Source organism: Amycolatopsis sp. WAC 01375 (assembly GCF_003947325.1).
GTDB lineage: Bacteria > Actinomycetota > Actinomycetes > Mycobacteriales > Pseudonocardiaceae > Amycolatopsis.
Genome location: NZ_QHHW01000022.1, coordinates 1 through 57,671, shown reverse-complemented (window position 1 = coordinate 57,671; position 57,671 = coordinate 1). Strand labels below are relative to the sequence as shown.

General features: G+C 70.0%; 54 protein-coding genes (1 of these 54 running past the window's edge). 14 read left to right on the top strand and 40 right to left on the bottom strand.

What is annotated here, in order from left to right:
• On the top strand, positions 1–1,156 hold the 3' end of the coding sequence (locus tag DL991_RS11175) for a PQQ-dependent sugar dehydrogenase (protein WP_125784008.1). 1,358 nt of this gene lie to the left of the window's left edge; the window shows 1,156 of its 2,514 coding nt (coding positions 1,359–2,514); the start codon falls outside the window, past its left edge; the stop codon is at positions 1,154–1,156.
• 447 nt (positions 1,157–1,603) lie between these two features.
• On the opposite strand, the gene DL991_RS11170 is transcribed toward DL991_RS11175, so the two are convergent.
• Positions 1,604–2,215 (bottom strand): TetR/AcrR family transcriptional regulator, encoded by a 612-nt coding sequence (locus tag DL991_RS11170; protein WP_233598787.1) that lies wholly within the window; start codon positions 2,213–2,215, stop codon positions 1,604–1,606.
• An 85-nt stretch (positions 2,216–2,300) separates the two neighbouring features.
• Between DL991_RS11170 and DL991_RS11165 the strand changes: the two genes are divergently transcribed.
• Positions 2,301–3,176 carry a sterol desaturase family protein gene (locus tag DL991_RS11165; protein ID WP_125783685.1) on the top strand — a complete coding sequence of 292 codons (876 nt, stop codon included), beginning with the start codon at positions 2,301–2,303 and terminating at the stop codon, positions 3,174–3,176.
• 393 nt (positions 3,177–3,569) lie between these two features.
• Here the strand turns inward: DL991_RS11165 and DL991_RS11160 are convergent, their stop codons facing one another.
• Together DL991_RS11160 and DL991_RS11155 are read right to left on the bottom strand one after the other, a co-directional pair.
• Positions 3,570–4,574 (bottom strand): glucosyl-3-phosphoglycerate synthase, encoded by a 1,005-nt coding sequence (locus tag DL991_RS11160; protein WP_125783683.1) that lies wholly within the window; start codon positions 4,572–4,574, stop codon positions 3,570–3,572.
• A 104-nt stretch (positions 4,575–4,678) separates the two neighbouring features.
• A complete protein-coding gene (locus DL991_RS11155) occupies positions 4,679–5,593 on the bottom strand; it encodes a hypothetical protein (RefSeq protein ID WP_125783681.1) in 915 nt (304 codons plus the stop codon).
• A gap of 50 nt (positions 5,594–5,643) precedes the next feature.
• Between DL991_RS11155 and DL991_RS11150 the strand changes: the two genes are divergently transcribed.
• The 4 genes from DL991_RS11150 to DL991_RS11135 all read left to right on the top strand — a co-directional run bounded on the left by DL991_RS11150 (position 5,644) and on the right by DL991_RS11135 (position 11,439).
• Positions 5,644–8,376: an FHA domain-containing protein gene (locus DL991_RS11150; protein WP_233598786.1), complete on the top strand. Its 2,733-nt coding sequence runs from the start codon at positions 5,644–5,646 to the stop codon at positions 8,374–8,376.
• Between the two features lie 194 nt (positions 8,377–8,570).
• Positions 8,571–9,785: a glycosyltransferase family 1 protein gene (locus tag DL991_RS11145; RefSeq protein ID WP_125783679.1), complete on the top strand. Its 1,215-nt coding sequence runs from the start codon at positions 8,571–8,573 to the stop codon at positions 9,783–9,785.
• On the top strand, positions 9,779–10,486 hold the full coding sequence (locus DL991_RS11140) for a class I SAM-dependent methyltransferase (protein WP_125783677.1): 708 nt from the start codon (positions 9,779–9,781) through the stop codon (positions 10,484–10,486). Before DL991_RS11145 ends, DL991_RS11140 begins: the two co-directional genes overlap by 7 nt.
• Positions 10,483–11,439, top strand: a complete 957-nt coding sequence (locus tag DL991_RS11135; RefSeq protein WP_125783675.1) for a prenyltransferase/squalene oxidase repeat-containing protein — start codon at positions 10,483–10,485, stop codon at positions 11,437–11,439. Before DL991_RS11140 ends, DL991_RS11135 begins: the two co-directional genes overlap by 4 nt.
• Before the next feature lie 88 nt (positions 11,440–11,527).
• Here the strand turns inward: DL991_RS11135 and whiA are convergent, their stop codons facing one another.
• Genes whiA through uvrC form a run of 4 tightly spaced genes read right to left on the bottom strand, consistent with a single transcriptional unit; the run spans position 11,528 to position 16,362 of the window.
• Complete coding sequence (gene whiA / locus DL991_RS11130) at positions 11,528–12,517, bottom strand: DNA-binding protein WhiA (protein WP_061980674.1); 990 nt, start codon at positions 12,515–12,517, stop codon at positions 11,528–11,530.
• On the bottom strand, positions 12,508–13,494 hold the full coding sequence (gene yvcK / locus DL991_RS11125) for a uridine diphosphate-N-acetylglucosamine-binding protein YvcK (RefSeq protein ID WP_125784004.1): 987 nt from the start codon (positions 13,492–13,494) through the stop codon (positions 12,508–12,510). Before yvcK ends, whiA begins: the two co-directional genes overlap by 10 nt.
• Before the next feature lies 1 nt (position 13,495).
• A complete protein-coding gene (rapZ, locus tag DL991_RS11120) occupies positions 13,496–14,353 on the bottom strand; it encodes an RNase adapter RapZ (RefSeq protein ID WP_034311885.1) in 858 nt (285 codons plus the stop codon).
• 50 nt (positions 14,354–14,403) lie between these two features.
• On the bottom strand, positions 14,404–16,362 hold the full coding sequence (gene uvrC, locus DL991_RS11115) for an excinuclease ABC subunit UvrC (RefSeq protein WP_125783673.1): 1,959 nt from the start codon (positions 16,360–16,362) through the stop codon (positions 14,404–14,406).
• Between the two features lie 238 nt (positions 16,363–16,600).
• Here uvrC and DL991_RS11110 point away from each other — a divergent pair, with 238 nt between their 5' ends.
• The gene (locus tag DL991_RS11110) at positions 16,601–17,338 is read left to right on the top strand and encodes a trypsin-like serine protease (RefSeq protein ID WP_125783671.1); all 738 of its coding nucleotides are present in this window, start codon (positions 16,601–16,603) and stop codon (positions 17,336–17,338) included.
• Positions 17,339–17,433: 95 nt separating this feature from the next.
• On the top strand, positions 17,434–18,213 hold the full coding sequence (locus DL991_RS11105; protein WP_125783669.1) for an exodeoxyribonuclease III: 780 nt from the start codon (positions 17,434–17,436) through the stop codon (positions 18,211–18,213).
• A 265-nt stretch (positions 18,214–18,478) separates the two neighbouring features.
• Here the strand turns inward: DL991_RS11105 and DL991_RS11100 are convergent, their stop codons facing one another.
• The 5 genes from DL991_RS11100 to rpe all read right to left on the bottom strand — a co-directional run bounded on the left by DL991_RS11100 (position 18,479) and on the right by rpe (position 22,175).
• Entirely contained in the window at positions 18,479–18,922 is a 444-nt protein-coding gene (locus DL991_RS11100) for a PH domain-containing protein (RefSeq protein WP_125783668.1), read from the bottom strand.
• A gap of 17 nt (positions 18,923–18,939) precedes the next feature.
• Entirely contained in the window at positions 18,940–19,446 is a 507-nt protein-coding gene (ribH, locus tag DL991_RS11095; protein ID WP_125783666.1) for a 6,7-dimethyl-8-ribityllumazine synthase, read from the bottom strand.
• A complete protein-coding gene (locus DL991_RS11090) occupies positions 19,443–20,717 on the bottom strand; it encodes a bifunctional 3,4-dihydroxy-2-butanone-4-phosphate synthase/GTP cyclohydrolase II (protein WP_199746354.1) in 1,275 nt (424 codons plus the stop codon). The genes ribH and DL991_RS11090 overlap by 4 nt, the downstream gene beginning before the upstream one ends.
• 53 nt (positions 20,718–20,770) lie before the next feature.
• The gene (locus tag DL991_RS11085; protein WP_125783662.1) at positions 20,771–21,394 is read right to left on the bottom strand and encodes a riboflavin synthase; all 624 of its coding nucleotides are present in this window, start codon (positions 21,392–21,394) and stop codon (positions 20,771–20,773) included.
• A 112-nt stretch (positions 21,395–21,506) separates the two neighbouring features.
• Positions 21,507–22,175, bottom strand: a complete 669-nt coding sequence (rpe, locus tag DL991_RS11080; protein WP_125784002.1) for a ribulose-phosphate 3-epimerase — start codon at positions 22,173–22,175, stop codon at positions 21,507–21,509.
• Between the two features lie 146 nt (positions 22,176–22,321).
• On the opposite strand from rpe, the gene DL991_RS11075 reads away from it, so the two are divergent.
• From DL991_RS11075 to DL991_RS11060, 3 genes are all read left to right on the top strand, one after another.
• Positions 22,322–23,557 (top strand): sensor histidine kinase, encoded by a 1,236-nt coding sequence (locus DL991_RS11075; RefSeq protein WP_125783660.1) that lies wholly within the window; start codon positions 22,322–22,324, stop codon positions 23,555–23,557.
• A complete protein-coding gene (locus DL991_RS11070; protein ID WP_125783658.1) occupies positions 23,554–24,213 on the top strand; it encodes a response regulator transcription factor in 660 nt (219 codons plus the stop codon). The genes DL991_RS11075 and DL991_RS11070 overlap by 4 nt, the downstream gene beginning before the upstream one ends.
• Positions 24,214–24,501: 288 nt before the next feature.
• Complete coding sequence (locus tag DL991_RS11060) at positions 24,502–25,626, top strand: serine hydrolase (RefSeq protein ID WP_125783654.1); 1,125 nt, start codon at positions 24,502–24,504, stop codon at positions 25,624–25,626.
• Here the strand turns inward: DL991_RS11060 and DL991_RS11055 are convergent.
• The 4 genes from DL991_RS11055 to ggt form a co-directional block, all read right to left on the bottom strand.
• The gene (locus tag DL991_RS11055) at positions 25,623–26,129 is read right to left on the bottom strand and encodes a flavoprotein (protein ID WP_125783652.1); all 507 of its coding nucleotides are present in this window, start codon (positions 26,127–26,129) and stop codon (positions 25,623–25,625) included. The two genes, DL991_RS11060 and DL991_RS11055, sit on opposite strands and share 4 nt — an antisense overlap.
• Entirely contained in the window at positions 26,126–27,562 is a 1,437-nt protein-coding gene (locus DL991_RS11050; RefSeq protein ID WP_125783650.1) for an RsmB/NOP family class I SAM-dependent RNA methyltransferase, read from the bottom strand. Before DL991_RS11050 ends, DL991_RS11055 begins: the two co-directional genes overlap by 4 nt.
• Positions 27,559–28,485 carry a methionyl-tRNA formyltransferase gene (fmt, locus tag DL991_RS11045; RefSeq protein WP_125783648.1) on the bottom strand — a complete coding sequence of 309 codons (927 nt, stop codon included), beginning with the start codon at positions 28,483–28,485 and terminating at the stop codon, positions 27,559–27,561. Before fmt ends, DL991_RS11050 begins: the two co-directional genes overlap by 4 nt.
• 180 nt (positions 28,486–28,665) lie before the next feature.
• Positions 28,666–30,477, bottom strand: a complete 1,812-nt coding sequence (gene ggt / locus DL991_RS11040; protein WP_125784000.1) for a gamma-glutamyltransferase — start codon at positions 30,475–30,477, stop codon at positions 28,666–28,668.
• 97 nt (positions 30,478–30,574) lie between these two features.
• On the opposite strand from ggt, the gene DL991_RS11035 reads away from it, so the two are divergent.
• Positions 30,575–31,954 (top strand): pyroglutamyl-peptidase I, encoded by a 1,380-nt coding sequence (locus tag DL991_RS11035; protein WP_233598785.1) that lies wholly within the window; start codon positions 30,575–30,577, stop codon positions 31,952–31,954.
• Positions 31,955–32,026: 72 nt separating this feature from the next.
• Here the strand turns inward: DL991_RS11035 and DL991_RS11030 are convergent, their stop codons facing one another.
• From DL991_RS11030 to pyrR, 13 genes are all read right to left on the bottom strand, one after another.
• Complete coding sequence (locus DL991_RS11030) at positions 32,027–34,120, bottom strand: primosomal protein N' (protein ID WP_125783644.1); 2,094 nt, start codon at positions 34,118–34,120, stop codon at positions 32,027–32,029.
• 259 nt (positions 34,121–34,379) lie between these two features.
• Positions 34,380–35,594 carry a methionine adenosyltransferase gene (gene metK, locus DL991_RS11025; RefSeq protein WP_370306052.1) on the bottom strand — a complete coding sequence of 405 codons (1,215 nt, stop codon included), beginning with the start codon at positions 35,592–35,594 and terminating at the stop codon, positions 34,380–34,382.
• Positions 35,595–35,678: 84 nt separating this feature from the next.
• On the bottom strand, positions 35,679–36,899 hold the full coding sequence (coaBC, locus tag DL991_RS11020) for a bifunctional phosphopantothenoylcysteine decarboxylase/phosphopantothenate--cysteine ligase CoaBC (RefSeq protein ID WP_125783642.1): 1,221 nt from the start codon (positions 36,897–36,899) through the stop codon (positions 35,679–35,681).
• A complete protein-coding gene (gene rpoZ, locus DL991_RS11015) occupies positions 36,892–37,161 on the bottom strand; it encodes a DNA-directed RNA polymerase subunit omega (protein ID WP_005152353.1) in 270 nt (89 codons plus the stop codon). Before rpoZ ends, coaBC begins: the two co-directional genes overlap by 8 nt.
• A gap of 23 nt (positions 37,162–37,184) precedes the next feature.
• Positions 37,185–37,814, bottom strand: a complete 630-nt coding sequence (gene gmk, locus DL991_RS11010; RefSeq protein WP_125783640.1) for a guanylate kinase — start codon at positions 37,812–37,814, stop codon at positions 37,185–37,187.
• A complete protein-coding gene (mihF, locus tag DL991_RS11005) occupies positions 37,811–38,128 on the bottom strand; it encodes an integration host factor, actinobacterial type (protein ID WP_003096398.1) in 318 nt (105 codons plus the stop codon). The genes gmk and mihF overlap by 4 nt, the downstream gene beginning before the upstream one ends.
• A gap of 107 nt (positions 38,129–38,235) precedes the next feature.
• Positions 38,236–39,075, bottom strand: coding sequence for an orotidine-5'-phosphate decarboxylase (gene pyrF / locus DL991_RS11000; protein WP_125783638.1), 840 nt, complete (start codon positions 39,073–39,075; stop codon positions 38,236–38,238).
• Positions 39,072–42,386: a carbamoyl-phosphate synthase large subunit gene (gene carB, locus DL991_RS10995; RefSeq protein ID WP_125783636.1), complete on the bottom strand. Its 3,315-nt coding sequence runs from the start codon at positions 42,384–42,386 to the stop codon at positions 39,072–39,074. The genes pyrF and carB overlap by 4 nt, the downstream gene beginning before the upstream one ends.
• Entirely contained in the window at positions 42,386–43,519 is a 1,134-nt protein-coding gene (gene carA, locus DL991_RS10990; RefSeq protein ID WP_125783634.1) for a glutamine-hydrolyzing carbamoyl-phosphate synthase small subunit, read from the bottom strand. Before carA ends, carB begins: the two co-directional genes overlap by 1 nt.
• Positions 43,519–44,028, bottom strand: a complete 510-nt coding sequence (locus DL991_RS10985; RefSeq protein ID WP_125783632.1) for a transporter — start codon at positions 44,026–44,028, stop codon at positions 43,519–43,521. The genes carA and DL991_RS10985 overlap by 1 nt, the downstream gene beginning before the upstream one ends.
• On the bottom strand, positions 44,025–45,317 hold the full coding sequence (locus DL991_RS10980; RefSeq protein ID WP_125783630.1) for a dihydroorotase: 1,293 nt from the start codon (positions 45,315–45,317) through the stop codon (positions 44,025–44,027). The genes DL991_RS10985 and DL991_RS10980 overlap by 4 nt, the downstream gene beginning before the upstream one ends.
• On the bottom strand, positions 45,314–46,246 hold the full coding sequence (locus DL991_RS10975; protein WP_076163695.1) for an aspartate carbamoyltransferase catalytic subunit: 933 nt from the start codon (positions 46,244–46,246) through the stop codon (positions 45,314–45,316). The genes DL991_RS10980 and DL991_RS10975 overlap by 4 nt, the downstream gene beginning before the upstream one ends.
• Complete coding sequence (pyrR, locus tag DL991_RS10970; RefSeq protein ID WP_037320844.1) at positions 46,243–46,854, bottom strand: bifunctional pyr operon transcriptional regulator/uracil phosphoribosyltransferase PyrR; 612 nt, start codon at positions 46,852–46,854, stop codon at positions 46,243–46,245. Before pyrR ends, DL991_RS10975 begins: the two co-directional genes overlap by 4 nt.
• Before the next feature lie 261 nt (positions 46,855–47,115).
• Between pyrR and DL991_RS10965 the strand changes: the two genes are divergently transcribed.
• Entirely contained in the window at positions 47,116–47,604 is a 489-nt protein-coding gene (locus DL991_RS10965; RefSeq protein ID WP_003096372.1) for a transcriptional regulator, read from the top strand.
• A 109-nt stretch (positions 47,605–47,713) separates the two neighbouring features.
• On the opposite strand, the gene nusB is transcribed toward DL991_RS10965, so the two are convergent.
• From nusB to DL991_RS10950, 3 genes are read right to left on the bottom strand one after another with little or no spacing between them, the layout of a single operon-like run.
• A complete protein-coding gene (gene nusB / locus DL991_RS10960; RefSeq protein WP_125783628.1) occupies positions 47,714–48,178 on the bottom strand; it encodes a transcription antitermination factor NusB in 465 nt (154 codons plus the stop codon).
• Positions 48,178–48,741: an elongation factor P gene (efp, locus tag DL991_RS10955; protein WP_125783626.1), complete on the bottom strand. Its 564-nt coding sequence runs from the start codon at positions 48,739–48,741 to the stop codon at positions 48,178–48,180. Before efp ends, nusB begins: the two co-directional genes overlap by 1 nt.
• A 38-nt stretch (positions 48,742–48,779) precedes the next feature.
• The gene (locus DL991_RS10950; RefSeq protein WP_125783624.1) at positions 48,780–49,871 is read right to left on the bottom strand and encodes a Xaa-Pro peptidase family protein; all 1,092 of its coding nucleotides are present in this window, start codon (positions 49,869–49,871) and stop codon (positions 48,780–48,782) included.
• Positions 49,872–50,217: 346 nt separating this feature from the next.
• Between DL991_RS10950 and DL991_RS10945 the strand changes: the two genes are divergently transcribed.
• On the top strand, positions 50,218–50,637 hold the full coding sequence (locus DL991_RS10945) for a B-4DMT family transporter (RefSeq protein WP_233598802.1): 420 nt from the start codon (positions 50,218–50,220) through the stop codon (positions 50,635–50,637).
• Here the strand turns inward: DL991_RS10945 and DL991_RS10940 are convergent.
• Genes DL991_RS10940 through DL991_RS10905 form a run of 8 tightly spaced genes read right to left on the bottom strand, consistent with a single transcriptional unit; the run spans position 50,592 to position 57,395 of the window.
• On the bottom strand, positions 50,592–52,073 hold the full coding sequence (locus DL991_RS10940) for a beta-xylosidase (RefSeq protein ID WP_125783996.1): 1,482 nt from the start codon (positions 52,071–52,073) through the stop codon (positions 50,592–50,594). The two genes, DL991_RS10945 and DL991_RS10940, sit on opposite strands and share 46 nt — an antisense overlap.
• 60 nt (positions 52,074–52,133) lie before the next feature.
• Positions 52,134–53,060 carry a GNAT family N-acetyltransferase gene (locus DL991_RS10935; protein WP_125783622.1) on the bottom strand — a complete coding sequence of 309 codons (927 nt, stop codon included), beginning with the start codon at positions 53,058–53,060 and terminating at the stop codon, positions 52,134–52,136.
• Positions 53,057–53,488 carry a type II 3-dehydroquinate dehydratase gene (gene aroQ, locus DL991_RS10930; RefSeq protein WP_125783620.1) on the bottom strand — a complete coding sequence of 144 codons (432 nt, stop codon included), beginning with the start codon at positions 53,486–53,488 and terminating at the stop codon, positions 53,057–53,059. Before aroQ ends, DL991_RS10935 begins: the two co-directional genes overlap by 4 nt.
• Entirely contained in the window at positions 53,485–54,594 is a 1,110-nt protein-coding gene (gene aroB / locus DL991_RS10925; protein ID WP_125783618.1) for a 3-dehydroquinate synthase, read from the bottom strand. The genes aroQ and aroB overlap by 4 nt, the downstream gene beginning before the upstream one ends.
• A gap of 8 nt (positions 54,595–54,602) precedes the next feature.
• On the bottom strand, positions 54,603–55,031 hold the full coding sequence (locus DL991_RS10920; protein WP_125783617.1) for a hypothetical protein: 429 nt from the start codon (positions 55,029–55,031) through the stop codon (positions 54,603–54,605).
• Entirely contained in the window at positions 55,028–55,552 is a 525-nt protein-coding gene (locus DL991_RS10915) for a shikimate kinase (RefSeq protein ID WP_125783615.1), read from the bottom strand. The genes DL991_RS10920 and DL991_RS10915 overlap by 4 nt, the downstream gene beginning before the upstream one ends.
• On the bottom strand, positions 55,549–56,736 hold the full coding sequence (aroC, locus tag DL991_RS10910) for a chorismate synthase (RefSeq protein WP_125783613.1): 1,188 nt from the start codon (positions 56,734–56,736) through the stop codon (positions 55,549–55,551). The genes DL991_RS10915 and aroC overlap by 4 nt, the downstream gene beginning before the upstream one ends.
• A 47-nt stretch (positions 56,737–56,783) precedes the next feature.
• Positions 56,784–57,395: an A24 family peptidase gene (locus DL991_RS10905; protein ID WP_125783611.1), complete on the bottom strand. Its 612-nt coding sequence runs from the start codon at positions 57,393–57,395 to the stop codon at positions 56,784–56,786.
• Positions 57,396–57,671: the final 276 nt, after the last annotated feature.

The window sequence follows — 57,671 nt, the reverse complement described above, 5'->3', positions numbered from 1 at the left end:
AAGGCTGCGTTTCGGCCCGGACGGCAAGCTCTACGCCACCGCCGGCGACGGACAGAACAAGGACACCGCGCAGAACAAGGGATCGCTCAACGGCAAGATCCTGCGGGTCAACCCCGACGGCTCGGCGCCGAGCGACAACCCGTTCTTCTCCACCGGCGGCAGCGCCCGCTACGTGTGGAGCTTCGGGCACCGTAACCCGCAAGGCCTGGCGTGGGATTCCCGTGGCCAGCTGTGGGCTTCGGAGTTCGGCGACGGCAAGCTGGACGAGCTCAACCTGATCCAGAAGGGCGGCAACTTCGGCTGGCCCCAGTGCGAAGGCACCGAGGGCTCCTGCGGTGGCACTGTCGCACCGAAGAAGACCTGGTCGACGAGCTCCGGCGGGCCGAGCGGGATCGAGATCGTCAACGACTGGATCTACGTCGCGGCGGTCACCAGCCAGCAGCTCTTCGCCACCCAGATCAACGCGGCGGGCAACGGCGTCGGTTCGGTGCAGTCGCTGTTCTCCGGCCGCTGGGGCAGGCTCCGCTCGGTCACCAAGACACCGGACGGCGGCCTGTGGGTCACCTCGACCAACGCGGACAAGAACGGCGGCACGCCGAGCGGGATCGACAACGTGGTGGCACGGTTGAAGTTTCCCGGTGGCGGGCAGCCGGGAGCGTTCAAACTGACCAGTTCCGCGTTCGCCGACAACGCCTCGATCCCGGACAAGTTCACCTGTGCCGGTGACGGCACCGCCGGCCAGGACACCTCTCCGCCGCTGGCGTGGAGTGCCGGGACCACCGGCGCCAAGGGATACGCGGTCGTCTTCGCCGACGTGGCCAACAACGGCAACAAACTGCACTGGGCGATCTGGGACATCCCGGCCTCCTCGGGGTCCACGGTGTCGCTGCCCGAAGGCCTCGGAGCGGGCTACACGGTCCCGAACCAGAACGGCGCCAAGCAGAAGGCCATGGGCAGCGGGGCGAACTCGCAGAAGTACTTCGGCCCCTGCCCCGGCGGCTCCAGCCATCCCTACACGTTCACGCTCTACGCCCTGAAATCGGCGACAGTGCCGGGCTTGTCCTCATCCTCGACGATGGCCCAGATCGAGACGGCGATCAAGAACGCCTCGACGGCCAACGTCAAACTGCGCGGCAAATCCAGCGCCGCGTCCTGAGTCGCGGTCGGGGTGTCCGGAGCGGCGCCGGGCACCCCGGCCGTTTCCACGGAAACGGCTAGCCGCTGTCCTGTAAGTCTTGCTCGCGGGCTTCGGAACCGGGCATCTGGTAGTGAAAGCTTTCTTGCCTACCCTGAGGGCCAATGCCAGGAACGTGGAGTGCGAACTCGCCAGGCTCGCCAACCGTCCACATAGGACGCGGCTCGGGCGAATGTCTGCTTGCTCCTAGTTTGACCGTGTCCGCAAGTACCTGATGGCCCCCTTCCTTGCGTCTAGCGCAACGAAGGGGGCCATCATGTACTTGCCTGCTCGAGTCAGCACGAAACTGGCGAACGTGTCGAAACGCAGCCATACCACTGGCCTTATTGAGGGGTAAGGCAAATCTGACGTGTCGGCTACCGAAGGTCTGTGAACTCCCGCCGCTCGCCTTCGCCGACTTGGCGGCGCTCACCAGCCGAACAGGTTCCGCATGATCCGCGAGCAGCGTTCGGTCATCGCCGAGGCATCCTGATCCGGCTGGTCGATCCACCAGCTGATCAGGGAATCGACCACTCCGGTCCACACCTGGGCGATCGCCTCGATGTCGCGATCGTCGTCCAGCCCGCGCGAGTGCATCAGCTGCGCGGCGCCGATCAGCGCGAATCCGTCGAGCCGATGGCGATACTCGACCGCGACGCCGGCGATCTCGCCGGTCGACGGCACCGTCGGGTCGCGGAGCAGCTTCCACGCGTACCGGTCGTTGTCGAACGTGTCGAAAATGGCCGAGAGCACCGCGAGCGGCATGCGTTCCGGCGGCTCGCCCTTCTCCGCCATCGTCTCGGCGACCCCTTCGGTCAGCCTGTCCCCCGCCCGGTGCAGGCAGGCGAGGTACAGCCCGTCTTTCGAGCCGAAGTACTGGTACAGCAAGGGTTTCGTGACGCCGACCCGGCGGGCGATCTCCACCATCGACGCCCCGGCGTACCCGTTCTTGCCGAACTCCTCCGTCCCGGCGCGCACGATCTGGGTCTCCCGTTCCTCACGGGGCACCCCCTTCGTGCCGACGGCCCTTGCTTCTGTCACGGCGATTATCTTACCCTGAGGTAAATGACCTTAGGGTAAGTTACCTGATGGTCAGTTAACCAGGGGCGAGACAGGGAGAGGTGCGATGGCGGAGTTTCTTGCCCACTTGAGTGACCCGGTGCTGCTGGCGACGCCGGTGTTCCTGCTGTTCGTCGCGATCGAGATCCTCGCGCTGCATGTGCTCGGCCACGACGACAACGTCATCGGCTACAGCGTCAAGGACACCCGCACCAGCATGTCCATGGGCGCGGTGGCGGTGGTGATCAACGGTGTCTTCCGCATCGCCATGCTGTTCGTGTTCGCCGCGCTCTACGAACTGGCGCCGGTGAAGTTCAGCCCGCACGACTGGTGGACCTGGGTACTGATGCTGCTGGGCCAGGAGATCGTCTTCTACGCCTACCACCGGGCGAGTCACCGCGTCCGGATCATGTGGGCCGGCCACCAAGTGCACCATTCGAGCAAGCACTACAACTTCTCGACGGCGTTGCGGCAGAAGTGGACCCCGTACTTCCAGCTGCCGTTCTGGTCGATCCTCGCCCTCGCCGGAATCCCGCCGTGGATGATCCTCACCGGACTGTCGATCGACCTCGTCTACCAGTTCTTCGTGCACACCGAGAAGATCCGGAAGCTGCCGCGCTGGTTCGAGTACGTGTTCAACACGCCTTCACACCATCGTGTGCACCACGGCAGCGACCAGGAGTACCTCGACGCGAACTACGGCGGCATCCTGATCATCTGGGACCGGATGTTCGGCAGTTTCGTGCCCGAAGGCAAGCGGCCGACCTACGGGCTGACCAAGAACGTCGGGTCCTGCAACCTGCTCAAGGTCGGCTTCCATGAATACGGCTCGATACTGCGAGACGTCCGCGCCGCCGGGTCTTGGCGGGACAAACTCGGGTACCTGTTCGGCCCGCCGGGCTGGCAGCCCAAGGAGGCGCTGAGCCCAGGCCGTGTCCTGTAAGTATCGCCTGGCGTGCTGACCTGCGGAAAGAGAACGCCTGACTTCTACGCCGGGCGAGCGGGGAAGATTTGGGACGTTGAGTGTCCCAAATCCTCCCCTCTCGCGAAGTGGGCCTGTTGATCCCGCCTGACGTCGGGCGGACAGTTGCCTTGTCGACAGACGGCGACGTCGCAGCGGGGCGCTGCGGCCGCCGGGGGAGCAAGGGACCTTTGCTATCACTTGGGCCGCCGCGTGTTGCGAAAGCCACTTTCGCAACCTTCAACGTTGCGAAAGTGGCTTTCGCAACCTCCCGAGATGTCTCACCCGAGCCGCGGACCTGCGGCAAGAGAGCAAGGGACCTTTGCTATCGCCTCCGGGTCACTCCAGCACCTTCGCGTCCTTGCAGGACACGGCTCAAGCGGTCCTGCGCAACGCGGGTGAGTTCTGGGGCCGGATCTCCGGCGGGAGACTCTCCAGCGGCGGCCGCTGGGTGAGGGCCACGTCGGTGAGCACGAGTTCCCGTTCGACGTCCTCCCCCGCGCCGCGCCGGAATTGGGCGAGCGACGTCGACGGCGGCGCCGCGGAGATCACCCGGCCGCCCCGCTCCAGCCGGTCCATCAGGGTCAGCATGATCTGCGCGGCCATCCGGCCGAGCGCCTGGGTGCCCTGGTGGCGGTGGGTCCGGTGGCCGAGGTCGACCTGCGCGAGCGCGTCGAGCCCGTGCAGTTCGAGCAGGTCGATCAGGTGGCCGACCTCGACGCCGTAATGCGTGACGAACGGGATGCCTTCGAGCACTTCGCGCCGCCCCGCGTACTCGCCGGCGAGCGGCTGGACGAAACCGGCCAGTTCCGGCCAGTACATGTTGAGCAGTGGGCGGGCGACGAGTTCGGTGACCCGGCCGCCGCCGTCGGGTTCGACACCCGCCGCCCCGGCGAGCGGCCGGTGGTAGAACCCTTTGACGTAGGCGATCCCCGGGTCGGTCAGCAGTGGTCCCAGCAGGCCGGTCACGTAGCCGGCGGTGAAGTCGCGCAGATCGCCGTCGACGAAGACGACAAGATCACCGGTGGTTTCGGCGACGCCCTTCCAGAGCGCTTCTCCCTTGCCCGGCAGGCTTTCCAGAGCCGGGAACACCGCGTCCTGCGCGACGACGTCGGCACCTGCCGCGCGGGCGACCTCGGCGGTGGCGTCGGTGGAATGGCTGTCCACCACCAGGATTTCGTCCACCAGGGGGAAGCGTTCGACGAGTTCACTCCGGATGGTGCCGACGGTCGCGCCGACGGTCTCCGCTTCGTCGCGGGCCGGGATCACCACCGAAACCCGCGTCCCGCGTTTGGCGGCGACGAGGTCGCCCGCCCACCAGTCACCCGCCCGGCTGCTGCGCCGGGCGAGCCACGTGCCGACTTCCGCCGATACCCGCATGGCTGCCCCTTCCTCGAAGATCACCTCACCGGGAAGCTTCGAGGGGAGCTGTTTCCATCCGTCGTCACCGCGGAAACCGCCGCGTTACGCCTGCCCGCCGCAGGTTAACGGCCGGACAGTGCGGCGGAGAGGGCCTCACCGGTGCGGCGCTTGGCGAGGTAGAACGCCGCCTCGTGCGGTTTCGCCCCGTTGTCGACGGTGTAGCCGCTGTCCAGGACGCCGTCGGCGCCGGGGAACAGCCTGCTGAGGTCCGGCCGGGCGGCGACGAGGTCGTCGCGGTCGGCCAGGTTCACCCAGCTCGCGACGCCGGGCGGGGCGGACGGGGGCTGCGGGCGGGTCCGTTCGTAGACCACCGTGCGCAGGCCCAGCGGCGAGCCGAGGGTGAGCAGGAGCGGTAGCGGACGGCCGTGCAGATGTGCGGCTTCGTAGGCGACGACGGAACCGAGCGAATGCCCGATGATCGCCTCGGTCTCCGGGCCGATGTGTTCGGCGACGCGGTCCTGCACGCGTTTCCGGATCGTCTCGTCGGTGAGGTACAGCGTCACCTGTTTGAGTGCCTTGACCACCACGCGTTCGGCGAACGCCACTCCGAGCCTCGCGAACGGCTTCAGCCGCACCAGCGCGTTCAACACCGGGCGGGCGGCCGCGCGCACGCCCTGGGTTTCCCCGTCCGGACCGCCGAGCCGGGCCAGTTCGGCACTCGCCCGCTCGCGATCCGTCTCGCGGGACGCCGAAACGGCCGCGTTCCGGAGCCACTCCCCCGCCAGCGCCTCGGCGAGTTCCCACTCGTCGGCGGTGAGTTCGTCGGCGCCGCCTTGCTGGCCGTCCTTGAGGAAAAGGTCACCGTAGAAGGCCATCCGCGCGTCACCGGGCCGGGCGTCGCGCCACAGGGCGTCGGCCAGTCCGGCGTCACCGGCGAGCCGGACACCACCCGCCAGACTCGGCAGCCATTCCGCCTCGAGGGTGTCCGCGGACTTCTGTTCCTGGGCGATGCCGTGCACCAGAACGATCCGAGCCATGGCGCACAGTATCGCGACCGCCCTTGCCGGTGACCGTCCGATGAGACAAAGTGATCTCCGTGGGAGAGCGGAGGTCGTTGGTCGTCGCGTCGCAGTGCGACTCGCTGAACCTTCTCTCGTTCCTCCCCGACGCGGGCCGTCAGGTTTCGACGGCCCTGCTCGACCCCGAGATCGGCGGCTGCGTCCCCGCGCTCGAGGACGGCCGCGGCCTGCTCGTCGACCCGACGATGGTCGAGCTGGACGACGCACTGGTGGAAGCCTTCGAGCGTGCTTCGGAAGACGAGGCGACGCTGTTCCTTTCGCTCGTCGGGCACGGCGAGTACGCCGACGACGACTTCTACTTCCTCACCAAGGACACCGGCCTGCCGGTGGACAGCCGGAAATCGTTCCTGTTCGCCCAGCGCATCAAAGAGCTCCTCGGCCGCTATTCGATGCTGGACGGTCTGGTGATCCTGCTCGACACCTGCCACGCGGGGATCGGGGCGAGGCAGGCGGGCCAACGCTGGTTGCGGATCGTCGGCGAGGCGGGTAGACGGTTCGACCTGCTCACCGCCTCGGACGACCGTGTCGCGGCGAACGGGTGTTTCAGCCGGTCGCTGGTCTCGGTACTCCGGTCGGGGCACGCGGAGTTCGGCGAGCGCGTCCGATGCGCGGACCTCAAACGGGTGATCACCGCCCTGTGCCCGGCGCAGACCGCCATCCATCTGGGTTTCGACGGCACCCGTGAGGTGGCCGAAGCCGACCAGGGACTGTGGCTCGCGCTGAACTCCTCGCCCGCCTGGCGGCGTTCGCCCTTGGCCGGCAACCCGGCCGCGCCGCGGATCGAGCGGCTGACCGCCTACTACCGGCCGGATCCGAAGCTCGGCGAGACCGTCGGGCACCTGCTCACCGGAACCCGCCTGGTCGTGCTCGCGGGCGAGGCAGGCACGGGGAAGTCGGCCATGCTCGCCGCGCTGGCCCGGCCGTCGGTAGCCGGCTCGTACGTGCCGCCGGACTTCCTGCACGCCGTGCTGTTCGCCGGCCGAGGTGAGACCGCGGAACAGATCGCCCGTGAACTGGCCAGGCAGTTGCGGCGCACCGTCCCCGGATTCGCCGACGCCGAAGACGCCCATCGTGCCGGTCTCGACGACGTCGACCGCGCCGGCGCCAGCGCGTTCGAGCTGGCACTGCTCGGCCCGCTGCGCCGTCTCGCTCCACAATGGACCGGCGGTCCGGTGCGGATCGCGATCGACGGGTTCGACGACCTCGATCCCGGGCTCCGGTGGCGGCTGCGCGGGGTTCTTCTCGACCTGTCACTGGACCCGGCGCTGGCGTGGGTCAAAACGGTGGTGGCGACCCGGAAACCGGACGTCCTGGGGTCGGCGTTCGTGATCCGGCTCGGTGAGCGGGACGACGTCCCCGGACTGATCCTCGAACCGGAGGAAGCCTACGCGGGCGACCCCGTTCCGGGACACGACACCGGCTCGCCCACTTCGCCGCGGATCACTCCCGCCACCCTGATCATCGACGTCCCCGGCCTCCCGCCCGCGCGGCACGAACTGTCCTTCGGGCTCACGACACTCGGCCGCAGCAGGAACACCGCGCTCCGGCTCGGCGATTCGCGGGTTTCCCGGCTCCACTGCGAGATCCGCTGGGACGGCACGACGGCGTGGCTGACCGACCGGGACTCCGCCAACGGCACCTTCGTCAACGGGAACCGGGTGCTGAACGCCGAGTTGGCGCATCGGGACGTGCTCCGGCTCGGCGATTCGACGGTCACCTTCATCAGCGTCACGCAGGAAGACGAGGAGCGTGGCACCGGCGCGGTGGCCTCGCCGCGGCCGGGTCACGCGGTCCTGCTGGAGCTGCTCGGGCTGGCCGCCGGCCGCGGGCCCATCCCGATCTCGGTCCTCACCGCGGCGAGCGCGGCCGCGGGCGGTCCGGACCGGCGGGTGCACGTCCGCGATTTCCTGGCCGGGCTCGGTGATGCGGTCAGCCGGACGCGCGCGGGCCTCGCCGACGAAACCGTCCTGTGGACCGGTGCGCCGCCCGAGCTCTTCCCTGATGTGGCGACCCGTTTGCACGCCCGGCTGGCGGCGGCGACCTCGGAGGTGGCACTCGTGACCGGAGACGACGAGCCGACGCTCGAACAGGGTTATGCCGAGGCCAACGAGGCCGAGCACCTCTGGCTCGCCGGGCTCCGCGAAGACGCCCTCGTCTCGCTGGAACGCCGGGCGTCCCACATTCCGGTCGAGAACCGGGAACGCTGGGCGATCTGGGCGAACCGCGCGGCCGGTGAGCTCGGCGAGACCGACCGGATCACGTTGCGCTGCAAAGCACGGCACGCGACGTGGACCGGCAAGGCGGGTGACGCGGCCGGCGCACTCGCCCGGTTCGAAGAACTCCTGCCGATCGCCACCGCCGCGCTGTCCGGCGCCGACGAAGACGTTTTGAGCATCCGCAACAACATCGGGCATCTGCTCGCCGAACTCGACCGCTTCGAGGAGTCCCGAACCGAGTTCGAAGCCCTCGTCCGCGACGCCACCCACGCGCTCGGAGCCGACCATCGCGAGACACTGCACGCGCGGCACTTCCTCGCGGTCGCGACCGGCAAGACCGGGAACGGGGAGGAAGCCCTCCACCTCGCCCGGGAACTGCTGCCGCAAGCGAAACAGGTGCTGGGCGACGACGAGATCGTCAGCCACGTCCGGCACAACATCGCGTTCTGGAGCGCCGAAATCGAGCACCCCCCCCCGTCGTTTCGGAGTACCGACGGCTCCTCGACGAAGCGACGGGACGGCTGAATGACCGGCATCCCGACGTCCTCGACCTCCGGTACGGTCTCGCGCTCACCCTCGCCAAGGCCGGACAGGTCACCGAGGCGCTGTCGACGTGGACCTTCCTGCTCGATGATTCCGTCGAAGTCCGCGGCGAACGGCACGAGGAAACCCGGAAGATCCGCGAGCAGCTCGCGTACTGGAGCGCGCGGGAGTGAGCGGTGAGCGCCTTGCGGATCGCGCTCCTGACCTACCGCGGGAATCCGCGCAGCGGCGGTCAAGGGGTGTACGTCCGGCATCTGAGCCGCGAACTCGCCGCGCTGGGGCATCGCGTCGAGGTGCTGTCCGGGCCGCCCTATCCGGAGGTCGATGACGGCGTGCGGTTGACGAAGATCCCGGGGCTCGACCTGTTCGCGGAGCCGAATCCCTTCCGGACACCGCGGCCGCGGGAGTTGCGTGATCTGCCGTCGTGGGTGGAGTTCCTCGGCATGCGCCGCGGCGGCTTCCCCGAACCCCTCGCTTTCTCCCTGCGTGCCGCCCGCCATCTCGCGAAGCGCAGGGACGAATTCGACATCGTCCACGACAACCAAGGGCTCGGCTACGGGATGCTCCACTGTGGACTGCCGACGGTCGCCACGATCCACCATCCCATCGCCGTGGACCGGGCTTTGAAGCTCGCCACCGTCACCGGACGCGACGCGGCGCGGGTCAAGCGATGGTACGGATTCGTCGGCATGCAGCACCGCGTCGCACGGCGGCTGCCCACGCTGACGGTGTCCCGGGCTTCCCGCACGGCCATCGGCCGGGAAATGGGTGTCCCGGAGGACCGGATCCATGTCGTCCCGCTCGCCGCCGACACCAGGATCTTCCGGCCACGGCCCGGAATCCGCCGGATCCCGGGCCGGGTCGTGGCCACCGCCAGCGCGGACGAGCCGCTGAAGGGACTCGAACACCTCCTGGCGGCGTGGGAACGGATCGAAGGCGAATTGGTGATCGTCGGCAAACCGAAACCGGACGGCCCGGCGGCGCGGGCGCTCGCCCGGCTCGGCCCCGGCGCGGGCGTCCGATTCGTCACCGGGCTGACCGACGACGAACTCGCACGGCTGCTTTGTTCGGCCGAAATCGCTTGCGTGCCTTCACTGTTCGAAGGGTTCTCGCTGCCGGCCGCCGAGGCGATGGCCTGCGGAACGCCGGTCGTCGCGACCACGGGCGGCGCACTTCCCGAGGTCGTGGGTGACGCGGGGATCCTGGTGCCGCCGGGTGACGTACCGGCGCTCGCGGAGGCGCTCACCAAGGTCCTCGGCGACGAGCACCTGCGCGCCGACCTCGCGGCCCGCGGCCGGGAAACGGCGGGGGCGCTGAGCTGGCGGCGCACCGCCGAGGAGACCGCCGCGCACTACCGGCGGGTCCTCGGCCGGGAGCGTGCGGGGTGCTGACCGTCGACTTCGACCGGTTCCCCGTCGGCCCCGGGGACCGGGTGCTCGACCTCGGCTGCGGGGACGGACGGCACGCCTATGAAGCGTACAAACGCGGCGCGGACGTGGTCGCCGCCGACCTCGACGACACCGCGCTGAAGTACGTGCGGGACATGTTCGCCAACCTCGCGAAAGCAGGCGAGGCTCCCGCCACGGCCTCGGCGATGGCGGTCCGCACGGACGCCCTCCGGCTCCCGTTCCCGACAGGCTCCTTCACCCGGGTGATCGTGGCCGAGACACTGGAACACATCCACCCCGACCGGACAGTGCTCGCGGAGGCGAGCCGCGTGCTGGCACCCGGTGGACGGCTGGTGGCGACCGTGCCGCGCTGGTGGCCGGAGCGGATCTGCTGGCTGCTCTCGGACGCGTACCACGAGGTCGAGGGCGGGCACATCCGGATCTACCGGCGCCGCGAACTGCTCGGCAGACTCACGGAAGCCGGACTGCTGCCGACCGGAAGCCATCACGCGCACGCGCTGCACTCGCCGTACTGGTGGCTGAAATGCGCTGTCGGCCCGGACGAGGAGCACCGGCTCTGCGCGCTGTACCACCGGTTCCTGGTCTGGGACATCATGCGGAATCCCCCGCCGGTGCGGTTCGCCGAGCGGGCACTGAACCCGGTGCTCGGTAAGAGCCTCGTCGTCTACGCCCGCAAACCGTGAAGGCCACCGCTGCCGGGATCGCGGCCGTGCAACGGCCGGACGGCGGGATCCCCTGGGAGACCGGCGGACACCTCGATCCGTGGAATCACCTCGAAGCCGCCATGGGACTGGACGTCGCCGGGCTGGAGGCCGAGGCCGAAGCCGCGTACGACTGGCTGCTCCGGAACCAGCGTCCCGACGGATCCTGGGCGGCCAGGTATCGCGACGGCGGGATCGACTTGTCCACTATGGACACGAACTTCACCGCCTACGTCGCGGTCGGGACGCGGCACCATTTCCTGCGGACCGGGGACCGTACCTGGCTGGACCGGATGTGGCCGGTCGTGGACAGGGCCGTCGACGCCGTCCTGCGGCGACAGCAGCCGTCGGGCGCCATCTCCTGGCGCGACGACCCCGAAGTCCGGTTGGTCGCAGGATGCGGCAGCATCCACCACGCGCTGGCACAGGCGCTGGCGCTCGCGTCCACGATGGGGCTGGACCGTCCACAGTGGCGGGACGCGGCGCGCCGGCTCCGCGCGGCTCTGCTCGGCGAGCCACACCTGTTCGCCACGAAACCGCATGCGATGGATTGGTACTACCCGATCCTGGGGTCCGTCGTGACCGGCGCCGACGCCGCGGCGCGGCTCGCGGCGGGCTGGGACCGGTTCGTCGAACCCGGCCTGGGAGTGCGCTGCGTGCACCATGAACCGTGGGTCACCGGCGGGGAAACCGCCGAACTGGCACTGACCCTCGCCACCCGCGGCGAGCGGGCCCGCGCGGGCGAACTCCTCGCTTGCGTGGCCCGGCTTCGGCTCGACGACGGCTCGTACTGGACCGGATATCAGTACGCGAACGACGAGTTCTGGCCGGACGAGCGTACGACGTGGACCTCGGGCGCGGTCCTGCTGGCGACCGCCGCGCTCGATGGCGACCCAGCCACGTGCGAAGTCTTCGGCGAGTCCCGCCCGCAATAAGTCCCTACTTGCGGTAAACCCCGCAATTAGTCACCTACTTGCGGTCCCCTACGCGACCAGCGCAAGTAGGTGACTAATTGCGGGGTGCTCAGGCTTCGTCTTCTTCGAGCATGTCCGGCGTGACCGCGGATTCGGTGTCCGGAATGCCTTGTTCCTTCGCCTTCTTGTCGGCCATCGCCAGCAGGCGGCGGATCCGGCCGGCGACGGCGTCCTTGGTCATCTGCGGATCGGACAGCTGGCCCAGCTCTTCGAGCGAGGCCTGCCGGTTCGACAGGCGCAGTTTGCCCGCGGCGAGCAGGTGGTCCGGGGCGGATTCGCCGAGAATGTCGAGCGCGCGTTCCACCCTGGCCGCCGCCGCGACGGCCGCGCGGGCCGAGCGCCGCAGGTTGGCGTCGTCGAAGTTCGCGAGCCGGTTCGCGGTGGCGCGCACCTCGCGGCGCATCCGCCGCTCTTCCCAGGCGAGCACGCTCGTGTGCGCGCCGAGGCGGGTCAGCAGGGCACCGATGGCGTCACCGTCGCGCACCACGACCCGGTCCGCGCCGCGAACCTCGCGCGACTTGGCCTGGATGCCCATCCGCCGTGCGGCGCCGACGAGCGCCAGCGCGGCCTCGGGACCGGGGCAGGTCACCTCGAGTGATGACGAACGGCCCGGTTCGGTGAGCGAACCGTGCGCCAGGAACGCGCCGCGCCAGGCGGCTTCCGCGTCGGCGACGCCGCCGGACACCACGGCGGCGGGCAGTCCGCGCACCGGACGGCCGCGCTGGTCGATCAGGCCGGTCTGCCGGGCGAGCCCCTCGCCGTCCTTGACCACCCGGACGACGTACCGCGTGCCCTTGCGCAATCCGCTGGAGGAAATGACGTGGACGTCGGACTGGTGTCCGTACAGTTCGTGGATCTCCTTGCGCAGCCGCCTCGCCACCGAACCGGTGTCGAGTTCGGCCTCCACCACGACGCGGCCGGCCACGATGTGCAGCCCGCCCGCGAATCGCAGCATCGACGCGACCTCCGCGCGGCGCGGGCCGATCTTGGTGATCTCCAGCCGGCTCAGCTCGTCCTTCACGGCGGCGGTCATCGCCATCGCTGCCCCTCCATACCTTCAGCTCCTCCCCCGGTGAGACCGAGAGCGTCTCGCATACAGCCCGCGAGCGCATCAGGATCATGCCGCCCCGTCACGACCGGGTCAGCCACCGCCCCCAGCAACGCCCTCGCGCCCAGTCTCCCGGCGGCGTCCCGCAACCGGGCAGGTGAGGGCACCGAGTCACGGTCCGCGATGACCGCGTCCACCCGCAATTCCGGGGCGTGTTCGAACAGTACGTCCAAATGCTTCTCCGGAGAGAATCCCGCCGTCTCCCCCGGTTGGGGGATCAAGTTGAGGATGACGACCTTCGTGGCGTCCGTTCGGAGCAACGCGTCGTGCAGATCCGGCACCAGCAGATGGGGCAGCACGCTGGTGAACCACGACCCGGGACCGAGGAACACCACGTCCGCGGCGAGCACGGCCTCGATGGCCTCGGGACACCCACGCGGTGGCCGGTCGGCCTGCCCTGTCGGGTGCAGGCTGATCCGGTGCACCTGGCCCGGCGTCGTCGCCACCGCCACCTGACCGCGAATCCGCCGGAGCGCCTCGGGATTCTCGGCGTCCAGCCCGGAAACCTCGCCCTGGATTTCCAGCGGTTCGGGTGACATCGGCAGCACCCGGCCGGAAATGCCCATGAGCCTGCTCGCCTCGTCGAGCGCGGCGACCGGATCCCCGAGCACTTCGAACAATCCGGCCAGCAACAGGTTCCCGACCGCGTGCCCGGCAAGAGCCCCGTCGCCGCCGAAGCGGTGCTGGAACACCTCCGCCCACAGGGTCCCGCCGTCTTCGGCGGCGAACGCGGCGAAGGCCTGCCGCAGGTCGCCCGGCGGCAGCAGCCCGAGTTCCCGGCGCAGCCTGCCGGACGAGCCCCCGTCGTCCGCGACGGTGACCACGGCGGTGACCTGCGAGGTCACCCGTCGCAACGCGGTGAGGGTGGCGTGCAGGCCGTGCCCGCCCCCCAGAGCGACCGCGCGCAGATCACTCGCGGCCAAGGTCGCGGTGCACCACCTTCACGGCCATACCGTCCTCATTGGACAGACGCTGGGCGAGCTCCTCGGAAATGGCGACACTGCGGTGCTTTCCGCCCGTGCAGCCGACGGCCAGCGTCAGGTACCGCTTGCCCTCGCGCTTGTAGCCCGCGCCGATCAGGCGCAGCAGCTGGTGGTAGCGGTCGAGGAACTCGTCCGCGCCCTCCTGGCTGAGCACGTAGTTGCGGACCTCGCCCTCGAGGCCGGTGTGGTCGCGCAGTTCCGGGATCCAGAACGGGTTCGGCAGGAACCGGACGTCCATCACCAGGTCGGCGTCCATCGGCAGGCCGTACTTGTAGCCGAACGACAGCACGGTGACACGGGTCTGCGTGCTCGCCTCGGAACCGAAGGCGTCCTCGATCTTGGCACGCAGGTCGTGCACCGAAAGCGACGACGTGTCGAGCACCAGGTCCGCCTCTTCGCGCAGCGGCTCCAGCAGCGTGCGCTCGGCGGTGATGCCATCGGCGAGCCTGCCGTCGCCCTGCATCGGGTGGCCTCGGCGGACGGCCTCGAACCGGCGCACCAGCACCGCGTCCGTGGCCTCCAGGAACAGGACACGCGGCTTGTATCCGCGGGCGTCGAGATCCTTGATGACCGAGGCCAGGTCGTCGGTGAACGCGCGCGAGCGCACGTCCATCACCACGGCGACCTTGGTGATCGCGCCCCGCGCCTGCGCGCCGAGCTCGACCATGGTGGCGATCAGTTCGGGCGGCAGGTTGTCCACCACGAACCAGCCCAGGTCCTCCAGGCATTTCGCGGCGGTGCTGCGACCCGCTCCGGACAGCCCGGAAACGACCGCGACCTCCATCCCCGAACCGCGGCCTTCTTCTTGCGCACTCACGATGGTCCCTTCACCGATCACGTACCGGACTCCCCCGCCGCCGCGGCTTTCTCCCCTGCGAGTGCCGCGACGACCGCTTCCGCGGTGCGCCTGCCGAAGCCGGGCACCGCCTCGATCTCCTCTATCCGCGCTTCGCGGAGTTTCTTCACCGAGCCGAAGTGCTTGATCAGCGCGGTGCGCCGAGCCTGCCCCAGCCCGGGCACACCGTCCAATGCGGACACCTGCATCCGCTTGGACCGCTTCTCCCGGTGGTACCGGATGGCGAACCGGTGCGCCTCGTCACGCAGCCGCTGCAACAGATACAGCGCGTCGGAGGTGCGCGGCAGGATCACCGGATCGGGATCGCCCGGCAGCCACACCTCCTCCAGCCGCTTCGCCAGACCGACCACGGCGACGTCGGTGACGCCCAGTTCGGAGAGGACGTCCGCGGCGGCGGTGGCCTGCGGGCCCGCGCCGTCGACGACGAGCAGGTTCGGCGCGTACGCGAACTTGCGCGGTTTACCGGTCTCCGGGTCGATGCCCGGCCGATCCGGATCGACCGCGACACCCTCGGCGTTTTCCTTGAGGTAGCGGTAAAACCGGCGGCGGACGACCTCGGCGATCGACGCGACGTCGCCTTCCTCCGCGGCCTCGCGCAGGGCGAAACGCCGGTACTCCGACTTACGCGGGATCCCGTCCTCGAAGACCACGAGCGAGGCGACCACGTCACTGCCCTGGATATGGCTGATGTCGACGCATTCGATGCGCAGCGGCGCGGTTTCCAGCGCCAGGTAGTCCTGCAGTTCCGCCAGCGCGGCCGAGCGCGCCGTGAGATCGCCCGCGCGGCGCAGTTTGTGCTGCGTGAACGCCTCACCGGCGTTGCGCGTCACCGTCTCCGCGAGCGCGCGCTTGTCCCCGCGCTGCGGCACCCGCAGGCTCACCCTCGAACCGCGCAGCCCGGAAAGCCATTCGCCGAGCGCTTCCGCGTCGGCGGGCAGCTCGGGGACGAGGACCTCGCGCGGCACCGGCGACCCGAGGTCGGGGTCGTCCGCGCGTTCGGCTTCCTCACCGTAGAACTGCGTGAGGAAATGGTCGACGAGGTCTTTGACGTCCATCTCTTCGGCCTTGTCGATCACCCAGCCGCGCTGGCCGCGGACCCGGCCGCCCCGCACGTGGAAGACCTGGACGGCGGCTTCCAATTCGTCGTGGGCGAAGGCGACGACGTCCGCATCGGTACCGTCGCCGAGCACGACCGCCTGCTTCTCCATCGCGCGCCGCAACGCGCCGAGGTCGTCGCGCAGCCGGGCCGCGCGCTCGAACTCCAGCTCCTCCGACGCGGCCGCCATTTCCTGTTCCAGGCGGCGGATCAGCGCGTCGGTGCGGCCGGCGAGGAAGTCGCAGAAGTCCTCGACGATCGCGCGGTGTTCGTCGGCGGAGACCTTGCCGACGCAGGGCGCGGAACACTTGCCGATGTAGCCGAGGAGACAGGGCCTGCCGATCTGGCCGTGCCGTTTGAAGACGCCCGCCGAGCAGGTGCGCGCCGGGAAGACCCGGAGCAGCAGGTCGAGCGTTTCGCGGATGGCCCAGGCGTGCGCGTACGGACCGAAATACCGCACGCCTTTCTTGCGCGCGCCGCGATAGACGTGCAGGCGCGGGAACTCCTCGTTCATCGTGACGGCGAGGACCGGATAGCTCTTGTCGTCGCGGTAGCGGACGTTGAACCGCGGGTCGAACTCCTTGATCCAGTTGTACTCCAGCTGGAGCGCCTCGACCTCGGTGCTCACCACGGTCCACTCGACGCTCGCCGCCGTGGTCACCATCTGGCGGGTGCGCGGGTGCAGGCCCGTGATGTCGGCGAAGTACGAGTTCAGCCTGCTGCGGAGGCTTTTCGCCTTGCCGACGTAGACGACCCTCTTCGTGGCATCGCGAAATTTGTACACGCCAGGGGCGTCCGGGATGCTCCCCGGCGAGGGACGGTAGGTGGTCGGGTCAGCCACGTCGTCCAGCCTATGGGGCACCACCGACAGTCTTGCGAGCCCCCATGCTCTAACCCTCATTCGGGTGGCGACTACCACGATGCGGTCCGTATTTCATTACGTATACCGACCTAAGTCGGGTCTTCGGCCGGATCAGACGTTCGTTGGTTCCTAGCGGGTGAACCGGGTGATTACTTTCCGTCCCAGTTCCACTTCATTCGGTTCTTCGTCAGATGACGCTCGAAAGGACTCCTGCACCGTGAGCCGTCTTCGTACGCTGGGCGCCGCCACCCTCGCCGCCGCAGCCCTCACCATGACCGCCGGCGCGGTCGCCTCCGCGGGCACCCCCACCGGTGTCCAGCCGAACATCGTGGGCGGCGGCACCGCCCCCACCGTGAGCTGGGGCGCCCAGATCTACGTCAACACCCCGGGCCGTCAGTGGGACGGGTTCAACTGCTCCGGCAGCGTCATCGCCCAGCGCTGGGTCCTGACCGCCAAGCACTGCCTCGACTCCGACGGCAGCGGCATGCGGGTCCGCGTCGGCAGCAACGCGCTGCAGGGCGGCCGTGAGATCGCCGTCGACCGCAAGGTGTCCTCGCCGAACGGCGCCGACGTCTCGCTGCTGCACCTGGCCTCCGACGCCGGTGTCACGCCGATCACCCTGACCGGCTCGAACCCGCCGGTCGGCAGCACCAACCAGCTCTACGGCTGGGGCCGTGAGACCCCGACCGGCCCGCCCGCCTCGGCGCTGAAGGTGGCCGACGTCCGCGTCACCGGCAGCTCGCGCGACGCCTACGGCGGCCCGGCCATCCAGAGCGTCGGCATCAACGGCTCGGCGTGGAAGGGCGACTCGGGCGGCCCCCAGGTCTACAACGGCGTCCAGGTCGGTGTCGCTTCGACCGTGCAGAACCAGAGCGGCTCGAACATCCGCGGCACCAACAACTACGGCAGCGTCGCTTCGGCCCGCTCCTGGATCCGCTCGACCACCGGGGTCTGACCTCCACCCCGGTCGGGCCCCTGTCGCGACGTGACCCGTCGCGACAGGGGCCCTTTCGCGTGGTCGTGTCGGTGGGGTGTGGGACGCTCGCGGGCATGCGGATCGCGACCTGGAACGTGAACTCGATCGGGCCCCGGCTGCCGAGGGTCCTGGACTGGCTCGGCTCGGTGCAACCGGACGTGCTGTGCCTGCAGGAACTCAAGAGCGGCACCGACGCCTTCCCTGTCGACGCCGTGAAGGAACTGGGCTATGAGACGGCCGCGTACGGCATCGGGCGCTGGAACGGCGTCGCGATCGTGTCCCGCGTCGGGCTGGAAGACGTGACACGTGGCCTGACCGGCGAGCCCACCTTCGAGGACAAGGCCGACGCCCGGGCGATCGGTGCCACCTGCGGCGGGCTGCGGCTCTGGTCGGTGTACGTGCCGAACGGGCGTGACCTGGAGAACCCGCACTACGGCTACAAACTGGCCTGGCTCTCGGCGCTGGAGGCGACCGTGCGGGAGGAGCAGGCGCGCGGGCTGCCGTTCGCGGTGCTCGGCGACTTCAACATCGCGCCGACCGACGCGGACGTATGGGACATCGGCGTGTTCGCCGAATCGACGCACGTGACCGAGCCGGAGCGAAAAGCGCTCGCCGCGCTGCGCGATCTCGGGCTGTCGGACGTGTTCCCGCGGCCGCTGAAGTACGACCACCCGTTCACGTACTGGGATTACCGCGCGGGGAACTTCCCGAACAACAAGGGAATGCGGATCGACCTCGTGTACGCCGACGCCGTCGTGGCGGGCGCGGTGACGGATTCCTATGTGGACCGTGACGCGCGGAAGGGGAAGGGGCCCTCGGACCACGCGCCGATCGTGGTGGATCTTTCGCTTTGATCGTGCGGTCCGTGAAGGCCTCCTTACCTACCTTGAGGGTAGTGAAGGAGGCCTTCACGGACTTGGTGACCTGGAGCTCGGGGTGGTCGTGAGTGGCGATTCGGGTTAGAACCCGAATCGCCACTCACGACCACCCCGACCCACCACGTTTCCGGCGTCCCTGGCCGCCCGCGGTACGTGACAGGCCCACCCGAACGCAATGAAGGGGCCTTTCATCGCAAATTTTGCGATGAAAGGCCCCTTCATTGCGTTCGGGGAGAGCGCGTCAGCCTTCCCAGGCCGCCTTGTGCAGCCGCCGCAGCGCCCGCACCGCTTCCACCGCGCGTTCCCGGTCCACCGCCTGCACGGCCATGACCGAGTAGTACTCGTCGTCCGGCAGCTCCAGCCGCGCCCACGAGGCACCGTCGGGGAAGCTCACCGAGAGCACCTCGTTCCATGCGAACTTCTTGGTGATCAGCACGTTCCGGACCTCGATGCCGTCGGCGTCGGCCTTCACGCGCGCGGTCGCGAAGAGCATCGTGCCCGCGGCGAGCAGGACGCCGATGCCGATCATCGCCGCCTGGTCGGACGGCTGGAAGATCACACCGGTGTCCGAGCCGCGCAGCAGCACCGCGACGACCACGAACGTCGCCAGCAGGAGCACCGCCAGCACCGAGCACATCACCAGGGCACGGCGGGGCCGCAACACCACGACCTCGGACTTCGTCATCACATCCGCCTCGACGCTCACACGAAGCCCCGCTCGGTCCACGGCTGGCGCAGGTTCCGCAGCGCGTGCGCGGCGTCCAGTGCGGCGACCGTCGCTTCGTAGCCTTTGTCCTCGACGGAGCCGGGCAGCCCGGACCGGTCGAGGGCCTGCTGCTCGGTGTCGCAGGTGAGCACGCCGTTGCCGACCGGGGTGCTCTCGTCGAGCGCCACCCTGGTCAGGCCCGCGGTGACCGCGTCGCAGACGTACTCGAAGTGCGGTGTCCCGCCCCGGATTACCACACCCAGCGCGACGACCGCGTCGTGCGTGCGGGCCAGCGCCTGCGAAGCGACGGGCAGTTCGACGGCGCCCGCGACGCGCACGACCGTCGGCGCTTCCTCCAGGTCGGCCGCCTTGGCCGCCGCGAGGGCGCGGTCCAGCAGCGCGCTCGTGATCTCCGTGTGCCAGCGCGTGGCCACGATGCCGAGCCTGATGTTCTTACAGTCGGACAGGTCGAGTTCGACGTCCGGACGGCCTTCGCCGCTCACCGCTTGCCACCTCCGTTGCCCTGGTCGACCTCGGCGCCGACCTGGTCGAAATGCTCCAGCTGGGACAGGTCGTGGCCCATCCGGTCGCGTTTGGTCCTGAGGTAGCGCAGGTTCTCCGGGTTCGGCGAGATCGGCAGCGACACCCGCCCGGTGACCCGCAGGCCGTAGCCCTCCAGCCCGACGCGTTTGGCGGGGTTGTTCGTCAGCAGCCGCATCGAGCGGACGCCGAGGTCGCACAGGATCTGCGCGCCGGTGCCGTAGTCCCGCGCGTCGGCGGGGACGCCGAGCTGCAGATTCGCGTCGACGGTGTCCGCGCCGGCGTCCTGCAGCTGGTAGGCCTGCAGTTTGTGCAGCAGCCCGATGCCACGGCCCTCGTGTCCGCGGATGTAGAGCACGACGCCGCGGCCTTCCTTGGCCACCGCTTCCAGCGCCGCCTCCAGCTGCGGGCCGCAGTCGCAGCGCAGCGAGCCGAAGACGTCTCCGGTGAGGCATTCGGAGTGCACGCGGACCAGGATGTCCTCGCCGTCGGCGATCTCGCCGTAGACGAACGCGATGTGCTCGATGCCGTCGAGCAGGCTGTCGTAGCCGACCGCGCGGAACGTGCCCGCCGTCAGCGGGATACGCGCCTCGGCGACCCGCTCGACCTGCTTCTCGGTGCGCCGCCGGTACGCGATCAGGTCGGCGATGGTGATCATCTTGAGGTCGTGGTCCGCGGCGAAGACCTCGAGTTCGTCGCGGCGGGCCATGTCGCCCTCGTCCTTCTGCGACACGATCTCGCAGAGCACGCCGGACGGCGAGAGCCCGGCGAGACGGGCCAGGTCGACGGACGCTTCGGTGTGTCCCGGGCGCCGCAGGACGCCGCCCTGCTTGGCGCGCAGCGGGACCACGTGGCCCGGCCGCCGGAAGTCCGACGCCTTGGACGCCGGGTCGGCGAGCAGCCGGACGGTATGCGACCGGTCGGCCGCGGAGATGCCGGTGGTGATGCCCTCGGCGGCGTCGACCGTGACGCTGTACGCGGTGCCGCGCTGGTCCTGGTTCGTGTGGTACATCGGCGGCAGGTCGAGCCGGTCCGCCTCGGCCTCGGTCAGCGCCACGCAGACGTAACCCGAGGTGTAGCGCACCATGAAGGCCATCAGTTCCGGCGTGGCCTTCTCCGCCGCGAAGATCAGGTCGCCTTCGTTCTCGCGGTCCTCGTCGTCCACCACGACGACCGGACGGCCCGCCTTGATGTCGGCGATCGCCGCCTCGATGGCATCGGCGTTCACGGCCACCCCGCCTCCACAGGGGGTCAGATCCGCCGACCCCGGAATCGCACTCGTCTCACTCACGCCCGCTCCTCCGTACCGCCATTGTCCCCCTGCGCGCGCAGATGCGGCATGGCCAGCTTCTCGACGTACTTGGCGACCACGTCGACCTCGAGGTTCACCAGGTCGCCCGGGGTGTTCCGGCCGAGGGTGGTGAGTTCGAGAGTGGTCGGGATCAGGGCGACGGAGAACTCCTCGTCGGTCACCGAAGCGACCGTGAGGGAGACGCCGTCGACCGCGATCGACCCCTTCTCGACCACGTACCGCGACAGCCTCTTCGGCAGCGCGAACGTGGTGAGCCCCTGCTCGTCCCGTTTGAGGAAGACGCCGGTGCCGTCGACATGGCCCTGCATGATGTGCCCGCCGAGCCTGCCGCCCGCCGGCGTCGCGCGTTCGAGGTTGACCACGTCACCGACGTGTACCTTCGCGAGGCTGGAGCGCTGCAGGGTCTCGTGCACGACATCGACGGTAAACTCACCGCCCGCCACCGCGACCACGGTGAGGCACACGCCACTCACCGCGATGGAGTCACCGTGCCCGGCGTCGCTGGTCACCAGCGGACCCCGCACGGTCAACCGCGCGGCGTCCGGGACCTGCTCGACCGCGGTGACCTCGCCGAGTTCCTCGACAATGCCGGTGAACACTCCTGCTGCCCTCCTCCTGGCTCGCACCGTCGCTGGAAACGGTGCTCCCCTCATCCAACACCCATCGGGACCGATTCCTTCTCCTGACCCGACGGCGGATCAAGAGGCGGGATCAGCCGCGGGCGCGGGCCGCCTGCTCGCGCAGTGCCGCGACCGCCTTACCTGGGTCTTCGGCGCCGTAGACGGCGGAACCGGCGACGAAGCAGTCCACACCGGCCTCGGCGGCCTGCTCGATGGTGTCGGCGTTGATCCCGCCGTCGATCTCGACGACGAGCTTGAGGTGACCGGTGTCGACCAGGCGCCGCGCCGTGCGCACCTTGTCGAGGACACCCTCGATGAACGACTGGCCGCCGAAACCGGGCTCGACCGACATCACCAGGAGCGTGTCGTAGTGCTTGAGGGTGTCGAGGTGGTCCTCGATCGGCGTGTTCGGCTTGATCGACAGGCCGGCCTTCGCCCCCGCGGCGCGCAGGTTCTTCGCGAGCGCGATCGGGTCGTGCGCGGCCTCGACGTGCACGGTGACGTTGTACGCGCCCGCCTCGGCGTACCCGATGGCCCACTTGTCGGGATTCTCGATCATCAGGTGGCAGTCGATCGGCACGTCGGTGGCCTTGAGCAGCGACTTCACCACGGGCAGTCCCAGGGTCAGGTTCGGCACGAAGTGCGCGTCCATGACGTCGACGTGGACCCAGTCCGCGCGGGTTTCCCCCTCCCCCGCGACGGCGCGGATCTCGTCGCCGAGCCGGGCGAAGTCCGCGGAGAGGATGCTGGGTGCGATCAAAGGTCGGTGAGCCACGCGCCCGAGTGTAGGAGGGCACCGCTAACGCCCGCTAACCGGCTGTGACCGCCCCGCCGGTCTTGAGGATGACGGGAAATGGCACCCCGGTGGGAGGTGCGCGCACGGCCGGGGCGAATAGCGTTCCGGTCATGGTCAACCCCCTCAAACCGCTGGTGCGGATCGGTAGCTATCGGAGCGTGCCGTTCGGGTTGCTCGGCATGGTGATGACGGCGGTGCCGTTCCCGATCGCGCTCATCCCCGCCGTGCTGATCCCCGGCGACGTACGGCTGAAATTCGTCTACGGGATGCTCTCGATGGGTGTCCTGGTCGCGCTGGCCGGGCTGCCGGGACCGATGCGGCGCGTCGGCATCTGGTTCGCGAACCAGATGCTGGGCACCCGGATCGCGCAGCCACTGCCGAATACGAAGATCGCCTGGCCGGAGCGCTGGCGCTCGGCGGCATGGCTGGTCGTGCACACCGCGCTCGGCTGGGTGCTGTTCGGCCTCGGCTCCTTCCTGATGCTCGGCTTCGTGTTCGCCGCGGTGTGGACGGGAGGCGGTGGCAGCCCGATCGAGGTCTTCGGGGAACGGGTGACGGTCGAACCCGGCACCGGCGGGCTGTGGACGCTGCCGCTCGCGCTGGTCACACTCGTCCTCATCGCGTACGTCCTGATCGGTTTCACCAGGCTTTTCCAGTACGGCGCGGTCGCGCTGCTGGGCCCCTCGGCCGCCGAACGCGTCGCCGCGGCCGAGGTCCGGGCGAATCACTTCGAGCAGCGCAACAGGCTGGCGCGCGAACTGCACGACTCCATCGGCCACACGCTGACGACGTCGACCATCCAGGCCGCCGCGGCCGCCGAACTGGTCGACTCCGAACCGCAGCTGGTGCGGAAGGCACTGGGCACCATCGAGGAGTCTTCACGGGCGGCGCTCGAAGACCTCGACCACGTACTCGGCCTGCTGCGGGAGGACCGGTCGTCCCGCGAACCCGAACGGCGGCTCATCGAGGCCGCGACGCTGGCCGAACGCGCCCGATCCGGCGGCGCGCTGATCGACTACGAGCTGACCGGCCCCGCCGCGGAACTGCCGGCGACCCTTTCGCGAGAGGCGTACCGGATCGTCCAAGAAGGACTGACGAACGCGTTGCGGCACGCCCATCCCGGCCCGGTTTCCGTGCGGGTCGCGGTCCTCGCCGACGCGTTGCGGATCGAGATCGTGAACCCGCTCGTGGCGCACGCGGCCGTTTCCGGCCGTGGCGGCAACGGGTTGCCGGGGCTCACCGAACGTGTCGAAGCGCTGCGCGGCGAGCTCGTCGCGGGGCCCGCCGTCGACGGGGAACCGCTGTGGCGGCTGGTGACCACGATCCCGCTACGGTCGCACTCATGACACTGCGCGTCCTGATCGTCGACGACGAACCGCTGCTGCGCGCCGGATTGCGCTCGCTGCTGGACAACCAGCCGGATCTGACGGTGGTCGGCGAGGCGGGCGACGGCGGCGAGGGGGTCGGCCTGGTCCGGCGGACGCGTCCCGACGTGGTCCTGATGGACGTGCGCATGCCGGGAGTGGACGGGATCGAGGCGACCCGGCGGGTGCTGGCCGGGGTGGCCGAACCGCCGAAGGTCCTCGTGATCACGACGTTCGACAACGACGATTACGTCTACGACGCGCTGCTCGCCGGGGCGAGCGGGTTCCTGCTGAAGCGGGCGCGCAAGGAGGAGTTCGCGCACGCCATCCGCACGGTCGCCGCCGGGGAGACACTGCTGTTCCCCGACGCGATCCGGCGGATGGTCACCGCGCGCCCGGCGCCGTCCGGCCTCGCTCCACGGCCGTCCTCGCTGACGAAACGGGAGACCGAGGTGCTGCGGCTCATCGCCACCGGGATGTCCAATGTGGACATAGCGGCCGAGCTGGTGATCAGCCTCGAAACCGTCAAGACCCATGTGGGCAACATCTTCGGGAAACTGGGCGCGGCGAACCGCAGCCAGGCGGTGGTGTTCGCCTACGAGACCGGCGTCGTCGCGCCGGGGCACAGCTTGCGCTGACCTCTCGGTGTGCGAGCGCCACGCCCGGCCGTGTTGCGAAAGCCACTTTCGCAACGTTGAAGGTTGCGAAAGTGGCTTTCGCAACACGCGCCGCGGCAGGGCGCTCGGGTGAGGTTCGTGGTCCGGCCGCGGTGCTCCCGATGTGGCATTGGGGACGCTCGGCGACCCCAATGCCACATCGGGAGCACCGAAAGCGGTCGCCCGTACCCCGAAAGTAGGGCAAACCTCAGTATGACGTGGGGGCACGCCCCATGGCCACCGCACCCAAGCCTCTCTAACTTGGCATCCATGCGAAAATCCTTGCCAGGCAAGAAGATCATCGCCACCGGTTCCCTGGTCGCGCTGCTCGCCGCGACGACGGCCACCCCGGCGCTCGCCGTGTCCGGAGCCCATCACGACGTCGACCGAGCGCTGAAAACGCTGGTGCGGGACGGCGTTCCCGGCGCGCAGGCGACCGTGACGAGCCCGTCCGGGCGCACGTGGTCGGAGCGCGAAGGCGTCGGGAACGTCGAGACCGGGACGCCGTTCCCGCACGGTTCGAAGTTCCGGGCGGCCAGTATCACGAAGACCTTCGTCGCCGTCGTGGTGCTGCAACTGGTCGCTGAAGGGAAGGTCCGGCTGGACACGCCGATCGACCGGTATCTGCCCGGGCTCGTCAAGGGGAACGGCAACGACGGCACGAAGATCACCGTGCGGCAGCTGCTCCAGCACACCAGCGGGATCTACAACTACCTCCGCGACCTCGACCTCGAAGAGTGGCGCCACCGTGGTGCCGAGCCCGAGGAGCTGGTGGCGATCGGCCTCGCGCATCCGCCGCTGTTCGCGCCCGGTACGAACTGGTCGTACTCCAACACGAACTACATCATCGCCGGGATGCTGATCGAGAAGCTCACCGGTCGTTCCGTCGCCACCGAAATCCGGAGCAGGATCACCAAGCCGCTCGGCCTGCGCGACACCTCCCTGCCGTCACGAGGCGACGAAGGCCTGCCGCACCCGCACGCCAGGGGTTACGCGCCGGGTCCCGGCGGTCACACCGACTACACCGAATTCGATCCGTCGGCCGCCGGGGCCTCCGGCGGGCTCATTTCGACCGGTGCGGACCTGAACCGGTTCTACGGCGCACTCGTCGACGGCCGCCTCCTGCAGCGCGCGGAGCTGGCGGAGATGCAGCGCACCATTCCGGCGCCCGTCGGGCTCCCGGGCGCGCAGTACGGTCTCGGCATCGCGTCCGTCCCGCTGTCGTGCGGCGGCACGTTCTGGGGGCACGGCGGGAACATCGTCGGCTATGCGAACCTGTCGGGCGCCGTCCCGCACGGCAGGCGGGTGAACGTCGTGGTGAACCTGAATCCCGCGCCGCCCAAGGTCGAGGACGACCTCACCAAGGCGCTGGACACCGGGTTCTGCGCCCGCTAAACCGACGGCAGCAGGTCCAGCACGGAGGTCCATGAGGCCTCCGGGCTGAGCCTCGCGGTGGCGACCCCGGCGGAGGCGAGCGTGTCGAGATGGCGCCGCCACGCCGGATGGTGCACCCGTGTGTCCTGGATCTGGTAGCCCAGCACGATCGTGATCCCCGGCGTGCCGAGGACGTCGCCGAGCAGCGTCAGCGCCTGGTTGTCGGCGATGCCCAGCGCCAGTTTCGCCACGGAGTTGGCCGACGCCGGCGCGAACAGGAACACCGCGGGATCCGGATGCGGCCGGGGTTCGCCCGGCAGCCGGGAGGTGCTGCGGACCGGCAGCTCGGTGCAGTTCTCCAGGTCGCCGAGCCCGCCGGTCTCTTCCAGCCAGCGGGCCGCGGTGGGGGTCAGCGTGATCGTGAGCTCCCAGCCGCGGTCCGCGGCCGGTTTCGCGAGCTCCGCGGCGAACCGGGTGTCCAGTCCGCCGCACGAGCTCGCGACCAGGCCGAGGACCCTGCTCACCCGGCGGAGTCCGGCTTCCGCAGGACGGCGCAGAACATCGCATCCGTGCCGTGGCGATGCGGCCACAGCTGGACGTACGGGCCGTCGCCGAGCTGCGGGACCCCCGGGAAGAACTCCCGCGCGTCGACGATCTGGGCACCGGCGCGGCGCGCGGTCTCCCCCACGACGCCTTCGGTCTCGGCCAGATGCGGCGAACAGACGACGTAGGTGACGACACCGCCGGGCCGGACCAGGTCCAGCGCCGCGGTGATCAGCTGGCCCTGGAGTTTCGTCAGGTCCGAGATGTCACCGGGCTGACGGCGCCAGCGTGCCTCCGGGCGACGCCGCAGCGAGCCGAGCCCGCTGCACGGCGCGTCGACCAGAACGCGGTCATAGCCCGGTTCGAGACCGGACTCGCGGCCGTCGGCGACGTGGATGGTCACCGGCAGGCCCTGGACGGCGTTCTCGATCAGCTTCGCGCGGTGCGGCGCCTTCTCGACCGCGTCGACGGTCGCGCCGCTGATCGACGCCAGCGCGCCCAGCAGCGCGGCCTTGCCACCCGGGCCCGCGCACAGGTCCAGCCAACGCTCGTCCGAGCCGGTGAGCGGGACCTTCGTGACGGCGACGGCGCACAGCTGGCTGCCCTCGTCCTGCACCGCGGCCAGTTTTTCCCGGATCGGCTCGATGTCGCCGGGGTCGCCGGAGCCCGCGGGCAACCGGACACCGTAGGGCGAGTAGGGCGCCACGTCACCGCCGGTGATGGCGGCCAGTTCGTCGGCGCTGATCTCGCCGGGCCGGGCGACCAGGTGGACGTCGGGACGGTCGTCGTCGGCCTCGAGGGCGGCCTTCAGCTCAGGACCCTTGTCCCCCAAGGCTTCCGCGAACGAACGCGCGACCCAGCGCGGGTGTGCCGTCCTCAGCGCGTAGGCGCCGATCGGGTCGACGGCCTCGTCCGGCGCCAGCTCGTTCAGCCAGGTCTCTTCGTCCTTTTCGGACACCGAGCGCAGCACGGCGTTCACGAAACCCGCGATCCAGGAACCGACTTCGGCGCGAACGAGGTCCACAGTGGACCCGACGGCGGCGTGCTGGGGGATTCGGGTGCGCAGCAGCTGGTACGCGCCGAGCCGCAGCCCGTCCAGCACGATGGCGTCCACTTTGGCCAGTGGCCGGTCGAGGCAGGCCTCGATGACGGCGTCCAGCATGCCGACCGCGCGGCAGGTGCCGTAGGTCAGTTCGGTGGCCAGCGCCGCGTCACGACCGGAGATCCGGCGGTTGCGCAGCAGCTGCGGCAGCACCAGGTTCGCGTACGCGTCGTCTTCACGGACCGCGCGCAGGACGTCGAAGGCGACCTGCCGGGCCGGGTCGATCTGCGGCGGGCGGCTGGGCCCCTCTTTACGCGGGCCCGGGCGGCCTCGCTCCGGCCTCGACGGCCGGCGTTCCCTACGCTCGTTCACTGCAGGCGCTCTCCTTGTTCGATCCTCGTACCGCGCGCCCAATCGGTGGCCGCCATCCGCTTCTTCCCCTGCGCCTGCACTTCGCCCAGCCGCACCGGCTTCGACGCCGTGCCGACCAGGACCCGCTTGCGTTCCACGACCAGCTCACCCGGCGGGGGCCCCGGCTCGTCGACGACCGTCACCGGGCCGAGCTTCAGCCGCTCGCCCCGGAACTCCGCCCACGCGCCGGGTTCCGGCGTGACCGCGCGGATCTGCCTGTCGACCGCGGTGGCCGGGTCGGCGAACGACACGCGCGCGTCCTCGACGGTCACCTTGGGCGCGTAGCTCACGCCGTCACCGGTCTGCTCGACCGCGCGCAGTGTGCCGTCGGCGATTCCGTCCATCGTGGACACGAGCAGCTTCGCCCCGGACTCCGCCAGCCTGGCGAGCAGTTCCCCGGCGGTGTCGCCGTCGGTGATCTGCTCGGTGATCACGCCGTAGACCGGTCCCGCGTCGAGCTCCTTGACGATGCGGAAGGTCGAGGCGCCGGTGATCTCGTCCCCGGCGCGGATCGCGGCCTGGACCGGCGCGGCGCCGCGCCACGCTGGCAGCAGCGAGAAGTGCAGGTTGACCCAGCCGTGCGCCGGGATGTCCAGCGCGGCTTGGGGCAGCAGCGCCCCGTACGCGACCACCGGGCACGCGTCGGGGGCGATCTCCGCGAGCCGGGCGAGGAACGCGGGGTCGCTCGCCTTCGGCGGGGTCAGCACCTCGATCCCGTGCTCGTCGGCCAGCGCGCCGATCGGGGACCGGACGACCCGGCGGCCGCGGCCCGCCTGCGCGTCCGGACGGGTCACCACGGCGACGACCTCGTGCTGTTCGGACGCGAGAAGCGCCCGCAGCGACGGGACGGCGGGTTCTGGGGTGCCGGCGAAGACGAGGCGCATCAACGCACCTCCGCCGGGGGGACGGGTACCTCTGACTGGGCGAACATCGCCGCTCAGTCTAGAAGGGCCCCGCCGCCGGGGCGCGCTCGCTGTCCCCGTGCGCTCCGAGGGCTGCAATGAAGGGGCCTTTCATAGCAAATTTTGCTATGAAAGGCCCCTTCATCGCACGTGAGCGACGACCTACCTGGGTGGCCAGGGCAGCACGACGGCCGCCGAGCCGCCACCCCGCCGGGTCGGTTCGGCGGCGGCGAGCCACCGGCCGTCCCGCAGCCGCTCGACACCGGTCGCGGCCCCGATCTCCGCGGGCGCCGTCGAGAAGCCCTGCCCCTTGGCCTTCAGCGCCGCGAGCACCTCGGTCTGGTCGAGGAACGCCTGCTCGACCTGCGCGGCCGCCGAGTTCCGCTGCGAAGCACGCGGTTCGGCGATCGCGTCGACGAGCTTCAGGCCGCGGTCGATACGGCCGGTGAGAATCTGCAGCACCGTGGTGATGATCGACGCGCCACCGGGCGAGCCGACGGCGAGGAACGGCTTGCCGTGGTCGAGCACGATGGTCGGCGCCATCGACGAACGCGGCCGCTTCGCCGGGCCCGGGAGGTTCGGGTCGGGTACGCCCGGCGTCACCGGGGTGAAGGAGAAGTCGGTCAGTTCGTTGTTGAGCAGGAACCCGCGGCCCGGCACGACGATGCCGCTCCCGCCCTCCTGCTCGATGGTCAGCGTGTAGGCGACGACGTTGCCCCACCTGTCGGCGACCGTGAGGTGCGTGGTGTTCTCGCCCTCGTACGGCGTCGGCGCGGCGTTCGCCCCCGCGACACACGGCGTCGGCTTACGCGGGTCGGCGGGCGCGACCGGGCTCGTCCCGGCCTTCGCGGGGTCGATCAGGCACGCACGGCTGTCGGCGAACTTCTGGCTGATCAGTTCCTTCGCCGGGACGTCGACGAAGGCGGGGTCGCCGATCCACCGGTTACGGTCGGCGAAGGCGTACCGGGTCGACTCCAGGAAGTAGTGCAGGTAGTCGGCCTTCTCCAGCTTCGAGAGCTTCGTGTTCTCGAGGATGTTCAGTGCCTCGCCGACGGTCAGCCCGCCAGATGACGGCGCGGGCATGCCATAGACGTCGAGTCCGCGGTACCTGGTCTTGGTCGGTTTCCGCTCGACGACGCGGTAATTGGCGAGGTCGGCCGCCGTCATGTCGCCCGGGCGCACGTTCAGCGTCGACGCGGGGTCGACCGGCGGCTTCCGCACGGTGTCGACGACGTCGGCGCCGATCGGGCCGCGGTAGAGCACGTCGGTGCCCTTCGCGGCGAGCTGCGCGTACGTGCCGGCGAGGTCCGGGTTCTTGAACGTCGTGCCGACCGCGGGCGGTGTCCCGCCTGGCAGATACAGCGACCGGGTCGACGGGAACGCCGAGAACCGGGCGGCGTTGTTCGCGATCTGGGTGTTGAAGGTCTGGTCGACGGTGAAACCCTTGCGGGCGAGGTCTTCGGCGGGCTTGACCGCCTTCGCCAGCGACCTGGTCCCCCACTTGCGCAGGGCTTCGTCCCAGGTGGCGGGAGTGCCGGGCACGCCGACCCCCAAACCGCTGGTGACGGCTTCGGGGAACGGGATCGCCTTGCCGTTCTCGACGAAGAGGTTCTCGTTCGCCGTCGACGGCGCGGTCTCACGGCCGTCGAGGGTGTGCACCTTGCCGGTGCGCGCGTCGTAGTAGACGAAGAAGCCGCCACCGCCGAACCCGGCGGAAAACGGGTCGGTGACGCCGAGTGCGGCGGCTGTCGCGACGGCCGCGTCGACGGCGTTGCCGCCCTCGCGCAGGATCTTCGTGCCGATCGCGGTCGCGTCCGCGTCGATACTCGACACCGCGCCCAGATAGCCGACGGCGCTCGGAGACTTGGGTGTCGGTGGGGCGGCCGCCGCGATACCCGGCGCGGCGGCGCCGACCAGGGCGGCGATCGCGGTGACTGCGGTGATGCGTACCGGAGTGCTTCTGTGCGCGGCCATGGCGCGAGTCTGCCCCGCCTGTCCACCCCGGACAAGACCCGGCCAGACCTGCGAACGTCGGTAGTGCGGCCCGGCCTCGATGAGAAGAATGCGGTCCATGAAGACTCCCGGCAGGCGATGGGGCGTGCTCCTTCCGCTGCTCATCGCCCTCCCCGTCCTCGCGGTCCCCGGCGTCGCCCAAGCCGACGACGCGCGTGCCTGCTTCGACGACTCCGCCGCGATCACCGTCGAGGAGAAGCGGCTCACCGCGACCATGCCGTCCGGTGGCCCGGCGGTCGGCCCTGAACTCGTCCGGCTCGCCGGATTCGACAAGCTCGTCTCCGACTTCACGACGCGCCTCTGCACGACCAAGACCGCTTTGCGCGCCGAGAAGCTCGCGGAGACCGCCGGTGACGGGCTCTGGCGGACCGCCGTCGACCGCGCGCAGGGCCGCCGTCCCGATCTCGTCGGCATCGACAAGGCCGACGACCGGCCGCTCTATTGGGCACGCCTGCAAATGAGCAAGGCGCTGCGCCAGTGGACGCCGCGCTTCCCGCTGTCCGCGCCCGCCCGCGCGGAACTACTCAAGACGTTCGACGTGGGCGCCCGCGGCCTCGACAACTCACGCTTCCCTGCCGGCCCCAAACTGCGCCGGGTGCTGGTGAGCGGCTTCGATCCGTTCACCCTCAACGGTGCGGGCGTCCGCATCGCGAACCCGTCGGGCGCGGCCGCGCTGCACCTGGACGGCAAGGTCATCCAGACGCCGACCGGGCCCGCCCTGGTGCAGGCCGTGTCGTTCCCGGTGGTGTGGAGCTACTTCGACGCCGGCATCGTCGAGGCGGCCTACGGCCAGGCGTTCAAGGACCGCTTCCGCCGCCCGGAGCTGATCATGACGATCAGCCAGGGCCGCCCCGGCCGCTTCGACATCGAACGCTGGGCCGGCGCCTGGCGCGGTGGCTCGCCAGACAACCTCGACGAGCCCGTCCGCGGCGCGGTCCCGCCCGCCGCCGGCTGGCCGCAGCCGGCCGTCCAGTTCATCGAAACCACGCTGCCGTACGAAAAGATGCTCGCCGCGCCCGCCGGGGCGTACCAGGTGCTGTACAACCAGGCGTTCTGCGTCTGGCCGGACAGCGGCAACCCGGGGGCGGGAACGGCGGTCTGCCGGACGGACTCGCCGAAGCCCGACGAGATCGCCGCTTCCGGTGGCGGCGGCAACTACCTGTCGAATGAATCGATGTACCGGAGCAACCGGCTGCGGACGGGACTCGGCCTGGACGGGATCGCGGGCGGGCACCTGCACACGCCCGTCCTAGGCACGCCCGCCGATCCTTCGGCGCTGACCGACGCCGACTTCGAGGCACGGCGGGCGGCGATCTCCTCGCAGATCGTCACCCTGCTCACCGCCGCTCTCGGCGGCTCCGCCGCGAAGGCGGCTACGCCCGCTCCGGGCGCTTCGGCGCGCGCCGACGTCCTCGCCACCCCCGGCACGACCCTCTGACCCCACGCAATTCGGCACCTGGTTGCGATCGTTGCACGCGCAAGGATCGCAACCAGGTGCCGAATTGCGGGGCTAGATGAGCTCCAAGGGGTCCAGCTGGATCCGGATGGGCTCGGCGGCCTTGCGCGCGTCCCGGCGGGCGGCGGCCGCGTGGATCGCGGCGGCGAGCGCCTTTCCGTCCGGACGTGCGACGCGCACCAGAGCACGCTCACGTTCGGCGTTGCCGTCCTCATCGACCTCGCCGAGCGGCACTGGGCCCAGCACTTCGCCGGTCTCCGGCAGGGCGAGATCGTCGAGCAGTCCGGCGACCGCGTCCGGGGTGCCCTCGACACTCGCCATCCGCATCGCGGGCGGGAAGCCGAGTTCGCGCCGTTCTGCCAGTTCCTGGCTCGCGTGCCAGCCAGGGTCCCACCGCACCAGCGCCTGCACGACCGCGAGACCCGCTTCCGCGCCGACGAACACCCGGCCGCCTTCGGTCCCCGGCCGCACCAGTGCCGCGGCCGCCATCCATCGGCGCAAGGTCTCCTCACCCGCGCGCAGGTCCTGCCGTCCGAGCAGCGCCCAGCCGTCCAGCAGCAACGCCGCGCCGTAGCCGCCTTCCGCGACCGGCTCGGCTCCCGGCGTGCACACCACGAGCGCCGGTTTCCCCGGCACTGAAGCCAAAACCTCCGACGCGCCCGAGGTCCGCACGGGGAATCCGGTGAACGCGCGGCCCAGTTCCTCCGCGGTGCGCTTGGAGCCGACGACGACCGCCCGCAATCGCACGGAACCGCAAGCGGCGCAATGGAAGTTCGTCTCGGGGACACCGCACCAGCGGCAGGCGGGCGGCCTCGGCGCGCCGTCGATCAGCCCGCCGGGCAGGGAAAGCGGACCGGCGCACCGGCGGCAGTGCGCCGACGTCCGGCAGTTGCCGCAGGCGAGGCCCGGGACGTATCCGCGACGCGGAACCTGCACGAGGACAGGGAATCCGCCCGCCAATGACTGCCGGGCCGCCTCGAAAGCGACCGACGGGAGGCGCGCGGCCTTCGCCGCTTCGTCCCTGGCGACGTCGAAGTCCTCCCCGACCGGGGTGACCCGCGGCGCCGCGGCCCGCAGTTCGGGGCGTGCCGCCACGAGAGGCTGCGCCCAGCCCGATTCCACCAGGAACTGCGCCTCCGCGGTGCGCGCGAAACCGGCGACGAGCATGGACCCCTTCGCGGCGTGCGCGCGATCCATCAGCACGTCGCGGACGTGCGGGTACGGCGCGTGCTGATCGAGGTGGACGTCGTCGCCGTCGTCCCACACCACGAACAGGCCAGGATCGGCGACCGGCGCGAACATCGCCGCGCGCGTGCCGACGACGACCCGCACCGCGCCGCGCAGCACCGCGAGCCAGCGGCGATACCGCTCGGCCGGCCCCAGCCCGGCGATCAACGCGACCACGGAATCGGCGCCCATCAGTTCGGCGCACGCGTCGTGCAGACGAGTGAGGTCGCGGTGGTCGGGAACGACCATGACGACCCCGCGTCCGGCGGCAGCCGCGACGGTGGCCGCTTCGGCGAGGCGGCGCGGCCAATCCTCACCCGGCAAGGCCTGCCAGACGGCGTTGGCCGGCCGCCGTTCCGCGACGGCCTCCAGGAAAGCGGGGCCGTTTTGGTACCGCTCCCAAGCCGTGGTTTCGGGCGGTTCCGGCGTCGACGCGGGCTCGGCGGGCGGCTCGGCCTCGACTTTCGCGTGCCGGGACGGGATCGCGAGCCGCAGGACGTCGCTGAGCGTGCCGCCGTACCGGTCCGCGACGGATCGGCAGAGCGTGTGCAGAGCCGGAGGCAGTACCGGCTCGCTGGAGGTCACCCTGTCGATGTACGCGAGCTTCCCGGTGAACTCCGTGGTGTCGGCGCGCTCGACGAGGTACCCGTCGACGAGCTGGCCCGCGAACCGGACGCGCACCCGGCAGCCGGGCACGGCGGCTTCGTGCAGCTTCTCGGGGATCCGGTAGTCGAAGGTGCGGTCGAGGTGCGTGAGCGGGATGTCCACGACGATCCGCGCCACCGGGTTCTCGGGCGCGGGATTCTGCGCGCCGCGGCGGCTGGCGGATTTCGCGCGGGGCGGTTTGGCCTTCCGCGCCGGCTCGGCTTTCGGAGGCTCCGGAAGGTCCCACAGCGGGGTCGGTTCGGGACTGCTGCTCACCCGGTGATCTCTACCAGACTCTGTCGCCACTGCCCGTCACCGCATGAGATGAAGGGGCCTTTCATGGCAAATTTTGCAATGAAAGGCCCCTTCATCTCAGTCTTTACACCTTTGGTCCGGGGCGATGGGGCGCGTTTCGTTGCGGAGTGCCGTGAAGGACCCCTTCATGTACCTCCGGTACCGCACACATCAGGCCTGGACGTAGTGAAGGCCTCCTTCCCTACCCTCAAGGTAGGCAAGGAGGCCTTCACGGAACGGATCAGGCGCCGGCGGCCGACTTCAGGTCCGCGGCCCGCGCCGTGCTCTCCCACGGGAGGTCCAGCTCGGGACGGCCGAAGTGGCCGTACGCGGCTGTCGGCGCGTAGATCGGGCGAAGCAGGTCGAGGTCGCGGATGATCGCGGCCGGACGCAGGTCGAAGACCTCCGTGATGGCGGCCTGGATCTTCGACGGGTCGACGGTCTCGGTGCCGAAGGTCTCGACGAAGAGGCCCACCGGGGCCGCTTTGCCGATCGCGTAGGCGACCTGGACCTCGGCGCGCGAAGCAAGCCCGGCGGCGATGACGTTCTTCGCCACCCAGCGCATCGCGTACGCGGCCGAGCGGTCCACCTTGGAGGGGTCCTTGCCGGAGAACGCGCCGCCACCGTGCCGGGCCATGCCGCCGTAGGTGTCGACGATGATCTTGCGGCCGGTCAGGCCCGCGTCGCCCATCGGGCCGCCGATGACGAAGCGGCCGGTCGGGTTGACCAGCAGGCGCACGTTGGAGGTGTCGAGGCCGAGCTCGGCGATCTCCGGGGCGACCACGTGCTCGCGGACGTCGACGCCGAGCATCTGCTCCAGGTCGATGCCGTCCGCGTGCTGGGTGGACACGACCACCGTGTCGAGCCGCACCGGCTGGTCACCGGCGTATTCGATGGTGACCTGGGTCTTGCCGTCCGGGCGCAGGTACGGCAGCACGCCGTCCTTGCGGACCCGGGTCAGCCGCTGCGAGAGCCGGTGCGCCAGCGCGATCGGCAGCGGCATCAGCTCGGGGGTGTCCGAGCAGGCGTAGCCGAACATCAGGCCCTGGTCTCCGGCGCCCTGGCGGTTGATCTCGTCCTCGTCGGACTCGACGCGGGACTCGTACGCGGTGTCGACACCCTGCGCGATGTCCGGCGACTGGGAGCCGATCGCGACGTTGACGCCGCAGGAGTTGCCGTCGAAGCCCTTGGCCGAGGAGTCGTAGCCGATCTTCAGGATCACGTCGCGGACGATGGTCGGGATGTCCGCGTAGGCCTCGGTGGTCACCTCGCCGGCGACGTGCACCTGGCCGGTGGTGATGAGAGTTTCGACCGCCACGCGGCTGCGCGGGTCCTTGGCCAGCAGGCCGTCCAGGATCGAGTCGCTGATGGCATCGCAAATTTTGTCGGGATGACCTTCAGTCACCGATTCCGATGTGAACAGTCTGCTCGTGGACGCGGTCACGGTGCCCGTCACTCCCTCACCTAGACGTCTGATGCCTAGAAAGTTAGGCACCCCTCAGCTTGAACTCAAGCCTACTGACTATCGCTTTGGGGGCTCTCAACGCTTCATCAAGGTCACAACAGCATCCCACAATGTGGACGCCAGTTCAGCCTTGGCTCCGAGGGGGATCGGGATTTCGGTGCCGTCGGCCCCGAGCAGCCAGCCCGAGTTGTCCTCGGTCCCGAAGGCCTTCCCCTCACCGACGGCGTTCACCACCAGCAGGTCCGCGCCCTTGCGCTTCAGTTTGACCCTGGCGTGGTCGAGGACGCCGCCCTTGTCGTCCCCGGTTTCGGCGGCGAAGCCGACGACCACCTGACCTGGGGTCCGATTGCGCACGAGCTCGGCCAGGATGTCCGCGTTGCGTGCGAGCTCGACGACGGGATCCGGTGCGTCGTCGGACTTCTTGATCTTGTGATCGGCCCGGTTCGACGGCCGGAAGTCGGCGACGGCGGCGGCCATCACGAGGACGTCGGCGGAGGCGGCCTCGGCGTGCATGGCCTGGCGCATCTCCTCGGCGGTCGACACGTGGACGACCTTCGCGCCCGCGGGCTCCGGCAGCGCGACGGTGTGCGCGGCGACCAGCGTGACCTCGGCGCCGCGCTGGGCGGCGACGCGGGCCAGCGCGTAACCCTGTTTGCCCGACGAGCGGTTGCCCAGGTACCGGACCGGGTCCAGCGGCTCGCGGGTGCCACCGGCCGAAATCGCCACGCGCACGCCTTCGAGGTCGCGCGGGAGGGCGTTCGGCACGGCGAGCAGGAGCCGGGCGAGGTCGACGATCTCGGCCGGGTCGGCGAGCCGCCCCTTGCCGGTGTCCTTGCCGGTGAGCCTGCCGGCGGCGGGTTCGGCGACGACCAGGCCGCGTGAGCGCAGCAGCGCCACGTTGTCGCGGGTGGCCGGGTGCTCCCACATCTCGGTGTGCATCGCCGGGAAGAAGGCGACCGGGCACCGGGCGGTGAGCAGGGTGTTCGTCAGCAGATCGTCCGCGATGCCGTGCGCGGCCTTGGCGAGCAGGTTCGCCGTGGCGGGCACGACGATTACCAGGTCGGCTTCCTTGCCGACGCGGACGTGCTGGACCTCGGGCACTTCGGTGAACACGCCGGTGTGGACCGGGTTCCCGGAGAGTGCCTCGAAGGTGGCCGCGCCGACGAAGTTCAGCGCGGCTTCGGTGGGGACCACGCGGACGTCGTGACCGGATTCGGTCAGTCCGCGCAGGACCTCACAGGCCTTGTAGGCGGCGATTCCGCCGCCCACGCCCAGTACGACGCGGGGCTTATTCACCCTCGGTGTGCTCGAGCAGGCCACCGTGGATCTCGCGCAGGGCGATGGAGAGCGGCTTCTCGCGCGGGCCCGGCTCGACCAGCGGGCCGACGTACTCCAGCAGGCCCTCGCCCAGCTGGGCGTAGTAGTCGTTGATCTGGCGAGCGCGCTTGGCCGAGTAGATCACCAGCGCGTACTTCGAGCTGACCTTCTCGAGAAGGTCGTCGATGGGCGGGTTGGTGATGCCTTCGAGCTCTTCGTGCAGCGTGGCCTGAGTCGTCACTCGTGGTGCTCCGAATCTTCGGGTTACTTGTCGCCGGTTATCAAGTTTAGCAACTGCTCGGCGGCGTCTCGCACGTCGGCGTTGACGACGCGCTCGTCGAACTCCCCGGCGGCGGCGAGTTCGCGTTCCGCCTCGGCCAGCCTGGCCTTCACCGCGGCCTCGTTCTCGGTGCCGCGACCGGTCAGCCTGCCGACCAGTTCGTCCCACGACGGCGGCATCAGCATCACCAGCCGGGCTTCCGGCATCGCCTTGCGGACCTGCCGCGCGCCCTGGAGTTCGATCTCCAGGATCGCGTTGCGGCCTTCGGCCAGGACCCGCTCGACGGGCCCGCGCGGGGTGCCGTAGCAATTGCCCGCGAACTCGGCGTGTTCGAGCAGTTCGCCGACGGCGACCATGCGGTCGAATTCGGGCCGGTCGATGAAGTGGTAGTGCTCGCCGTCGACCTCACCCGGCCTCGGCTTCCTGGTGGTCACCGAGACGCTGAAATAGATCTCCGGATCCAGCTTGCGCAGCTCCTTCGCCACGCTCGACTTCCCGACCCCCGAAGGCCCTGAGACGACCGTGAGCCGGTGCCGGGAAGAAACTCCCGCCACCGGCTCACCGCCGCGGTCAGCGCCCGGGGTCACCGGGTGGTCCTGACCGGTGCCGCTCACTCGCCGCTGAATTCGGCCAGCAGCGCCTTGCGCTGCCGGTCGCCGAGGCCGCGAAGACGACGGCTGGGTGCGATCTCCAGTCGTTCCATGGTCTGCTGGGCACGGACCTTGCCGACGCCCGGAAGAGCCTCGAGCAGAGCCGAGACCTTCATCTTGCCGAGGACTTCGTTCTCCTCGGCCTGCTTCAACACGTCGACCAGAGTGGTACCGCCCCGCTTCAGCCGCTCCTTCAGCTCAGCACGGATGCGGCGGGCGGCGGCGGCCTTCTCCAGCGCCGCAGCGCGCTGTTCCTCTGTCAGCTGGGGAAGTGCCACGTTTTCCTCCGGTAGTTCTCAAATCTGGGTGGGTGTGGCGACGGTACCCACCCGTTACCTCGGCCCACAATGCGGGGGTGGCTGGTCATGACGGATTCCCGGGCCTGCTATTGGCCTTTTTCCAGGGGACCGAGGGAATCCCGGGTCCGCCGAACGGCCGCACGCAACGCTTCGGGGCCGGGTCCGTGCCTGAGGACGTCACGGGACGACGCGGGGAGCACACCCGGCAGTCCCGGCCCGAAAAGGGCCCGCAAATCGGCCGGAGTGGCCCCCTGTGCCCCGAAACCGGGCGCCAGGACCGGACCGTTCAGCTTGCTCAGATCGAGCTCTCCCGGCGTGATGGTGGCGCCGACGACGACACCGATGTCACCCAAGGGCCCGACGCCCGCGTTGTACGCGGCCGCCGTGTCGACGATGTCCTGCGCGACGGTCTTTCCGTTGGGCAGCAAGGCGTTCTGCAATCCCTGCGCCTCCGGGTTGGAGGTGCGCGCGAGGACGAACAGCCCCTTGCCTTGCGTCCGCGCAACGTCGAGCGCGGGGGCCAGCGAACCGAAACCGAGGTACGGCGACACGGTGATGGCGTCCGCCTCGAGATCCGCGCCGGCGGGTAGGAACGCCGCCGTGTACGCCGCCATCGTCGAACCGATGTCGCCGCGTTTGACGTCCAGCAGGACGAGCGCGCCCGCCTCCCGGCACACCTTCATCGTCTTGGCCAGAACGGCGACCCCAGGAGGCCCGTAGGCCTCGAAAAAGGCCGACTGGGGCTTGATCACCGCGACCTCGGGCGCGATCGTCTCAGCGGCCGTGAGGGCGAACTTCTCCAGACCGCCCGCGTCCGCCGGGAGACCCCACGCCTGGAGCAACCCGGGATGGGGGTCGATCCCGGCGCAGAGCGGTCCCTTCTCGGCGACCGCCCGCGCCAGCCTCGCCCCGAACCGTTCGCTCATGCCTTGGCCTTCAGCGCCGCCTGGAGGCTCTGCAGCGACCGGACGCCGATGTCGCCCTTGATGACGGCCTCTATCCCGTGCACGGCCGCCGCGGCGCCCTGCACCGTGGTGATGCAGGGGATGTCCCGCGACACCGCGGCGGTGCGGATCTCGTAGCCGTCGATGCGGGGACCGCTGTTGCCGTACGGGGTGTTGATCACCATCTGCACCTCGCCGCTGAGGATGACGTCCACGACGTTCTGCTCCCCTTCGGCCGAACCCTCGTAGTGCTTGCGCACGACGGTGCAGGCGATTCCGTTGCGCCGCAACACTTCCGCGGTTCCCGACGTGGCGAGAATCTCGAAGCCGAGGTCCGCCAGCCGCTTCACCGGGAACACCAGCGAACGCTTGTCACGGTTGGCGACGGAGACGAAGACCTTGCCCGACGTCGGCAGCGAACCGTAGGCACCGGCCTGCGACTTGGCGAACGCCTTGCCGAAGGAGACGTCGACGCCCATGACCTCGCCGGTGGACTTCATCTCCGGGCCGAGCAGCGAGTCGACGCCGTGGCCCTCGGGGGTGCGGAAGCGGTGGAACGGCAGGACCGCCTCCTTGACCGCGACCGGCGAATCGGCGGGCATGTGGCCGCCGTCACCCTCGGCGGGGAGGACACCGGACTCGCGCAGCTCCTTGATCGACGAGCCGGTCATGATCAGCGCCGCGGCCTTCGCGAGCGGCACCGCGGTCGCCTTCGACACGAACGGCACCGTCCGCGAGGCGCGCGGGTTGGCCTCCAGGACGTACAGAACGTCGTCCTTGAGCGCGTACTGGACGTTCAGCAGCCCGCGGACGCCGACGCCGCGCGCGATGGCCTCGGTCGAGCGGCGCACCGTCTCGATGTCGGTCCGGCCCAGCGTGATCGGCGGGAGCGCGCACGACGAGTCGCCGGAGTGGATCCCGGCCTCTTCGATGTGCTCCATGACGCCGCCGAGGAACAGCTCGTCGCCGTCGAAGAGCGCGTCGACGTCGATCTCGATGGCGTCGTCGAGGAAACGGTCCACCAGCACCGGGTGCTCGGGGGTGACCTCGGTGGCGCGGTGGATGTAACCGGCGAGGGATTCCTCGTCGTACACGATCTCCATACCGCGTCCGCCGAGCACGTAGGACGGCCGGACCAGGACCGGGTAGCCGATCTTGTCGGCGATCCGCTTCGCGCCCTCGAACGAGGTCGCCGTGCCGTACTTCGGCGCGGGGAGCCCGGCGTCGGTGAGGACCTCGCCGAACGCGCCGCGGTCCTCGGCGAGGTGGATCGCGTCCGGGGAGGTGCCGATCACCGGGACACCGGCGTCGGCGAGGCGCTTCGCCAGCGAGAGCGGGGTCTGACCGCCCAGCTGCACGATGACACCGGCGACGGTGCCCGACTCCTGCTCGGCGTTGACCACTTCGAGGACGTCCTCGAACGACAGCGGCTCGAAGTACAGCCGGTCCGAGGTGTCGTAGTCGGTGGAGACGGTCTCGGGATTGCAGTTGACCATGACGGCCTCGAAACCGGCCTCGCGCAAGGCGATCGCGGCGTGCACGCACGAGTAGTCGAACTCGATGCCCTGCCCGATGCGGTTCGGCCCGGAGCCGAGGATCAGCACCTTCGGCTTGCCGGTCTGCGCGGTGATCTCCGACTGCGCCGCGGGATCGGTCTCGTAGGCCGAGTAGTGGTACGGCGTCTTGGCCGCGAATTCGGCCGCGCAGGTGTCGACGGTCTTGTACACCGGACGCACGCCGAGACGGCGGCGCAGCGCGCGGACGCCGTCCTCACCGGCCAGTTCCGGCCGCAGCGCGGCGATCTGACGGTCCGAAAGACCGGTGCGCTTGGCGCGCCGCAGCAGCGGCTCGTCCAGCACCAGGGCGTCGCGGACCTCCGAGCCGACCTCGCCGATGAGGGCGATCTGGTCGATGAACCACGGGTCGATTCCCGAGGCCTCGTGGATCTCCTCGACCGTGGCACCGAAGCGCAGCGCCCGCTCGACCTCGTAGATCCGCCCGTCGTGCGGCGTACGCAGGGCGTCCAGGATGGACTCCTTGGTCGCGCCTTCGGGGTCGGGGCGGGTCCAGAAGCCGGTGGCCTTGGTGTCGATGGACCGCAGTGCCTTGCCGAGCGCCTCGGGGAAGCTGCGGCCGAACGACATCGCTTCGCCGACGCTCTTCATCGTCGTGGTCAGCGTGGGGTCCGCGCCGGGGAACTTCTCGAAGGCGAACCGCGGCACCTTCACCACGACGTAGTCCAGCGTCGGCTCGAAGGCCGCCGGGGTCTCGCCGGTGATGTCGTTGCGGATCTCGTCGAGGGTGTAGCCGATGGCGAGCTTCGCGGCGATCTTGGCGATCGGGAAGCCGGTCGCCTTCGACGCCAGCGCGCTCGACCGCGACACCCGCGGGTTCATCTCGATGACGACCATGCGGCCGTCGGCCGGGTTGATCGCGAACTGGATGTTGCAGCCACCGGTGTCGACGCCGACCTCGCGCAGCACGGCGATGCCGACGTCGCGCATGTGCTGGTACTCGCGGTCGGTCAGGGTCATCGCGGGCGCGACGGTGACCGAGTCGCCGGTGTGCACGCCCATCGCGTCGATGTTCTCGATCGAGCAGACGACCACCACGTTGTCGTGCCGGTCGCGCATGAGCTCGAGTTCGAACTCCTTCCAGCCGAGGACGCTCTCCTCGATCAGCACCTCGGTGACCGGCGACTCGGAGAGGCCGGTGGTGGCGAGGCGTTCCAGCTCCGCGTCGGTGTGCGCCATGCCCGAGCCGAGCCCGCCCATGGTGAACGACGGCCGGATGACCACCGGGAGGCCGACTTCGGCGACGGTCGCGCGGACCTCGTCCATATCGTGGCAGACCCGCGAACGCGGCACGTCGGCGCCGATCGTGCGGACGATGTCCTTGAACTTCTGCCGGTCCTCGCCGCGCTGGATGGCGTCGATGTCGGCGCCGATCAGCTCGACGCCGTACTTCTCCAGGACGCCGCGCTCGTGCAGGGCGACAGCGCAGTTGAGCGCGGTCTGCCCGCCGAGGGTCGCGAGGATCGCGTCGGGGCGCTCCACGGCGATGACCTTCTCGACGAACTCCGGGGTGACCGGCTCGATGTAGGTGGCGTCGGCGAACTCGGGGTCGGTCATGATGGTCGCCGGGTTCGAGTTCACCAGCGAGACGCGCAGTCCCTCTTCGCGGAGCACGCGGCAGGCCTGGGTGCCGGAGTAGTCGAACTCCGCCGCCTGGCCGATCACGATCGGCCCGGAGCCGATCACCAGCACGTGCTGGATGTCTGTCCTCTTCGGCATTACTTGGCCTTCTCCATCAAGCTCACGAACTCATCGAACAAGGGGGCCGCGTCGTGCGGGCCGGCGGCGGCCTCGGGGTGGTACTGCACCGAGAACGCGGGGACGTCGAACGCGCGGACACCTTCGACGGTGTCGTCGTTCGGGCAGTAGTGCGAGATCTGGGCGGCGCCGAACGGCGTCTCGAAGCGCTGCCCCGGCTCGCCTTCGAGGGCGAAACCGTGGTTCTGCGCGGTGATCGCGACCCGTTTGGTGGCCACGTCGATCACCGGGATGTTGATCCCGCGGTGGCCGTAGCGCATCTTGTAGGTGCCCAGCCCCAGCGCGCGGCCGAGGATCTGGTTGCCGAAGCAGATGCCGAACAGCGGGATTTCCCGCTGCAGCACGGACTTCGTCAGCTCGGTCGCGTGCGCGGTGGTCGCCGGGTCGCCCGGTCCGTTGGACAGGAACACGCCGTCCGCCTCGACGGCGAGCAGTTCGTCCACAGTGGACGACGAGGGCAGCACGTGCACCTCGATACCGCGCGCGGCCATCATGCGCGGGGTGTTGGACTTGATGCCCAGGTCCAGTGCGGCGACGCGGAACCGGGTCTCCCCCTGCGCCTTGACCACGTACGGCTGCTTCGTGGAGACCTCGCCGGCGAGGTCGGCGCCCTTCATCTGCGGGCCGGCCTTCACCTCGGCGAGCATTTCCTCGTCGGTGCCCAGCGCGTCACCGGAGAACACGCCGGATCGCATGGCGCCCTGCTCGCGCAGGTGCCGGGTCAGCGTGCGGGTGTCCACTTCGGAGATCCCGACGACGCCCTGGCGCTCCAGTTCTTCGTCCAGCGTGCGCTTGGAGCGCCAGTTGGACGGGGTGCGCGCCGGATCGCGGACGACGTAGCCCGAAACCCAGATGCGGGCGGACTCGTCGTCCTCGTCGTTCCAGCCGGTGTTGCCGATCTGCGGCGCGGTCTGGACCACGATCTGCCGGTGGTAGGACGGGTCGGTCAGCGTCTCCTGGTAGCCGGTCATGCCGGTGCAGAACACCGCCTCGCCCAAGCTGCGTCCGCGTGCTCCGTACGCGGAGCCGCGGAACACGCGGCCGTCTTCGAGGACCAGTGCCGCGGGGGTCCTAATGCCGTTCGTGGTGCTCATCAGGCACCTCCCTTGATGTCGTTGCGAGTGTCTTGCAAAGCTTCGATCCACTGTGGATAGTCGTCGACGTCGTCGCCGCGGAATCCGGTGTCCAGTTCGACGTCGCCTGCCAGCCAGGTGACGACGAGCAGCCCGTCGATGCCCATCACCTTCCCGGCCATTCCCTTGTCCTTGCGGACGCCGGTGACGGACGCGCGCGGGATCCAGAAGTCCGGGGCGCCGCCGCGTTCGATGGCGATGCCGTCTTCGTGCAGCCGCCAGACCGCGCCGGTGCGCAGGCCGGCGCCGCGGGTGACCACGCGCTCCTGCCAGTGCCCCGCCGTCGTGGTGCTGATGTAGACGCCGGTCGACTCGAGCGAGGCCTCACCGGGCTCGGCGGGGATCTCGGCGAACGGCGGCACCTGGACGCTCTGCGCGCGGGACTTGCGCCGCCAGCCGCGCCACATCAGGAAGACGCAGAACAGGAAGAAGGCGAAGACCGCCAGGGTCAGCAGAATCCGGTCGCTCATTGCGCGATCTTCCCTTCCCGCGCGGTGATCCGCCCGCGCAGCAACGTCGCCGTCACCACGCCGGGGAGCCGCATTCCTTCGTACGGGGTGTTCGCCGCGATGCTCGCGAACTCGACGCCCCGTACGGTCCATTCGGTTTCCGGGTCCACCAGCGTCAGGTTGGCCGGTTCGCCGACCTCGATCGGACGGCCGTGGTCGGTCAGGTTGCCGATCTCGGCGGGCCGCTCGCTCATCACCCGCGCGACGCCCCGCCAGTCCAGCAGGCCGGTGCGGACCATGGTCTCGACCACGATCGACAACGCGGTCTGGAGGCCGAGCATGCCGGGCCGGGCCGAGTTCCACTCGCAGTCCTTGTCCTGGACGGCGTGCGGCGCGTGGTCGGTGGCGACGCAGTCGATGACGCCCTCGGCCAGCGCGGCGCGCAGCTTCACGGCGTCGGATTCGGTGCGCAGCGGCGGGTTGACCTTGTTGACCGGGTCGTAGGTCGCGAGCCGCTCGTCGGTCAGCAGCAGGTGGTGCGGGGTGACCTCGGCCGAGACCTTGGTACCGCGCTCCTTGGCCCACTTCAGGATGTCGGCCGTGCCCGAGGTGGACACGTGGCAGACGTGCAGCCGCGCGTTCGCGTGCTCCGCCAGCAGGCAGTCGCGGGCCACGATCGACTCCTCCGCCGAAGCGGGCCAGCCCGTGTAACCCAGGCGCGCGGCCTGCTCGCCTTCGTGCGCCTGGGCGCCGACGGTCAGCCGCGGCTCCTCGGCGTGCTGGGCGATGACCACGCCGAGCGCCGTCGAATACTCCAGCGCGCGGCGCATGAGCAGCGGGTCCGCGACGCAGAGACCGTCGTCGGAGAAGACCTTCACCTGGGCTTCGGACTTCGCCATCGTGCCCAGTTCGGCGAGTTTCTCGCCCTTGAGGCCCACGGTGACCGCGCCGACCGGGTGCACGTCGACCAGCCCGGCCTCTTGGCCGCGCCGCCACACGTGGTCGACGATCACCGCGTTGTCGGCCACCGGATCGGTGTTGGCCATGGCGAACACGGCGGTATAGCCGCCGAGCGCGGCCGCGGCCGAACCGGTCGCGATGGTCTCGGTGTCCTCGCGGCCGGGTTCACGCAGGTGGGTGTGCAGATCGACGAAACCAGGGAGCAGCACCTGGCCGCCCGCCTCGATGACTTCGGCGTTGTCCGGGGTGTCGATCGAACCGATGTCGGTGATGACCCCGTCCTCGACGAGCACGTCGACCGGGTCGCCCTCGCCGTAGGGTCGGGCGCCCTTGATCAGGACGATGGTCACGCGGTGGCTCCTTCGCTGGCGAGCAGGTGGTAGAGGACCGCCATGCGCACGTGGACGCCGTTGCGGACCTGTTCGGTGATGGCCGAGGCCGGGGAGTCGGCGACCGCCGAGGCGATCTCCATCCCGCGCAGCATCGGGCCCGGGTGCAGGACGACGGCGTGCTCTGGCAGGAGCTTCATCCGTCGTTCGTTGAGGCCGTAGGCGATCGAGTACTCGCGCGCCGAAGGGAAAAAGCCCCCGTGCATGCGTTCCGCCTGGACTCGCAGCATCATGACCGCGTCGACCGCGGGCAGTTCGGCGTCGAGTTCGTGCGACACGGTGACCGGCAGGCTTTCCACCCCAGCCGGCAGCAGGGTCGGCGGCGCGACGAGGACCACTTCCGCGCCCAGCGCCGACAGAAGGTGGATGTTCGACCGCGCGACCCGGCTGTGCAGGACGTCGCCGACGATCGCGATCCGGCGGCCTTCGAGTGAGCCGAGCCGCTCTCGCAGCGTCGCCGCGTCGAGCAGGGCCTGCGTCGGATGCTCGTGCGTCCCGTCGCCCGCGTTGACGACCGCCGTCCCGGCTTCGGCGAGCCAGCCCGAAAGCCGCTGAGCCGCCCCGGAGGCGGGGTGCCGGATGATCACGCAGTCGGCGCCAGCCGCGGCCAGCGTCAGCGCGGTGTCCCGCAGCGATTCGCCCTTGTTGACCGAGGAACTGGACGCGGAGACGTTGATCACGTCGGCGCTCATCCACTTCCCCGCGATCTCGAACGAGACGCGGGTGCGGGTCGAGTTCTCGTAGAACAACGTGATCACGGTGCGGCCGCGCAACGTCGGCAGTTTGCGGACCTCGCGGCCCAGCAGGGTGTGCTTGAGCTCTTCGGCGGTGTCCAGCACGGCTGTCGCGAGCGCCGGGTCGAGCCCGTCGGTGGCGAGCAGGTGCTTCACGATCGATCTCCTTCTGGTGAAGCGCTCTCATTCAACGACCGGAGCAGAACCGTGTCCCGTCCGTCCACTTCGGACAGCAGGACCTCGATCCCCTCGGCGCGCGAGGTGGGCACGTTCTTGCCCACGTAGTCGGCGCGGATCGGCAGTTCGCGGTGGCCGCGGTCGACCAGCACGGCCAGCTGGACCGCGCGCGGGCGGCCGTGGTCGCGCAGGGCGTCGAGGGCGGCGCGGATGGTGCGGCCGGAGAACAGCACGTCGTCGACCAGGATCACCACCGCGTCGTCGATACCGGTCGGCGGCAGCTGCGAATGTTCGAGCGCGCGGGGCGGGCGGCGGCGGAGATCATCACGGTAGAGCGTGATGTCCAGCGCGCCGGTCGGCGGACGGATGCCGGAGAACTCGGCGATCTTGTCCGCGAGCCGCAGGGCGAGCGGAGTACCCCGGGTGGGGATGCCCAGCAACACGGGCGGAGTCGAGCCACCGGCACCGAGAGCGGTCTTCTCGATGACCTGGTGGGCCATTCGGGCGATCGTGCGCGCGACATCGCCGGACGAGAGCAGCTCACGCTCTCCCGCCGGTTCCGCCGCGCCACGCGGACGTGACGACAAGGCGGACCTCCTTCCCCGCCTCTCTGGACGGGTCCTTAAAGGACGTCGACTTCCTGCTTGGCGAGGAAATCGAACCGACACTAGCAGGAAGGAGCCCTCAGTCTTACGGGTGGCGCGCCCCAGGTGACGAAGGCCTCTCGAAAGCACCCGCTTGACCTGGTGACAACTATGCGTAACCATTACTCTGAGTATTCGACTCTAGGAGTCCCCTGGATCGGTCACCCTCGACCGGTTGGGGGTGAGGAAACGGAGAACCACCAGATGGGCGATTACGCCAAGGCGCTCGGGGCCAAGCTCCGCGGGATCCGCCAGCAGCAGGGCCTGTCCCTGCACGGGGTCGAGCAGAAGTCCGGAGGCCGCTGGAAGGCCGTCGTCGTCGGTTCGTACGAGCGCGGAGACCGCGCCGTCACCGTGCAGAAGCTCGCCGAACTGGCCGATTTCTACGGCGTGCCGGTGGTCGAGCTGCTGCCGGAGGGCCGGGTGCCGTCGGGCGCCGAACCCGCCACGAAGATCGTCATCAACCTGGAGCGTCTCCAGCAGCTCCCGGCGGAGAAGGTCGGGCCGCTCGCCCGCTACGCCGCCACCATCCAGAGCCAGCGCGGCGACTACAACGGCAAGGTGCTCTCCATCCGCACCGAAGACCTGCGTTCGCTGGCCATCATCTACGACATGACCCCGGGCGAGCTCACCGAGCAGCTGATCGACTGGGGTGTGCTGCCGCCAGAGGCTCGACCGTCCAAAGAGGACTAGAGATGGCGACGTTTTCGGTCCGGGGGGACCGGAAACGCCAACCGGCACCACCGAGCACGAGAACGGGCCGTGCCCTCGGAAGAGGACACGGCCCGTCGCAGTACGTCTTCTAGAGAACCGCGCGCAGGCGGTCGGCGATGGTGCCGATGCGGCCGAGCACGCCGTTCACGAAACGCGGCGAGTCGTCGGTCGACAGCTCCTTCGCCAGCCCGACGGCCTCGTCGATGGCGACCGGATCCGGCACGTCCGTCGCCCACAGCAGCTCGTAGACGCCGACCCGCAGCACCGCGAGATCCACCGGCGGCATCCGGTCCAGCGTCCAGCCCTGAGCGTGCTCCGAAAGCAGCTCGTCGATCTGCGTCTTGCGTCCGGTCACGCCCTCGACCAGCGAGATCGTGTAGTCCCCGATCGGATCGACCTCGACCGAACCGACCCTGTCCGCCAGCAACGTCACCGCGTCGGCGCCGCGCTGGGCGGCTTCGTACAGCACTTCGACGGCACGCTTGCGTGCCTGGCGGCGGCTGATCGGCCCACCGCGGTTCGGCGACTTGCCGGATTTGTCTGAACCGGCCATCAGTTGGAGACGCGGCCCAGGTAGCGGCCGTCACGGGTGTCGACCTTGATCTTCTCGCCGGTGGTGAGGAACAGCGGCACCTGGATCTCGGCGCCGGTCTCCAGGGTGGCCGGCTTGGTGCCACCGGTGGAGCGGTCGCCCTGCAGGCCGGGGTCGGTGTGCTGGACGATCAGCTCGACCGAGGTCGGCAGCTCGATGTACAGCGGGACACCCTCGTGCACCGCGACCTGGACCTCGAAGTTCTCGAGCAGGTAGTTCGCGTTGTCGCCGACGGTCTCGGCCAGCACGGTGATCTGGTCGTAGGTCTCCGCGTCCATGAACACGAAGTCCGTGCCGTCCTTGTACAGGTACGTCATGTTGCGACGGTCGACGGTGGCCGTATCGACCTTCGTCCCCGCGTTGAAGGTCTTGTCGACGACCTTGCCGGTCAGCACGTGCTTGAGTGTCGTGCGGACGAACGCACCGCCCTTGCCCGGCTTGACGTGCTGGAACGCGGTGACGGTCCAGAGCTGGCCGTCGAGGTTGAGGACGAGCCCGTTCTTCAGGTCGTTGGTGGTGGCCACGAGTGTGCAGTCTCCTGTGTCGATCTTCCGGGCCGCCGTCAGACGACCACGAGTTCCTTGGTGCTCAGCGTGAGGAGTTCGGGCGTACCTTCCCGCACGACCAGCGTGTCCTCGATGCGCACGCCTCCGCGTCCGGGCAGATACACACCAGGTTCGACGGTGACGGCCATACCGGCGGACAGTGTACCGACGCCGGTGGCGGCCAGGCTGGGCGCCTCGTGCACCTGCAGTCCGACCCCGTGGCCGAGACCGTGGCCGAACTCGTCGCCGCGCCCCGCGTCGACGATCACTCCGCGCGCCGCTTTGTCCACTTCGGACACTTCGGCGCCGGGCAGGACGGCGTCGCAACCCGCCGCCTGCGCGCGCTGGACCAGCTCGTAGATCTCCTCCTGCCACGCCGCCGGCTTGCCGAGGACGAACGTGCGGGTCATGTCGGAGTGGTAACCGTCGACCGTGGCACCGAAGTCGATCTTGACGAAGCCACCGTTCGCGAGCACGGCCGAGGTCGGCCGGTGATGCGGGATCGCGGAGTTGACGCCCGCCGCGACGATCGTGTCGAACGACGGCCCCGTCGACCCGTGACCGAGCATGCGATTCTCGAGGTCGCGGGCGACGTCCAGCTCGGTCCGGCCCGGCCGGAGCCCGCCGGCGGACACCAGCTCCTCCAGCGCCCTGTCGGCCGCGGCGCACGCCTGGCGCAGCGCCTCGATCTCCTGCTCGTCCTTGACCAGTCGCAGCTGCTCGACGAGCCCGGGCGTACGGACCAGCTCGACGCGGTCGAAGCGGACCTTGAGATCTTCGTGCTGCTCGACACTGACGTGCTGGCTCTCGAACCCGGTCTTGCCGAGCTTCTTCCCTGCCGCGAGGTCGGCCAGCTTCGCCGCGCTCGCACGGTCCAGCACCCGTTCGAGATCGGGCACCTCCGTCGCCGACTGGACCGTGTAGCGGCCGTCGGTGCAGAAGATCGTCTTGTCGTCACCGCCCCCGTGGACGAGGAGAGCGGCGTTGGACCCGGTGAAGCCGGTCAGGTACCTGATGTTGAGCAGGTCCGTGACCAGCAGCGCGTCCACCCCGGAATCGGCCAGCAGGGAACGCAGCGCCGCGCGGCGGCGAGAGAAGTATTCACGCACGCCTTGAGTTTAGGGGGCCGACCGCTCATTTCGCCCGCATGCGCCGCCCTCTTGCGCCGCTTGTGGTGCCCGGTGGTCCGTGAAGGCCTCCTTGAGGGACTCTGGGTCCCTCAAGGGGTCCTTCACGCGCATATGGTGGGGCGGGCGGGACGGATGTGACTCCAGTGACGGATGCGTCCTGTGTGGCACTGCCGTAAGTCCGTGAGGGCCTCCTTCCCTACCTTCAAAGTAGAGAAGGAGGCCCTCACGGACCTTCCGCCGAGGATCCAGGACCGCGCGGAGGTGACCATCGCTACTGGCGAGTTAAACTCACCCAATGGCACCGTGGCTGACTCGTGGACTCGTGATGGCGCTGCTGCACGGCGCGGCCGTCACCGTGCTGGCCAAGTACGAGGTCTTCAACCCCACCGACAAGACCCTCGCCACCTCCCTCGCCCTGGCCGTCCTGGTCGGCGCGGCGGCGGGCTGGAGCGCCGTGGACGCCTGGCGGGGCAAACCCGAACGCGGCAGGAACTGGTTCATCGCGGCGTTGATCGCCGGACCGGTCTCGGGGGTGCTGTACGTGATCGGCCGCGCGGTGTTCGTCGATCAGACCGGCGTATCGGAGCTCGGCGGCGCGCTCACCGGCGGCGCCGCCTTCTCGGCCCTGCTGGTGCTCATCCCGGCCGGGCTCGGCCTGTTCGTCGGCGGCCGCATCACCAAGACCGGAGACGACGAAGATCAGCCCGCGAGCGGGAAACCGGCGGGGAAACCGTCCCAGGCCTGATCGCTGATCTGCTCGACGGCCGAGTCGTTCAACGCCGCCGTCCCGGCGTCCGGCACCGCGAACAGTTTGCCGTCGAGCACCACGCCGAACCCGCGTCCGGGGGCGCGCACCATCCTCGCCCCGGCGCTCAGCCGCGCCGCCTGCGGGAACTTGTCGACGACCTTGAGCCGCTGGTCCAGAATCTCGCTCGCGAGGGTCGCCGCCACGGAACGCCGGTCGACTCGCACCAGGGTGCCGTCGGCCACCAGATCGATGGTCCGCTGCGGTGACGGCATCGCGACGCCTTCGAACGAGGTCCGGACGCGGGCGTCGCCGTCGCAGGCCCGCGAACCGCGGACGTCCAGGCCGAAATGTTTGAGGTCGGTCGGCGCCCCCGCGCCGCCGACGATCGTGGCCCGGACGACGTCGAACGGGACCCGGTCGCAGACGTCACCCGAGGAGAGCGGCGCATGCCCGTCGGGCCGCCGGACCAGGCCGGGGCCTTCCTTCCACGCGCCGGGAATGATCGCCGTCCGATACGGCTGCGCGGAGAAGTCCCTGGTCCAGAAGGTGAGCGTGGTGCCGGTTTCGGTCTCGTGCGCGATCACGAAGGCGTCGAGCGCGCCGACCCACATCAGATCCGTGCTGAACCCGTCGACCAGTGAGCGGGTGCGCGGCGAGATCGTGCTCGGCTTGGGGATGAAGCCCTGCTCCCCCAGCGTCTCCACGCCTCGGGTGAACGCCGCGTCCTTGGCGCGGAGCAGGAATTGCCCGGCGCCGTTCCACCCGGCGCCCTTCGCCGTGGTGTCGGTGAACAGCACGTAGAACCAGCCGTCGAGGTACACCGCCGAGGGCTGGCCGGCGCCGTAGACGTTGGCGCGATGCACGTCGTGCGAGGGCCCGATGATCGGCTGCCCGCCCGCGGCCCGCGTCCAGTTGAGGCCGTCGGGGCTGGTCGCGAGCCCGATCGAGTTGCCGAGCGCGTGATCGCCCGCCGCGCCGGTGTAGTACATGTAGTAGATCGAGCCGACCTTGATCACCGACGGATCGCAGGTGTGCATACCGTCGAAACCGCCGGGCGCGCCGGAGAACACCGCCGCCGGGCCGCCACCGGACGGGCCGGTGAAGGGACCGTCGAGCGAGGGCGACTGCGCGTAGAGGATGTCGTCACCGGGCGGCTGCGCGCTGCCGTACTGGCTGCACCACCACATCCGGAGCTTGCCGCCGTCGCGCATCACCGTCGGGCCGTAGTTGTAGACCGCGTCCTGATCGCCCGCGGCCACCACACCGCCACTGGCCCGGGGGTCGCTCGTCGCGAGTTCGACGTCCATCGGCCGCGGCTTTTCCTCGGGCAGCTGGGCTCCGCCGATCCCGCCGCCCTTGCCGTCGGCCTGCGGCTGGGCAAGCTCGGCGCTGCACGCCACGAGGACCGCGCCTGCCGCGAGGACAGCCACCACGGCACGGGCGGGTCGCCGACCCCCACGAAAAAGGCGCATGATGGCCGAGTGTAGCGAGGCTTAACCCGGCCGGGTGACGTCAGTACCCGGTAGGGCGACCAATTCCACTTCGAAGCCATCGGCGTTTTCGAGGTAGGCGGCGTAGTGGTGATCACCGCCCGCATTCGGGAACTTGTCCGCGAACATCGGCGACCAGCCGTGTTCGAGCGCCTTCGAAGCCAGTTCGTTCACCCGTTCGCGGGACTCGACGTGCAGGGCGAGATGGTTCAAGCCCGGCGCGGTGCGCTCGTGCTTTTCGCCGCTGAGCGCCGGAGAGCGCTCGACGACGAGATAGGTCGCGCCGTGCTTCCAGCTGACCCCGGCGGGCCAGCGCTGGAATTCCCGCCAGCCGAGTTCGCCGAGCAGCCAGCCCCAGCTCTCCTCGGCGCGGGCGAGATCGGGGACCCACAGTTCGATGTGGTGCACGCGGCCGTGGTCCGAGGGCAGTGCGACGAAGACGCGATGCGGCCCGCTGCCGTAGTGGTCGCCGCCGCCGACGTCGAGGAAACCCAAGCGCTTCACCAGACTCTGACTGGCCACATTGGACTCGCCGACCAGCGCCCACACCGAAGACAGGCCGAGCCCGACAAGTCCGTGGTCCAGCAGGGCCTTCGCGGCTTCGGTGGCCAGGCCCTGCCCGCCGTGCGCACGCGCCAGGTAGTAGCCGACCTCGGGTACGTCGCCGGGCAGCTCCTGCGACGGCCGCAGATGCGCGAGGCCGATCACCTCGCCGTCGCGTTCGATCGCCCAGTGCCCCATCCCGGCCGGGCCGCGGTACGCCAGCCGCCTGCCGACCATTTCGCGGACCAGGTCCGGCTCGGTCAGCCGGTCCGCGAAATGCGCGCTCATCGCCGGGTCGGCGAAGAGCGCGACGATCGCTTCGGTGTCCGCCTCCGTCAACGCGCGCAGCCGGAGCCGCGCGGTCTCGATCCTGGGAGGGTTGTTCACGTCGCGTTCGCGGCCATCCAGCGCAGGGCCAGCGGGTACCCGTCGACCCCGAGCCCGGCGATGACCGCGGTGGCGATGTCCGACAGCACGCTGTGGTGCCGGAACTGCTCGCGTTTGTGCACGTTGGAGATGTGCAGCTCGATCAGCGGCGCCTTGAGCTGGGCCGCGGCGTCGCGGACCGCGATCGAGTAATGCGTCCACGCGGCCGCGTTGAGCACCACCGGCCAGCCGGCGTCGGCGGCTTCGTGCAGCCAGCCGACCATCTCGCCCTCGTGGTCGGTCTGCCGGACCTCGACGTCGATCCCCAGCTCCTTGCCTGCTTCGACGCAGGTGGAGACCAGATCCGCGTGCGTGGCCGAACCGTAGATACCGGGTTCGCGCAGGCCGAGCCTGCCGAGGTTGGGGCCGTTGAGGACGAGCACCTTCACAGCAGCACGCTCCCGCCCGCTTTGGGGGCTTCGCCCGCCACCACCGAGTACGCGGCGGCGAGCAGCGACGGGTCCGGGCCTTCCAGCCTGCCGGGTTTGGCGAGGCCGTCGAGGACGACGAAGCGGAGCACGCCGGAGCGGGTCTTCTTGTCGCCCTTCATCGTCTCCAGCAACTGCGGAAGCGCGTCCGGGTCGTACGTGGTCGGCAGGCCCAGCATCTTGAGGACCGACGTGTGCCGCTCCGCGGTGGCGTCGTCGAGACGGCCCGTGAGCCGCGCGAGTTCGGCGGCGAACACGAGGCCGACGCTGACCGCCGCACCGTGGCGCCACCGGTACCTCTCGCGGCGTTCGATGGCGTGGGCGAGGGTGTGGCCGTAGTTGAGGATCTCGCGCAGATTCGACTCGCGCAGATCCGCGGCGACGACGTCGGCCTTGACCTGGATCGAGCGGCGGACCAGTTCACCGAGGACCTCGCCGGTGGTGTCCAGCGCGGCGGCGGGATCCTGTTCGACGAGTTCGACGATGCGCGGGTCGGCGATGAACCCGGCCTTGACCACCTCGGCCATTCCTGCGACGAGTTCGTTGGGAGGCAACGTTTCCAGCGTCGCGAGGTCGACGAAGACCGCGCTCGGCTCGTGGAAGACGCCGACCAGGTTCTTGCCGGCCTCCGTGTTGATGCCGGTCTTGCCGCCGAGGGAGGCGTCGACCATGCCCAGCAGCGTGGTGGGCACGTTGACCAGGCGGACGCCGCGCATCCAGGTCGCGGCGACGAACCCGGCCAAGTCGGTCACGGCGCCGCCGCCGAGCCCGACGACCACGCCCTGGCGGTCGAAGCCCATACGGCCGAGGACCTCCCAGCAGAAGCTGGCGACGGTGAGTGCCTTGCCGTCCTCGGCGTCGGGGATCTCGACCCGGTGCGCGTCGATCCCGGCCTCGGCCAGTTCGTCGCGGATGGCCTCCGCGGTCGTCGTCAGCGTCGGCGGGTGGATCAGCGCGACCTTGGAGGCGTCGGCGAGCTGCTCGGTGAGCTCGCCGAGCAGGCCACGGCCGATGACGACGTCGTACGGCTTGACGGTGTTGACGGTGATGCGGACCGGCTCGGTCATCGTTCCCCTCACTTCGGCGGAAGCCGCTTTGCCCTCGCGACCTCGCAGGTGATCTTGCCCTTGACCGGGGTGTCCCCCGGGATCTCCTCGGTCACCTTCTGGCCGGGCGACATCCGGTTCTTCGCGAACAACGCTTCTCCGGAGGCCTTGCCGTCGGCGTCCTTGATCGCGATGGTGACGGCGTAACGCGTGTCCTCGCCCGTGCTGTTGGTGACCTCGATGGTGATCTTCGGGGTGTAGCTGGTGCTGTCGCATTTGGTGACCTTGACGTCGGCGGCGACGTCCTCCGCCGGAGCGGCGGACGCGGGTGCCCCGGTACTGGCCGCGCCGGTCTGGACGACGTCCGCGCCGGCGGGCTGCTTCTCCTCGCCGCACGCCGTCAGGGTCAGGGCCACGACGGCGAGGAGGACGCCGGTCGTGGTGGTGGTGCGCTTCATGCTCGTTCCTTGCTGATCTCGTGCAGCCCGATGACGGCGGCCTCGACGACCTCGTCGGCGGTCAGACGGTCGGTGTCGATTTCGATCGTGGCGACCTCGCGGTACACCGGCAGGCGCGCGTCGAGGAGCGACTTGTAGGTGGCGCGGGGGTTCACCCCGGCCAACAGCGGACGCGCGGTCGAGAGCCCGGCGCGCTGGACGCCGGCGGCCATCCCGACGTTGAGGAAGACCACCGTGTGCCTGGCGAGCCGCTCGCGCGTGCCCGGGGTGATCGGCGCTCCCCCGCCCAGGGAGAGGACGCCGTCGTGTTCGGCCAGCGCCTTCGCGACCATCTCCTCCTCCAGCGCGCGGAAGGCGGGCTCGCCTTCCTCGGTGAAGATGTCGGTGATGGGCTTGCCCGCGCTCGCGACGATGTCGTCGTCGGTGTCGCGGAAGGCGAGGCCGAGCCGGGCGGCGAGCGCCGGACCGACGGTGCTCTTGCCAGAGCCCGGCGGCCCGATGATCACCGCGCGAGGAGTCACCAGCGCTCCTCGAGCGCCTTCAGGTAGGCCTCGGCGTTGCGCTTGCCCTCGATCAGCGAGTCTCCGCCGAACTTCTCCAGCGCGGCGTCCGCGAGCACCAGCGCGACCACCGACTCCAGCACGACCCCGGCGCGGGGTACCGCGCAGACGTCGGAACGCTGGTGGATGGCCACCGCGGGTTCGCCGGTGGTGACATCCACAGTGGACAGTGCTTTGGGGACGGTCGAAATCGGCTTCATGGCGACGCGCACGCGCAGCGGCTCGCCGTTGGTGATGCCGCCTTCGAGCCCGCCCGCGCGGTTGGACCGTCGGGTCACCCCGACCGGACCGGTGCCGCGGTCGATCTCGTCGTGGGCCTGGCTGCCCCAGCGCTTGGCCGTGGTGAAGCCGTCGCCGACCTCCACGCCCTTCATCGCCTGGACACCCATGAGCGCGCCGGCGAGGCGGGCGTCGAGCCTGCGGTCCCAGTGGACGTGCGACCCGAGGCCCGGCGGCAGGCCGTAGGCGATCACCTCGATCACGCCGCCGACGGTGTCACCCGCCTTCCGTACGGCGTCGACCTCGGCGACCATCGCGTCGGTCCCCTCCTTGCCGAAGGCCCGGACCGGGCTCTCGTCGATGGACGGCAGGTCCGACGGCACCGGCAGCGCGCCCTCGGGCGCCGAGGCGCCGCCGATGGAGACGACGTGGCTGAGGATCTCGACCCCCAGCAGCTGCTTGAGATACGCGCGGGCCACCGTGCCGAGCGCCGTGCGGGACGCCGTCTCGCGGGCGCTCGCGCGCTCCAGCACCGGACGGGCCTCGGGGAAGCCGTACTTCTGCATGCCGGGCAGATCCGCGTGGCCGGGCCGGGGACGGGTCAGCGGCTCGTTGCGCGCCAGGCCTTCCAGCTCCTCGGCGGGCACGGGATCGGCCGACATGACCTTCTCCCACTTGGGCCACTCGGCGTTCTCGATCTGGACCGCGACGGGGCCACCCTGGGTAAGCCCGTGCCGGACGCCGCCGGTGAACTCGATGTGGTCGGTCTCGAAGCCCATCCGGGGGCTGCGGCCGAAGCCGAGCCGCCGTCGCGCGAGCTGCTCGCCCACTTCGGCGGTGGTGACCTCGACCCCGGCGGGCATCCCTTCCAGGATGGCGGCGAGGGCGGGTCCGTGCGATTCCCCTGCGGTTATCCAGCGCAACACCTGACAGATCCTGTCACAACCTCCTCTCCGTCCCGGTACAGGCCGGGCTATCCCGGACCGGGTCCGGCGAAGACGGCGAGCGCCCACGCCGCGACCAGGAGACCGGGCCCGTGCGGCACCGTGGGATGCCGGGGCCCGCCCACCGCGAGCGCCACGCTCAGTAGCGCGGCGGCGACGGCGCCGAGCACGACCGACGGCCAGCCCGTCGCGGCGAGGACCGCGCCGAGACTCCCGGCGAGCTTCACGTCACCGGCGCCGAGCGAGCGCGGCGACAGCGCGTGGACGAGCGCGTGCGCCCCGCCGAAGACCAGCGCGCCCAGCACGGCCCGCCATGCGATGGCCGCCCCTCCCCCGTGCGCGGCGACCGCGAGCGCGGCGGCCAGCGCCGGGTACGCGGGCAGGGTCAGGATGTCGGGCAGGCGGCGGTACTTCAGGTCGGCGAGCGCCAGCGGGACCGCGAAGACGGTCAGCACGGCCGGGACCGCCAGCCACCACGCCGGCCAGGCGCCCGCTTGATGCCGCAGCCAGACCGCGGCGAGCGCCACCGCCGCGACGGCCGCCGCCCAAGCCGTCACCGGTGCTCCGGCTCGGCGCAGGCAGGAGCGGGTGACGAGCGCCGATCCGGCGCCCGCCGCGGCGAAGGCGATCGGCGTGAACACAAGATCAAGAGTGCGCCCGTAGCGCTCGGTGAGGCAAGGATTTCTTTTCGTGACAGGGACTTTCACGCACTTTCGGCAAGCGGGGCGCGGTGTGGCCGTTCGCCTAGGTACATGAAGGACCCCCTTCCTGTACCTAGGTGTATTGACCTGGGAGGTTGTGAACGGGGGCGACACGTGGGTCGATGATCTTGGAATAGGGGAGGGCCTCCGGGTTCGGTGTGGATTGCGACATCTGCACCGGCTACCTGGAGGCCCTCGTGACTCACGCTAACGCAC

What these genes read in the sequence shown, in the direction of transcription:
- rapZ (WP_034311885.1), bottom strand. Translation starts at nt 14,353, where the DNA reads ATGGAGGTCGCGGTCGTTTCCGGGCTGTCCGGAGCGGGTCGCAGCACC.
- fmt (WP_125783648.1), bottom strand. Translation starts at nt 28,485, where the DNA reads ATGCGCCTCGTCTTCGCCGGCACCCCAGAACCCGCCGTCCCGTCGCTG.
- DL991_RS11070 (WP_125783658.1), top strand. Translation starts at nt 23,554, where the DNA reads ATGACACTGCGCGTCCTGATCGTCGACGACGAACCGCTGCTGCGCGCC.
- DL991_RS11100 (WP_125783668.1), bottom strand. Translation starts at nt 18,922, where the DNA reads ATGACGAAGTCCGAGGTCGTGGTGTTGCGGCCCCGCCGTGCCCTGGTG.
- ggt (WP_125784000.1), bottom strand. Translation starts at nt 30,477, where the DNA reads ATGGCCGCGCACAGAAGCACTCCGGTACGCATCACCGCAGTCACCGCG.
- DL991_RS11035 (WP_233598785.1), top strand. Translation starts at nt 30,575, where the DNA reads ATGAAGACTCCCGGCAGGCGATGGGGCGTGCTCCTTCCGCTGCTCATC.
- DL991_RS11160 (WP_125783683.1), bottom strand. Translation starts at nt 4,574, where the DNA reads ATGCGGGTATCGGCGGAAGTCGGCACGTGGCTCGCCCGGCGCAGCAGC.
- DL991_RS11060 (WP_125783654.1), top strand. Translation starts at nt 24,502, where the DNA reads ATGCGAAAATCCTTGCCAGGCAAGAAGATCATCGCCACCGGTTCCCTG.
- aroB (WP_125783618.1), bottom strand. Translation starts at nt 54,594, where the DNA reads ATGACCGAGCCGGTCCGCATCACCGTCAACACCGTCAAGCCGTACGAC.
- nusB (WP_125783628.1), bottom strand. Translation starts at nt 48,178, where the DNA reads ATGGCCGGTTCAGACAAATCCGGCAAGTCGCCGAACCGCGGTGGGCCG.
- pyrF (WP_125783638.1), bottom strand. Translation starts at nt 39,075, where the DNA reads ATGAGCGAACGGTTCGGGGCGAGGCTGGCGCGGGCGGTCGCCGAGAAG.
- DL991_RS11165 (WP_125783685.1), top strand. Translation starts at nt 2,301, where the DNA reads ATGGCGGAGTTTCTTGCCCACTTGAGTGACCCGGTGCTGCTGGCGACG.
- DL991_RS10920 (WP_125783617.1), bottom strand. Translation starts at nt 55,031, where the DNA reads ATGAAGCGCACCACCACCACGACCGGCGTCCTCCTCGCCGTCGTGGCC.
- DL991_RS11105 (WP_125783669.1), top strand. Translation starts at nt 17,434, where the DNA reads ATGCGGATCGCGACCTGGAACGTGAACTCGATCGGGCCCCGGCTGCCG.
- DL991_RS10965 (WP_003096372.1), top strand. Translation starts at nt 47,116, where the DNA reads ATGGGCGATTACGCCAAGGCGCTCGGGGCCAAGCTCCGCGGGATCCGC.
- carA (WP_125783634.1), bottom strand. Translation starts at nt 43,519, where the DNA reads ATGAGCACCACGAACGGCATTAGGACCCCCGCGGCACTGGTCCTCGAA.
- DL991_RS10985 (WP_125783632.1), bottom strand. Translation starts at nt 44,028, where the DNA reads ATGAGCGACCGGATTCTGCTGACCCTGGCGGTCTTCGCCTTCTTCCTG.
- DL991_RS11155 (WP_125783681.1), bottom strand. Translation starts at nt 5,593, where the DNA reads ATGGCTCGGATCGTTCTGGTGCACGGCATCGCCCAGGAACAGAAGTCC.
- DL991_RS10945 (WP_233598802.1), top strand. Translation starts at nt 50,218, where the DNA reads ATGGCGCTGCTGCACGGCGCGGCCGTCACCGTGCTGGCCAAGTACGAG.
- carB (WP_125783636.1), bottom strand. Translation starts at nt 42,386, where the DNA reads ATGCCGAAGAGGACAGACATCCAGCACGTGCTGGTGATCGGCTCCGGG.
- DL991_RS11075 (WP_125783660.1), top strand. Translation starts at nt 22,322, where the DNA reads ATGGTCAACCCCCTCAAACCGCTGGTGCGGATCGGTAGCTATCGGAGC.
- whiA (WP_061980674.1), bottom strand. Translation starts at nt 12,517, where the DNA reads ATGGCGATGACCGCCGCCGTGAAGGACGAGCTGAGCCGGCTGGAGATC.